Origin of the sequence: Streptomyces sp. NPDC088794, from assembly GCF_044750545.1 — a bacterium.
In the GTDB taxonomy this organism is placed as follows: Bacteria; Actinomycetota; Actinomycetes; order Streptomycetales; family Streptomycetaceae; genus Streptomyces.
The window spans coordinates 171,343-228,485 of sequence record NZ_JBIVKB010000010.1; the positions used below are offsets into that span (position 1 = coordinate 171,343).

Below are 57,143 nucleotides of genomic sequence, written 5' to 3' on the forward strand. Positions count from 1 at the left end.
CGCCTGCATGGCCGCAGCCTAGTGCTCCGCGGTGGGCGAGAGCACGACGGGCAACGGGCAACGGGCAACGGGCAACGGCACGACGGCCGACGGCATTACTGCCGGGCTACTGCCCCCGAATCAGCAACTGTGCGGCCACCGTCGCCGTTCGGGGACCCACTCCCAGCGCCAGTGCCGCGCGCAGGTCGTCGCCGGTGTCCACGTCCTGGCGTACCGAATCCACCGCGTCCAGGGGGAGCTCCACCGCTCCGGAGATGCGGTGGCGGGAGCGGGATTCCGTGCCGAATGCCGGGAGCAATTCCCGGTGCGGTGCCGCGGCCAGCAGGGTGGTGCCGATTGCGGCCGCGTCGGCTAGAAAGGCGCGGGGGAATTCGGCGGCCGCGTCCAGTACCCGGGCCAATTCGCTGGGGCGCAGTGCCGGGAGATCGGCGTTGAGGGCCGCCACGGGACTTCCCGGGCGCTCGGCGCGTATGACGGACGCGCCGTGCGCCAGGGCGCTGTTCAGGCCGCCCGGCGGCTCGTCGGCGACGATCCGCGCGCCCAGCGCGGCGAGCTCACGGCCGGCCAGGGCGTCGCCCGTGACGACCGCCACATCCCGAACCGCGGGGCAGGCCAGGGCCGCTGCCACGGTGTCCTGGGCGAAGGCCAGGGCGAGGCCGGGGCGCAGCGCGTCGGCCGCGGTGTCCGAGAGCCTGCTCTTGGCCCGCGCCAGGGCTTTCAGGGGTATGACCAAGGTCCACTGCACGAGCGTTTCGTCCCTCTCTTGTCGCGGCCATTGTCACTCAGCCGTCACCTGGTCCATCTGGCGGTCGCGCCGTCGGGGCGTACGGTGTTCTCGACAGACCGACGGCCTGGGGCGACACTTGTGCGGCCCCCCGGGCCCTGGAGGAAGGTGTTCGCGTGTCCCGCCGCAGAATCGGCTTCTGGTACCGCCTCGCAGCGGTGATCGCCAAACCGCCGCTGGTGGTTCTGATCAAGCGGGACTGGCGGGGAATGGAGCACATTCCGGCCGACGGTGGATTTATCACCGCGGTGAACCACAATTCTCACATCGACCCCTTCGCGTACGCGCACTTTCAGTACAACACCGGGCGCGTTCCGCGATTCCTCGCGAAGAGCGGTCTTTTCAACAAGGGATTCGTCGGCGCCATGATGCGCGGCACCGGGCAGATCCCCGTCTACCGCGAGACCACCGACGCGCTGAGCGCCTTCCGGGCCGCGATCGACGCCGTGGACCGCGGTGAATGCGTCGCGTTCTACCCCGAGGGCACCATCACCCGGGACCCCGACCAGTGGCCCATGACCGGCAAGACCGGTGCCGCGCGCGTGGCCCTGCAGACCAAGTGCCCGGTGATTCCCGTCGCGCAGTGGGGCGCCAACGAACTCCTGCCACCCTACGCCAAGAAGCTGCACGTCCTGCCGCGCAAGACCTCGCACGTCCTCGCCGGCCCGCCTGTGGACCTGTCTCCCTTCTACGACAAGGAGATGTCCCCGGACGTCCTCAAGGAGGCGACCGAGGTCATCATGGCCGCCATCACGGGTCTGCTGGAGGACATCCGCGGCGCGAAGGCGCCCGACACCCCCTACGACCCGCGCCAGGAACGGATCGAGCAGCGGCGCAGGACCGCCGAGCAGACCCGGCAGGCGCAGGCGCACGCGAAGGCCGAACGGGAAAAGGCCGATGAGGCGAAGGCCGCAGAGAACGAGGCTCTGGAGGCGAACGCCGAACAGACACCGGCGACACCGGCGAAGGCCGTACAGGAAGAGGGGCAGGGCGCGTGAGCAAGTCCGTCAAGGCGGCGGTGTTCAGCGCCGGTTCATGGGGAACGGCGTTCGGCATGGTGCTGGCCGACGCGGGGTGCGAGGTCACCCTGTGGGCGCGCCGCGCGGAGGTCGCCGAAGCCATCAACTCCACCCGGACCAACCCCGACTACTTCCCCGGTGTCGAACTCCCGGAGAACCTGCGGGCCACCACCGACCCCGCGGAGGCCGCCGCCGGCGCGGACTTCACGATCCTGTCGGTGCCGTCCCAGTCGATGCGCGCCAACCTCGCCGAGTGGACGCCCCTGCTCGCCCCCGACACGGTCGTCGTCTCCCTCATGAAGGGCGTCGAACTCGGCTCCGCCATGCGGATGAGCGAGGTCATCGAGGACGTCGCCAAGGTCGGCGCGGACCGCATCGCCGTGGTCACCGGACCCAACCTGGCCCGGGAGATCGCCGCCCGCATGCCGGCCGCCGCCGTGGTCGCCTGCACCGACGAGGCCGTGGCCCGACGGCTCCAGGCCGTCTGCCACACGCCGTACTTCCGCCCGTACACCAACACCGACGTGGTCGGCTGCGAGTTGGGCGGCGCGGTGAAGAACGTCATCGGGCTCGCCGTCGGCATCGCGGACGGCATGGGCCTGGGCGACAACGCCAAGGGCTCGCTCATCACGCGCGGGCTCGCCGAGACCACCCGGCTCGGCATGGCGCTGGGCGCCGACCCGCTGACGTTCTCCGGACTCGCGGGCCTGGGCGACCTGGTGGCGACCTGCTCCTCGCCGCTGTCCCGCAACCACACCTTCGGCACCAACCTCGGCAAGGGCATGACCCTTCAGGAGACCATCGCGGTCACCAAGCAGACCGCCGAGGGCGTCAAGTCCTGTGAGTCCGTGCTGGATCTGGCGCGCAGGCACGGCGTCGACATGCCGATCACCGAGACGGTCGTCGCCATCGTGCACGAGGGCAAGTCCCCCGTGGTCGCCGTCAAGGAGCTGATGTCGCGCAGCGCGAAGCCCGAACGACGCTGAGCGACCCCGCCCTGCGGACGCTGACTCAAGCCACTACCAACGGGTACTCTCAACGCGATATGAGCACCGAGAACCTCCCCCAGAGCCCCGAGCAGCCTGCTCGCAAGCCGCGTGTGGCCGTCGTGTTCGGCGGTCGCAGCTCCGAGCACGGGATCTCCGTGGTCACCGCCGGCGCCGTGCTGCGGGCCATCGACCGGAGCAAGTACGACGTCCTGCCGATCGGCATCACCCAGGACGGCCGGTGGGCGCTCACCGCCGACGAACCGGACCGCATGGCGATCACCGAACGCCGGACGCCCAACGTCGAGGAACTCGCCGAGTCCAGCGAGGGCGGCGTGGTGCTCCCCGTCGACCCCGCCAACCGCGAAGTCGTCTACAGCGAACCGGGATCGGTGCCCAAGGCGCTCGGTGAGGTCGACGTCGTCTTCCCCGTCCTGCACGGTCCCTACGGCGAGGACGGCACCCTCCAGGGCCTGCTGGAGCTCTCCGGTGTCCCGTACGTCGGTTCGGGTGTGCTCGCCTCGGCCGTCGGCCAGGACAAGGACTACATGAAGCGGGTGTTCACCTCCTTCGGGCTCAAGGTCGGCCCGTACGTGGTGATCCGGCCGCGCGAGTGGGAGCGCGACGAGTCGGCCGCCCGCAAGAAGATCGTCGACTTCGCCGGGGAGCACGGCTGGCCGCTCTTCGTGAAGCCCGCGCGCGCGGGTTCCTCGATCGGCATCACCAAGGTCGACGACATCTCCGGTCTCGACGACGCGATCGCCGAGGCCCACCGCCACGACCCGAAGATCCTGGTCGAGGCGGCGCTTCGGGGGCGCGAGATCGAGTGCGGGGTGCTGGAGTTCGAGGACGGGCCGCGGGCGTCGGTCCCCGCGGAGATCCCGCCGCCGGACGCGCACGCCTACTACGACTTCGAGGCCAAGTACATCGACTCCACGCCGGGCATCGTCCCCGCCCCGCTCACCCCGGAGCAGACCGCCGAGGTGCAGCGGCTCGCGGTGGAGGCCTTCGAGGCGGCCTCCTGCGAGGGGCTGGTCCGCGCGGACTTCTTCCTCACCGAGGACGGCGAGTTCGTCATCAACGAGATCAACACGCTGCCCGGCTTCACGCCGATCTCCATGTACCCGCAGATGTGGCAGGCGAGCGGCATCAACTACCCGGACCTGGTGGACCGTTTGGTGCAGGCGGCGCTGCGCCGCTCAACCGGCCTGCGCTGATTGAGGCTTGGGCTAGTCGGCGATCCCCTCGGGGATCGCCTTCTTTATTGCCGAGGCCAGGTCGACGAGCGGTGCCACGCCGTTTCCCGTGCGGTTCTTCGGGATCGTGACCTCCACGTACGCCGTCCGCAGCGTCGTGGTGAAACGGAACGATCCGTCGTCCTGCTTCTCCAGCAGCCAGCCGACCCCGTTCACCTCGACCCCGTCGGCCTCCGGATCGCTCATCTTCGCGGGCCGTTCGACACCGCAGCGCAGTATGATCGCCGCGTTCCCCCACCCCGCGGTCAGCGCGGACGCGGGCGAGGGATCCCGGCGGGCCTGACCGTCGACCTTCGACGGCAGCGCACTGTCCAGTTTCCGGCACAGCTTCGTGACCTTCGTACCCGGCGAAGGAACCGCCGCCGACGGGCTGTCGTCTGCTGAGGAGCAGCCCGTCGCGGCGAGCAGCAGGGCGAGGGCCGGTGGCCCCAGGACAGTGCGGTGCCGGTGACGGAAGAAGTTCACCGGCCAAGGGTAGACGGGGGCTACAGATGCACGACCGGGCAGGTCAGGGTGCGGGTGATGCCGTCCACCTGCTGGACCTTCGCGACCACCATGCGGCCGAGGTCGTCCACGGTGTCGGCCTGGGCACGCACGATCACGTCATAGGGTCCTGTCACGTCCTCGGCCTGGATCACCCCAGGAATCTTGCTGATCGTCTCGGCGACGGTCGACGCTTTGCCGACCTCCGTCTGGATCAGGATGTACGCCTGTACCACGGAACCTCCAGGGCGGCCACGAGGATCATGTGGGGAAAAGGAACGCCACGGTATCGCGTCGCCGCTCACCGCGGGGAGACCCGCGGAGAGGGAGGAGCGTGTGCCGAGGCGCGGGCACGACAGAGGTTGACGGTCCTTACGACCGTATCGAGGACACTGATGACGCGCGACCGGGCACGGACAGGGACAGAAGGGGAGCAAGGGACATGAAGGGCACTGTTGGTGAGCTGGGAGAGTTCGGGCTCATCAGGGAGCTCACCTCCCGTCTCACCACCACCCCGGCGGTCCGGGTCGGCCCCGGCGACGACGCCGCGGTGGTCACCGCGCCCGACCGACGGGTCGTGGCCACCACCGACATCCTTCTGGAGGGGCGGCACTTCCGCCGGGACTGGTCCACGGCGTACGACGTGGGCCGCAAGGCCGCCGCGCAGAACCTCGCGGACATCGCGGCCATGGGCGCCGTGCCGACCGCGCTGCTGCTCGGCCTCGTCGTCCCGGCCGAACTGCCGGTGACCTGGCCGAGCGAGCTGATGGACGGGCTGCGCGACGAGTGCCAGGTGGCGGGCGCGTCCGTGGTCGGCGGCGATGTCGTACGAGGCGACACGATCATGGTGTCGATCACGGCACTCGGCGATCTGCGGGGCCACGAGCCCGTCACCCGGGGCGGCGCCCAGCCCGGCGACCTCGTCGCGGTGACCGGCTGGCTGGGCTGGTCCGCGGCCGGGTTCGCGGTGCTCTCCCGCGGTTTCCGCTCGCCGCGCGCCTTCGTGGAGGCGCACCGGCGCCCCGAGCCGCCGTACCACGCGGGCCCGGCCGCCGCCGCGCTCGGCGCGACCGCGATGTGCGACGTCAGCGACGGCCTGATCGCCGACCTCGGGCACATCGCCGAGGCCAGCAAGGTCCGGATCGACGTCCGGTCCGGCGCGATCGACATCCCCTCGCAGATGAACGACATCGGGCAGGCCGTCGGGGTCGACCCGATGCAGTGGGTGCTGACCGGGGGAGAGGACCACGCGATCGTGGCGACCTTCCCGCCGGACGTGAAGCTGCCGGCCCGCTGGAAGGTCATCGGCGAGGTGCTCAACCCCTCGGCGCTGCCCCAGGTGACGGTGGACGGGGCGCCGTGGACCAGCAAGGGCGGCTGGGACCACTTCGGGGACATCGAGTCGTGAGGCCCGACGCGCTCACGAAGCCCAACGTGCTCACGGTGGCCGGCTCCGACTCCGGTGGCGGGGCCGGGATCCAGGCCGACCTGAAGACGATGCTCGCGCTCGGCGTGCACGGCATGAGCGTCCTCACGGCGGTCACCGCGCAGAACTCCCTTGGCGTGCAAGGGGCTTGGGAGCTGCCGGTGGAGGCGGTACGCGCGCAGTACCGCAGTGTCGTGGACGACATCGGCGTCCAGGCCGTGAAGACCGGGATGCTGGCCTCGGCCGAACTGGTCGAGGCCGTCGCGGAGTTGATCGGCGGGACGGACGCGCCGGCCGTCGTCGACCCGGTGGGCGTCTCCAAGCACGGGGACCCGCTGCTGGCGGCCACCGCACTGGAGTCGGTACGGAAGCGGCTGCTGCCGGTGGCCACCGTGGCGACCCCGAACCTGGACGAGGTGGCCCAACTGACGGGCGTACACGTCGAGTCGGAGGAGCAGCTGCCGGAGGCCGCCGCCGCCGTGCTGGCGTACGGGCCGCGGTGGGTGCTGATCAAGGGCGGTCATCTGGCGGGCGACGCCGTGGACCTGCTCACCGACGGCACCGAGGAGCACTGGCTGCGGGCGCCCCGCTACGACAACCGGCACACGCACGGCACGGGTTGCACCCTCGCCTCGGCGATCGCGTCGCAGCTGGCGAAGGGGCAGTCCGTGCCGGAGGCGGTGCAGGCCGCGAAGGAGTACGTCACCGGGGCGATCGCGGCCGGGTTCGCGCTCGGCGCGGGGATCGGGCCCGTGGACCACGGCTGGGCCCTCAGGCCGCGGACGGGGACGGGTACTCCCGCAGCTTGATGTCGGTGGCCGCCTTCTCCGTGAGCTTCTTGAAGAAGCCGGCCAGCAGCCGCGAGCCGAGCAGCCGGTACATGCGGTCCCGGCTGCGGATGCGCCGCTCGGTCGCCGGGGCGAAGAACGGGCCCGCGTTCCCGGAGATCTTCTGGCAGCCCTTGGCGAAGTCCCGGATCCGGGCCTCGTACTCGGCGAAGGCGGTACGGAAGTCGCCGCCCGCGAGGGCGAGTTCACCGGCGAGGACGTACGCGCCGACGATCGCCACGCCCGTCCCCATGCCGCCCATGGTCGCCCCGTACCCGGCGTCCCCGAGCAGCGCCACGCGCCCCTTGGTGAGGCGGTCGACGTGGACCTGGGCGATCGCGTCGAAGTAGAGCTCGTCGGTCTCCTCCAGGGCCTTGAGGACGGTCGGCGTCTCCCAGCCCATCCCGGCGAACCGGTCCATCAGGATCCGCTTCTGCGCGGTGACGTCCCGGCGGTCGTACGACAACTCCTCGGACCGGAAGACCAGCAGGGCGCCCGCGCGGTCCGGATCGCCGTCGTAGTTGCCGATGTCGACCGCCCGGCCGGGTTCGCTGTAGAGCAGGCCCGTGCGGTTCAGGCCCAGGTGGTTGGGGATCTCGAAGGCGGCCACGTAGTGGTCGAAGAAGCGCAGGTAACGGGACTCGTCGCCGAAGGCGAGACGGCGGGTGGTGGAGTGCAGGCCGTCGGCGCCCACGACCAGGTCGAAGCGCCGGGGCGCGCCCCGCTCGAAGGTGACGTCCATGCCGTCGGGGGTCTCGGTGAGCGAGGTGACCGAGTCGCCGAAGACGTATTCGACGTCATCTTTTGTTCGCTCGTACATGATCCGCGCCAGTTCGCCGCGGAAGATCTCCACGTCACCGCTCATCATCTCGGCGGGCAGGTCCACGCGCGGGCTGCCGTCCGCTTCGACGACGGTCTGGCGGCCCATGTGGGTCTGGTGGGCGTGGATCTCGTCCCAGATGCCCATGGCGGTCAGGACCGTCCGGTGGACGTGCCCCCGGAAGTCGACCGCGTAGCCGCCACCGCGCGGCTCGGGCGCCCGCTCGACGACGGTGACGCGGGCGCCGTACCGGGCGAGGTTCAGGGCGAGGGCGGGACCGGCGACGCTGGCACCGGAGACCAGGACGGTGAGGTGACCGAGGTCGGGTGCGCTCGTCGGGCCGGATGCAGTCGCCTTGCTGTCCGCGTTCGTCCGGCCGTCCGCGTTCGTCCGGCCGTGTGCGTTCGTCTTGCCGTGTGTGTTCGTCATGAGGAGAGCGTCGGCGCCCCCGCTGACCGCCCGCCTACCGTTCGCTGACCACCGCTGACCGCAGCCTCCGGCCCCGCTCGAAGGCCCGCTCGTACGCCCCGGGCGACAGCTTCGCGCGTACGTCCCGATCGGTGCGTACGACATCGCGGTCGCCCTCGGGGCGGGCGCCCCGCAGGCCCGCGCCGGCACCGAGCAGTGTCGCGGCCCGCTCCGGGGACTCGGCGACGGACGCCAACGCCTCGGCCGCGTCCGCGAGTTCGAGGTCGCCCGGACCTTCGGCGGCCAGCTCCGCGGCCTGCCGGAACCAGTCGCGGGCTGTACCGGGGTCGGCCTCGGCGGCGGCCGTGCGGCCCAGGCCGATGAGGATGCGGACGGTCTCGCCGACGCTGAACCAGGTGGCCGCGCACGCCTCCAAGGCGCTTTCGTAGTGCACGCGTGCGCGTGCCGTGTCCCCGGACAGCCGGGCCGCGTCCCCGAGACCGCGCCGGGCGCTCGCCACCTTGTCGGGCATACCGGCGGTACGGGCCAGCGCGAGGGCCTGCTCGAAGTGGGCGACGGCGGCGGCCGTATCACCCTGGTGCAGCAGCACGGTCGCACGGCCGCGCAGCAGGTCCGAGGTCTCCTCGGGGGCGGCCAGCGCCCGCACGTACCCCAGGCCCTCGTCGAGGAGCTCCAGCGCCCGCGCCGAGTCCCCGCGCGCGTGGGCGTGCATCCCCAGCGGATCCAGGGAGTTGGCCATGCCCCAGCGGTCGCCGGTCGCACGGAACCCGGAGAGCGCGCCGGCGAAACGCTCTTCCGCCTCCCGCACCCGCCCCTCGAACTGCTCCCGGAAACCCAGCCCCACGTCCAGCAGGGCACGCGCCCAGGCGTCCTCACCCGCCAGCGCGAGAGCCCGGTCCATGGTGGCGGGCCGGGGACCGGCGGCGACCGCCCACAGCACGAGGACGAACGGCAGCCGTAGCGGCCCCTCGTACGAGCCCAGAACGTCGTCCACGCGCGCGACGATCTCGTCGGACCGGTCCCCGTTCCCGTTCCCGCCCCCATGTCCGTCTGCGGAGAGTGAGTTGATCGCGCACAGCACGTACGCCTCCTCAAGGCCCGGCGGCGGCGCGTCCCCCACGGCGGCCAGCAGGTCGCGGGCCGTCGACACCTGAGCGCCGTGCAGTCCGCGCAGCCGCCAGAACCAGGACAGGAGTGCCATCAGGCGCAGGGCGTCCTCGGGGCGGGTCCCTACGAGGTGGCGCAGTGCCGTGTCCAGGTTGCCGTGGTCGGCGGTCAGCCGGGCCAGCCAGGGCAGTTGACCGCCGCCGCGCAGCTCCGGCTCGGCCCGCTCGGCCAGCCGCAGGAAGTACGCGGCGTGCGCGTCCCGCAGCTCCTCCCGGTCGGTCAACTCCTCGGCGGCGAAGGCCCGGATCGTCTCCAGCATCCGGTAGCGCCCCTCGGCCATCTCAGGGCCGGACACCTCAGAGCCGGACACCGCAAGACCGGGCACATCCAGGTCGGACACCTCAAGGAACGACTTCTCGACCAGGGAGGCCAGCAGATCCTCCGGGTAGGGCAGCCCGCACACCGCCTCGACCGCCGCCAGGGTCGCGCCCCCGGAGAACACGGTCAGCCGTCGCGCCAGCTCCCGCTCCTCGTCGTCCAGCAGGTCCCAGCTCCACTCCACCACCGCCCGCAGGGTGCGGTGCCGGGGCGCCTTGGAGCGGTCCCCGCGTGACAGCAGCCGGAACCGGTCGTCCAGGCGGTCGGCCAGCTCGTCGGGGTCCAGCGTGCGCAGCCGGGCCGCCGCCAGCTCGATGGCGAGGGGCAGCCCGTCGAGGGCCGCGCAGATGTCCGGCACGCGCGCGTGGGCCTCGAAACCGGGGCGTACGGCACGCGCGCGGTCCGTGAAGAGCCGTACCGCCGGTTCCGGCGCCAGCGGTGGCACCGGGACCAGGATCTCGCCGGTGATGCCGAGGGACTCACGGCTGGTGGCGAGGACGCGCAGGCCCGGGCAGGACGCGAGGAGCAGCGCGGTGAGCCGGGCCGCGTCCGCCACCAGGTGCTCGCAGTTGTCGAGCACCAGGAGGACCGCGCGGTCCTCAAGAGCGGCGAGCAGCCGGTCCGTGCTGTCCGTCGCGGGACCGCGGAAGCCCTCGCGCACGCCGAGCGCGGTCAGGACGGCGTACGGGATCCGGGTGCCGTCGGTGAGCGGTGCCAGCTCGACGAAGCAGACCTCGGCGTGCGCGCCGGCGGCCTCGATCGCCAGGCGCGTCTTGCCGGCGCCGCCGGGTCCGGTGAGCGTGACCAGGCGGGAGTCGGCCAGGAGGGCGGAGATGCGGGCGAGTTCGGACTCACGGCCGACGAACTGGGTGAGCTGGACCGGCAGCCGGGGCCGTGCCGGTTCCGCGCCGCCGCCCCGGAGCAGCTCCAGGTGCAGCGCGGACAGGTCGGGCGAGGGGTCGGCGCCCAGTTCGTCGGCGAGCGCGCGTCGGGCCTCCTCGTACACCGCGAGCGCCTCCGCGGGCCGCCCGGCCGCGTGCAGGGCCCGCATCAACTGCCCGGACAGCCGCTCGTCCAACGGTGATCCGGCCAGCAGCGCCCGCAGCTCCGGTACGAGTTCGGGTCCGCCGCCGAGCGCGAGATCCGCCTCGATCCGGTCCTGTACGGCGGCCGGCCTGAGTTCTTCGAGCCGGGCGGCCTCGGCGTGCGCGTCCGGGAGGTCGGCCAGCGCCGGACCGCGCCACAGCGCGAGCGCCTCGCGCAGCCGGGCCGCCGCCAGCGCGGGATCACCGGCGGCGAGCGCGGACCGCCCGTCCCTGGACAGACGTTCGAAGAGGTGGGCGTCGACCGAATCCGGCGGGGTGGTGATGCGGTAGCCGGCCGGGACCGCCTCGATGTCCGTGTGCGGGGCCAGGCGCCTGCGCAGGCGGGATATCTGCGACTGGAGGGCGTTGGCGGCTCCGGAGGGCGGCTCGGCCCCGTACAGGCCGTCCGTGAGGCGCTGCGTGGAGACCGCGCGGCCCGCCTCCAGGAGCAGGAGCGTCAGGAGGGCGCGGGGGCGGGGCCGCCGGGGTCGACGGGGGTGCCGTCGTCGGTGCGGACGTCCAGGGGGCCCAGGATCCCGAAGCGCATTCCTCGGATTCTGGCAGCTCACCCGGCCCGCGGGGCGGGCCTCGGGATTCGGGCCGCGGTGCGGGCACAGCAAAAAGCCGGTCCACACGAGGTGGACCGGCTCAGTGCGGCGAACCAGCAGTGGCTACGCGCTCAACAGTGCGTCAGCGCGAGACCTTGCCGGCCTTGATGCACGAGGTGCAGGCGTTCACGCGCTTCGGCGTCCCACCGACCACGGTACGTACGCGCTGGATGTTCGGGTTCCAGCGACGGGGCGTACGGCGGTGCGAGTGCGAGATGTTGTTGCCGAAGCCCGGGCCCTTGCCGCAGACGTCGCAGTTGGCAGCCACGGGTCACTCCAAAGACTTCAGATGCACTTACGGTTGATCCCGGCATGCCGGGATCGAGATCCCTGAAATCAGAGATCTTGGTGGCGCTGCCAGGGGAATGGCCCGATGTGGATCGGGCAACCGGAGCAGCATACAACGGCTGCGCCAGTAGAACGAAACTACCACGGCTGCTCTACGCTTCCTGCAGTCCAGCAGCTCAGGGAGGCGCAGGTGGCGCAGGTGCCGCAGACATTCTTCGATGCTCTCGCGGTGCGCACCTGGTGCGGTCTCGCGCTGACGGCACTGGGCCGCGCGCGCGAGGAGATCGACGCGATCAATGTCTTCCCCGTGGCCGACGGGGACACCGGCACCAACCTGTACCTGACCATGGAGTCCGCGGTCACAGCCGTGGAGGCGGTGTTCGCGGCGCACGAGGTGGGCCCCGGGGCACCGGAGAAGCCGACGCTCGCGGACGCCACGCACGCGATGGCGCACGGCGCGCTGATAGGCGCCCAGGGGAACTCCGGGACCATCCTCGCCCAGCTGCTGCGCGGCATGGCCCAGGTGCTCGCCGCCGACGGTGAGACGCCTCACACCGACGGCTCCGGTCTCCGCCTCGCCCTGCGGCACGCCGCCGACTCCGCTCGCCAGGCCGTCGCACACCCCGTGGAGGGCACGGTCCTGTCGGTCGCCTCCGCCGCGGCCGCCGCGGCCAAGGAAGCCGACGGCGACTGCGGGACGGTCGCGCGGGCCGCCTACGAAGGGGCGCGCACGGCGCTGGCCGCGACCCCGGGACAGCTGGCCGTGCTCAGCAGGGCCGGGGTGGTGGACGCCGGCGGACGGGGACTGGTGGCGGTGCTGGCCGCGCTGGTGGAGACGTTCACGGGGGAGACGCCCGGGGCGATCGTGGTCTTCGGGGGGCACGCACGCGTGGAGGCCGATATGGGCGCTTCCCCCGACTCCGTGGCCGTCGAGGAATGCGCCCCCGCTTCCGACTCCCCCCAAGAGGGCGGCCCCGCCTACGAGGTGATCTACCTCCTGGAGGCCGAGGACACGGCCGTGAACCGGCTGCGGACCCGCCTGGACGCCCTCGGGGACTCGCTCGTGGTGGTCGGCGGGGACGGGCTGTGGAACGTCCATGTGCACGTGGACGACGCCGGCGCCGCCGTCGAAGCGGGCGTCGAGGCCGGGCGGCCGTACCGGATCCGTATCACTCACTTCGGGCTCGGCGACGTCCATACGACGGGTGCCGAGCGGCCGCCCCGGGAGCGCGCCCAGCGGGCCGTGGTCGCGGTCGTGCCGGGGGAAGGTCTGGCCGGGCTGTACACCGAGGCCGGCGCGACCATCGTGCTCGCGCGGCCCGGGGAGCCGCCCGCGAGCGGTGAACTCGTCGAGGCCGTACGGCGGGCCCACGCGCGCGAGGTGGTGCTGCTGCCCAACGACGCCGACCTGCGCCACACCGCCGCCGCGGCGGCCGAGCAGGCCCGCACCGAGGGCATCCGGGTGGCCCTGATCCCGACCCGCTCCGCGGTCCAGGGCATCGCGGCACTCGCCGTGCACGAACCGGAGCGGCGCTTCGACGAGGACGTCGTGTCGATGACGTCGGCGGCCGGCGCGACCCGGTACGCCGAGGTCGCGGTCGCCGAACGCCAGTCCTGGACCATGGCCGGCATCTGCCAGGCCGGCGACGTCCTCGGCCTCATCGACGGCGACGTGGCCGTCATCGGCTCGGACGTCACCACCACCGCCGAGGCCGTCCTCGACCGCATGCTCTCCGCCGGCGGCGAACTCGTCACCCTCGTCCTCGGCGACGAGGCACCCGACTCCGTCACCACCCGCCTCGAAGCACGCGTGCGGGAGGGGTACTTGGCCGTGGACACGGTGGTGTACCGGGGTGGGCGGCAGGGGGCGTTGTTGTTGATCGGCGTGGAGTAGGACGTCGAGCGGAGTACGACTCCAAGCGGGGCCGCCCTGCCCAACAGCCCTGTTGAGCCCGGCGACCGGCAAGAACTCCGACGCTCCCACCCATCACACGGCCCGCTCGCCCTCCGTGGCGGCCGCTCGCCCCGTGCTGCGCGCGTCAGCCGTTCTCCTGTTCGAGCACCACCTGAAGCAACTGCTCCGCCTCCGCCCGGCGGGCCTGGGTCGTCGGGTCCTCCTCGGTGGAGCCGTCGTACGCCGAAAGGACCGAACGGGCACGGGCCGCCGCGCGGGTCGGGCGGCTGAGGTCGGACTCCAGCCAGCCGGCGGCCAGTTCGGCGCCGGTGCGGCTGTCCAGGGCGCCGTCGCCGAGCGGGACGAAGACCGCGATCGCCTCGGCGACCTGGGCCAGGGCCGCTTCGAGCGTCGCCCGGATCGCCTCGTCGTCGGCGTCCTCGGCGGCGGAGCGGGCCAGCAGGTCGCCGAACTGGCGGTGGGTGTGGCCGAGTTCGGCGACGAGCCGCAGCCGTGCCGTGTCGTCGTCCACGCCGTCGCCCAGGGCGTCCTCGCAGGCGTGGACCGCGGCTGCCATGAACTCCCGTGCCGCGGCCCTCCCGTCCTCGTCCTCCACCCGCAGCGCGAGCCACGCGCGGGCGCGCAACGAGCGGACCAGTCCGTGGACGTTGCCGAGCGACTGCCACAGGTCGCCCGCGCGCGCGTACGCCTGGTCCGCCTCGGCGGGCAGCCCCGCGTTGCCGAGGGACTCGGCGGCGAGGTGCGCCAGCGTCGCGTGGTCCTGCTGCTCGGGCCAGTGCCGGGCGATCTCGGCGGCCTGCAACCGGCGTTCGGCCGCCGCACGGTGTTCGCCCAGCTCGCTCAGGCAGTCGCCGAGCCACCACTGCGTCTGGACGATCGCGCCGTCGCCGTGCGTCTCCGCGGTCAGGTCGGGCAGCGCCGACTCCAGCACCTCCGCGGCCTCGGCCCACCGCTGCCGGCGCAGCAGCACCCCGCCGAGCTGGTGCCGTGCCAGGGCGCCCAGCGTCCGGCCCTCGCCCGCCTCGTCGGCCCAGTGCGCGGCCTCCAGGGAGTGCTCGGCGGCCTCCTGAAGCTCTCCCCGGCCACTGAGCACCTCGCCGAGCTGGAGGTGCAGCTGGGCCCGCCCGACGGCCTCCAGATGCGCCCCGCCGTGCTCCAGCGCCGCCCGCAGCGCCCGCTCCGCCTCCGCGACATCGCCCAGATGGTGCGCAAGCCCGGCCAACCGTGCCTCGTACTCCACCGCGAACCACGGCAGCCCCGCCGTCACGAACCTCTCCGAGGCCTGCCCGAACAGCTTCGCGGACGTCTCCAACTCGCCGCTCTGAAGCGCCAGTTCCGCCAGCATGGCCTGGCCCTCGGCGGTCCGGGACGCCAGCCGCACATCGCCCTCGCCCCGCCCGTCGACCAGCGCGAGCAACTCCCGCACGGCGGCATCGGCGGCACCGAGGACCGTTTCGTCGGCGCCCTCGCCCGTCTCGCCCGCCTCATGCGCCCGCCGCATCAGGATCCGGGCCCGGCCCATCAGCACCGACGCCGTCTGCCGTACGCCGGTGGCCTCGTCGGCGTAGAGCGCGAGGACCTCGTCGTAGAGGCCGGTGACCACCGCTACGGCTTCGTCGACCCGGCCGGACAGGGCGCGGATGTAGGCCGCACGCGCGCGTGCCGCGAGGGCCTCGCCGGGGTCGCCCGCCTCGGCGTACAACTCGGCGGCCCGCTCGAACAGTTCGGCGCCCTCGGGGCCCCGGTCCATCGCCTCGTGGTCGACGATCTCCGCGCGGTCGCGGGCGTCCAGCTCGACGCCCTCGGCGGCCCGCGCGACCGCCGCCCAGGCCGGGACGGCGTTCGGCCGGAGGGTGTCGGACAGCCGCCGCGCCTCGGCCAGGAGGGCGGGCAGGTCCGGTTCCGCGGCGGACTCGGCGACCGGCACCGCGGTCGGCGTCACGGACGCGGGGCGGGTCGCGCGTACGCCGAGCGGCAGCCGGTCCACCAACGGGCGTTGCTCCATACGCGTGCGTGCCCGCTCGCTGACGTACGGCGTGCCGTTGCGTTCGTCGAACCGGGCCGCGAGGGCGAGGGCCTCCGCGCGTGCGTGCGGGGCGAGTTCGCGCGCGGTCCAGGTCCGGCCGGGCGGTCCCGGTACCTGCCGCTCGCCGAGGCCGAGTTCCGCCAGCCGGTCCATGAGGAGCGCCACCACCGACAGGAAGTCGAGCCTGCTGCGCGGCTGTCCGGCGTCCGTGAAGTACGCAGGGCGCTCGGCGAGCAGCTCAAGTCCGCGCGCCTCGTTGCCCGTCAGCGCGCAGAACTCCACGTGGTCCGCGTACGCGCCCCGCATGCTCTCCATGGAGCGCACCAGCCGGAAGCCCCGCAGATGGTTCGCACGCGCCTCGTCCGTGCGGCCCAGGCGCAGCAGGGGAGTCAGGGAGGAGGCCAGCGCGGTGTGCGGCTCGTGGGCGCAGGTGAACTCGCCCTCCAGGACCGGCCGCAGCAGCTCAAGGGCCGCCTCGTCCCGGCCGCGCTCCGCCTGCCACCAGCCCTGCCCCTGCAACTCGCACGCGTGGCAGTCGGCCATGCTGTCCCGGTCCGCCGCCAGCCACGCGTCGAACGCCCGCTCCGCGCGCGGGATGTCACCGATGTGCGCGGCCACGCTGAACTCGGCGCTGCGCACCGCCCGTTCGGAGTGCCCGGCGAGCCGGTAGCGGTGCTCCATCTCGCCGAGCCACTTCTCGATGGAGGCGAGCGGGACGTGCGGCTGGTCGAGCATGCCGGACGACATCCACTTGAAGACCCAGTGCAGCGAGTGCGTCTCGTACTCGTCGAAGTCCTCGGGCCGCTCGTCCCACATGCGCAGCAGACGCGCGAAGGGGACGAACATCTTGTCCTTCTCGGAGCTGTAGTTGTAGACCTTCAACTGGTGCCCGAGCGCCTCGATCACGGCCAGCGGGATGTTCAACTTCTCGGCCTCGGCGAGCAGTTGCTCCGCGCGTGCGTTGCGGGCCGGTCCCTCGGGCCGTTCGGAGTTCTCCGCCATCTCCTGGCGCAGCGAGTCGAAATCGGTGATCTCACTCATCAGTGACCGCCCCCCGCGGTGTCGGAGTCGGAGCCGGGTCCGTGGTCGGCTTCGCCATGGGTGGCCCATTCCAGCAGGCCGATGAACGACCGGTTCAACAGCGCGGTGTCCGCCGGCCGCAGTGGACGCTGGGCCATCAGGAGCGCCTGTCCGTACAGCGACTCCGTGGCCGTGCCGACGAGTTCGGGATCGCCGATCGAACTGATCCTGCGGATCAGCGGGTTGAGGTGGTTGAGCACCAGACGCGCGCGTGGCGTGCTGCCGCGCAGGGAGCCGAGGATGCCCGCCCACAGGTCGTCGGCGCTCTCCTCGGCCGCCGCGCGGGCCTGTTCGTGTCGGGCCTCCCGGTCGTCCAGGTGCAGCGCGGGCACGGAGAGCGGGTGGAAGGCGCGCAGGACGACGTCACAGCCCAAGGGGTCGAGCTTGGCCCGCGCGGCCGCCAGGAAGCCCGACAGGGCCAGCTCCTCCGCCGGGTCGACCGTGTCCAGGTGCGCGGTCACGGTGTCCGCGTCCAGCTCGGCGACGACGGTCCCGGGCCGCACCGACGGCAGCGCCTCCACCAGCTCGCTGTCGTACGTGTAACCGCCGTTGACGACCCCGACGCCCTGCGCGGACGCGATCGGCGCGACCTGCCGGTACTCCTCCACCGTGCGCGTGAAGTGCACCACCGGGTGCCGCTGCGCGAACTCCTCCAGGGACAACCGGCCGTCGGTCGTCTCGAAGGGCAGCCACGGCAGCATCGTGCGCAGCATCTCCTTGTCGTGCCGCGCGAGCGACTTCACGCCCAGGTGGTGCACCGAGAGGAACGCCGAGAGCCGCTCCGGATCGCCGGCCGCCAGACCCGTCAGCCAGGACCGGATCCGCTCGCCCAGCGCGTCCCGTACCGCCGCCAGCGTCTCGTCCTCGTACAGCGACTCGCGCGAGGCCGTCGGCCGCAGACTGTCCGTGTCCAGCACGCAGCGCACGAAGAACGCCCAGTCCGGCAGCAGCTGTTCGGCCCGCTCGGTCAGCAACATGCCCTTCAGGTGCACCCGGTGACTCGCCCGCTGCGCCGGACTCACCGCCGACGGCAGCACGTACGCCACCCCGCGGATGCCGGCCAGCGGCACGGCCAGCTCGATCGAGTCGAGCGGCGTGAAGCCGAACAGGTCGTGACAGTGCCGGGCCAGGGCCACCCTGCGGTTGGCGGGGGAGGGGTAGGAGCGGTCCCAGGGCGCCGGCAGATCGGTGACCGCCTCGTCGCCGACCCGGACGTCGTACGGCAGCAGCGCCCCGAAGTCCCGGGCCAGCGTGAGCACGCGCGCGGGGGCGAGCCACTCGGCGGCGCCCGCCCGTGCCACCAGGTGCACGGTGGTGCCCGGTTCGGGCCGCGCCTCGTGCGGCAGCGTCCGCACGGTGTACGAACCGTCGTCGCTCGCCGTCCACTCCACGGGGGCCGCGTCCGGCGTCCGCGCGCTGCGGCTGACCACCCGGATCCGCTCGGCGACGACGAAACAGGCCAGCAGGCCGATGCCGAACTGCCCGAGGAAGTCGGAGCGGGCCGCCTCCAGCCCCTCGGCGCGCTTGGAACTGCGCCCGATGGTCGCGAGCAGGTTGTGCACGTCCGCCTCGGTGAGCCCCACACCGGTGTCCTCGACCCGCAGGACGCCCGCCTCGGCGAACAGCCGTACCCGCGCCGGGGCGTCGGGCTGCTCCGCGCGCCGGGCGGTGATGGCGTCCACCGCGTTCTGCAGCAGCTCGCGGAGGTAGACCTTGGGGCTGGAGTAGAGGTGGTGCGAGAGCAGGTCCACCAGGCCACGCAGGTCGACCTGGAACGTGTGAGGTGGCTGGGACGGCTGGGATGACTGTGAGGTCTGGGAGTCCATCGTCACAGCGCCGCTGGGGGGAACTTACGCACGGCGCGGGGTCGGGCGGTCCCTGGTTGGGGTGGTGACCGCGGGGGATGGCCGGAGCGCGCCATCCTAGAGCCCGAACGAGCCGTCTGACCAGGGGTTTCCCCAGACGTATACGGCAATGTCAGTGACGTGGTGTGCAATGGATCTCGTGCCCGCACTGAAAGAACCGCTGCACCAGCCACTGAAATCGGTGCTCGGCCCCGCCACCGCGAAGGTGATGGCCGAGCATCTCGGCCTGCACACCGTAGGCGACCTCCTGCACCACTACCCGCGCAGATACGAGGAGCGGGGCCAGCTCACACACCTGGCCGAACTCCCCATGGACGAGCACGTCACAGTGGTCGCCCAGGTCGCCGACGCCCGCCTGCACACCTTCGCCTCGTCCAGGGCGCCGCGCGGCAAGGGCCAGCGCCTCGAAGTCACGATCACCGACGGCAGCGGCCGGATCCAGCTGGTCTTCTTCGGCAACGGCGTGCACAAGCCCCACAAGGACCTCCTGCCGGGCACGCGCGCGATGTTCGCGGGCAAGGTCTCCGTCTTCAACCGCCGCCTCCAACTGGCGCACCCCGCCTACGAGTTGCTGCACGGAGACCCCGACGAGGCCGACGAACCGGTCGAGACCTGGGCCGGCGCCCTCATCCCGCTCTACCCCGCCACCGCCAAGATGGAGTCCTGGAAGATTGGCAAGGCGATCCAGACGGTGCTGCCCAGCGCCCAGGAGGCCATCGACCCCCTCCCGGACACCCTGCGCGAGGGCCGCGGCCTGGTCTCCCTCCCCGAGGCCCTCCTCAAGATCCACCGCCCCCGCACCCAGGCCGACATCGCCGACGCCCGCGCCCGCCTCAAGTGGGACGAGGCCTTCGTCCTCCAGGTGGCCCTCGCCCGCCGCCGCCACGCCGACGCCCAACTCCCGGCGGTCCCCCGCGAACCGTCCCCCGACGGCCTCCTCACGTCCTTCGACGACCGCCTCCCCTTCACCCTCACCGAAGGCCAGCAGAAGGTCTCGAAGGAGATCTTCGACGACCTGGCGACGGACCACCCGATGCACCGGCTGCTGCAAGGGGAAGTCGGAAGCGGGAAAACGATGGTGGCCCTCCGCGCCATGCTCGCCGTCGTCGACGCCGGGGGACAGGCCGCGATGCTCGCCCCCACCGAGGTGCTCGCTCAGCAGCATCACCGGTCCATCGTCGAGATGATGGGGGAGCTGGCCGAGGGCGGCATGCTGGGCGGTGCCGAGACGGCCACCAAGGTGGTGCTGCTCACCGGGTCCATGGGCATGGCCGGTCGCCGGCAGGCCCTGCTCGATCTCGTCACCGGTGAGGCCGGCATCGTGATCGGCACGCACGCGTTGATCGAGGACAAGGTCCAGTTCCACGACCTCGGTCTGGTCGTGGTGGACGAACAGCACCGCTTCGGCGTCGAGCAGCGGGACGCCCTGCGCGGCAAGGGCAAGCAGCCCCCGCACCTGCTGGTCATGACGGCCACCCCCATCCCGCGCACGGTCGCCATGACGGTCTTCGGCGACCTGGAGACCTCGGTCCTCGACCAGCTCCCCGCCGGCCGCTCACCCATCGCCACCCACGTCGTCCCGGCCGCCGACAAACCCCACTTCCTGGCGCGCGCGTGGGAGCGCGTGCGCGAGGAGGTGGAGAACGGCCATCAGGCGTACGTCGTCTGCCCCCGCATCGGCGACGACGCCGACGGACAGGGCGACCCCAAGAAGGCCGCCAAGAAGAAGTCCCCCGAGGACGAGGCCGAGAAGCGCCCGCCCCTGGCCGTCCTGGACGTGGCCGACCAGCTCGCCAAGGGCCCCCTCCAGGGCCTCTCGGTCGAGGTCCTGCACGGCCGGATGCACCCCGACGACAAGGACGCGGTCATGCGCCGCTTCGCCGCGGGCGACACCGACGTCCTGGTCGCCACGACGGTCATCGAGGTCGGCGTGAACGTTCCGAACGCCACGGCGATGGTGATCATGGACGCCGACCGCTTCGGCGTCTCGCAGCTCCACCAGCTCCGCGGCCGGGTCGGCCGAGGCTCCGCCCCCGGCCTCTGCCTCCTGGTCACCGAGATGCCCGAGGCCAGCCCCGCCCGCCAGCGCCTGACCGCGGTCGCGTCCACCACCGACGGCTTCGAACTCTCCCGCATCGACCTGGAACAACGCCGGGAGGGCGACGTCCTGGGCCAGGCCCAGTCCGGTGCCCGCTCCAGCCTCCGCGTCCTCGCGGTCATCGAGGACGAGGAGGTCATCGCGGAGGCGAGGGCGGAAGCGACGGCGGTAGTGGCGGCGGATCCGGAGCTGACGGGGTTCCCAGGCCTGAGGACGGCTCTGGACGCCCTCTTGGACGAGGAGAGGGAGCAGTACCTGGAAAAGGGCTAGAGGCACACCCCCCCAGGGGCGCGGGGAACTGCGCGACCAGCCACACTGAACCTGAAGCCGTCCACGACCAAGGACCAAAGATGACCCGCGTGATCGCAGGCGAAGCCGGCGGACGCCGCCTGGCAGTCCCGCCAGGGACCGGTACCCGCCCCACCTCCGACCGCGCCAAAGAAGGCCTCTTCTCCACCTGGCAGTCCCTCCTCGGCGCCCCCCTGGAAGGGACCCGCGTCCTCGACCTCTACGCCGGCTCAGGAGCCATCGGCCTGGAGGCGATCTCAAGGGGCGCGAGCCACACCCTCCTGGTCGAGGCGGACGCCAGAGCCGCCCGCACCATCAAGGAGAACGTCAAGAACCTGGGCCTCCCGGGCGCCGAGGTGAGAGCGGGCAAGGCAGAACAGATCATCCAGTCACCGGCGCCGACGGCCCCGTACGACCTCGTTTTCCTGGACCCTCCGTACCGTGTCACGGATCACGATCTTCGGGAGATTCTCCTCACACTCCGCACCGGGGGCTGGCTCACGCCGGAGGCGCTCGTCACCGTTGAGCGCAGCACCAGAGGTGGCGAATTCCGGTGGCCGGACGGATTCGAAGCGATCAGGGCCCGTCGCTACGGCGAGGGGACGTTTTGGTACGGTCGCGCCGCCTCTACGTGCGAAGACGCACGATGACCGGACCGGAGAGCGAGGGACCACAAGTGCGCCGTGCCGTCTGTCCCGGGTCGTTCGACCCGATCACCAATGGACACCTCGACATCATCTCCCGCGCCTCCCGCCTCTACGACGAGGTCTACGTCGCGGTGATGATCAACAAGTCCAAGAAGGGCCTGTTCGAGATCGAGGAGCGGATCGACCTGATCCGCGAGGTCACCGCCGACTACGGCAACGTACGCGTCGAGGCCTTCCACGGCCTCCTCGTCGACTTCTGCAAGCAGCGCGACATCCCGGCGATCGTCAAGGGACTGCGGGCCGTCAGCGACTTCGACTACGAGTTGCAGATGGCGCAGATGAACAACGGCCTGTCCGGCGTGGAGACCCTCTTCGTGCCGACCAACCCCACCTACAGCTTCCTCTCCTCCTCGCTGGTCAAGGAGGTGGCGACCTGGGGCGGCGATGTCTCGCACCTGGTGCCGCCGTTGGTCCTGGAGGCTCTGGACAAGCGCCTGCGCAAGGGCTGATGGGGCTACAGTCTTCCCGTCCGTCTCCAACCCAGCTGTAGAGAGTGGCGAGCACCGGTGGACGTACAGGTGGACGTGCAGAAGAAGCTCGACGAGATCGTGGCCTCGGTCTCGGGCGCCCGGTCCATGCCCATGTCGGCGTCGTGCGTGGTCAACCGCGCCGAACTGCTCGCGCAGCTCGAGGAGTTGCGTCAGGCGCTGCCCGGCTCGCTCGCCCAGGCCCAGGAGCTGATCGGCGACCGCGACCACATGGTCGAGTCGGCCCGCCAGGAGGCCGAGCAGATCATCCAGCACGCGCACGCCCAGCGCGGCTCCCTGATCTCCGACACCGAGATCGCCCGGCGCTCCCAGGCGGAGGCCGACCGCATCCTCGACGAGGCCCGCAAGGAGGCCGAGGACGTGCGCGCGGAGGCCGACGACTACGTCGACTCCAAACTCGCCAACTTCGAGGTCGTCCTCACCAAGACCCTCGGCTCGGTCGGCCGCGGCCGCGAGAAGCTGCTCGGCACCGGCCCCGGCCTGGACGAGCAGGGCTACGAGGACGAGGACGCCCCCGAGCGCAGCCACGACCCGGAGACCCTGCGCAAGGACGCCGACTCCTACGTGGACGTCAAGCTGGGCGCCTTCGAGGCGGTGCTCGCCAAGACCCTGGAGGCGGTCGGCCGCGGCCGGCAGAAGCTGCACGGCCGGATCGCCACCGACGACCTCGGTGCCCTGGCCGACGACCAGACGACCTTCCAGCACTCCAGCGACGCCGACTACCTGGCCGACCTCACCGCCCTCACCGAGCAGGAGAACGCCGCGGCGGCGCCCCAGCAGCCCGCCCAGCAGCAGGGCTACGCCGAGCCGCAGCCGGCGTACGGCTACCAGCAGCAGGCCGAACCCTACGCCGGCCAGTACCAGCAGCAGGGCTACGGCCAGCAGGACGCGTACGGCTACCAGCAGCAGGCCGACCCCTACGCCTACCAGGGACAGGGCTACGACGCCCAGCAGCAGGCGTACGACCCGAACCAGGACCAGCAGGCGCAGCAGGCCCAGCAGTCGTACGCCCTGGACGAGACCAGCCTCTTCGACACCGGCATGATCACTCCGGAGCAGCTGCGGGCCTACGAACAGGGTCGCGGCCAGTAACGGACATCCGGATTGGGCCGAGAGCGAAAGGTCCAGTATCCTGGCTCTTCGGTCGCGTGTACGTCCGCGATCAGCGCTGCCCGGAGTCACCGATGGGCAGCGTCCCTCTGAGTTCTGAAGATCGAAAGCAGGAATGACCTCCAACGCACGCCTAGACCACCGCAACCCGCTCGTGTTCGACACTCACGAGCTCGGGCGGCGGCCCGGCGCGCTGCAGCGGCTGTCCCGCACGATCGACGCCCCGAAGGACCTCGGTCTCCAGGGGGTCATCGGAGTGCCGGAAGGCGCCCCGGTGGAGCTCGACCTCCGCCTCGAGTCGGTCATGGAAGGGGTGCTTGTCACAGGCACCGCCCGTGCGCAGGCCGAGGGGGAGTGCGTAAGGTGTCTGGAGCCGCTCGAGCTGGCGCTCGTAGCGGAATTCCAGGAGATGTTCTCCTACCCCGACGCCGATGACCGGGGCCGCCCCAAGGCGGAGCCGGTCGACGACGCCGAGGAAGACGAGGACAGACTCTTCATCGAGGACGGCCTGTTCGACCTCGAACCCGTGCTGCGGGATGCGGTGGTGCTCGCACTGCCGATGCAGCCGGTGTGCCAGGACGACTGTCTGGGCCTGTGCTCCGAGTGCGGAGAGCGGCTCACGGACGACCCGGACCACCACCACGACGCCGTCGACATCCGTTGGGCGGCACTGCAGGGACTCGCCGGTTCACTCGAAGACGGCGAGAAGGACAAGATGAGCGGCGACGAGCCTCGTTCAGCCCGTGCCGCCGAGAAGCAGGAGAAGTAGCCGTGGCTGTTCCGAAGCGGAAGATGTCGCGCAGCAACACGCGCCACCGCCGGTCGCAGTGGAAGGCTGCGGTCCCCAACCTGGTTGCGTGCGAGCGCTGCCACGAGCCCAAGCTGCAGCACATCGCGTGCCCGTCTTGCGGCACTTACAACAAGCGCCAGGTCCTCGAGGTCTGAGCGGCTGGTGAGAGGCACCGTGTCCACTGCCAAGAAGGCGGATGACGCCAAGGCGGACCCAACCGCCAGGAAAAAGTCGGACAACACGGCCTCGTCCCACACGCTTCTGGAAGGGCGGCTCGGCTATCAGCTCGAGTCCGCCCTTCTGGTGCGTGCGCTGACCCACCGTTCCTACGCGTACGAGAACGGCGGTCTGCCGACCAACGAACGGCTGGAGTTCCTCGGGGACTCCGTGCTCGGCCTCGTGGTCACGGACACGCTGTACACGACCCACCCCGACCTGCCCGAAGGCCAACTGGCCAAGTTGCGGGCCGCGGTGGTCAACTCTCGTGCACTGGCGGAGGTCAGTCGCGGTCTCGACCTGGGTTCCTTCATCCGGCTCGGCCGGGGTGAAGAGGGCACGGGCGGCCGGGACAAGGCGTCCATCCTCGCCGACACCCTTGAAGCGGTGATCGGCGCGGTCTATCTCGACCGAGGCCTCGACGCGGCTTCCGAACTGGTGCATCGCCTGTTCGATCCGCTCATCGAGAAGTCCTCGAACCTCGGAGCCGGCCTGGACTGGAAGACCAGTCTCCAGGAGCTCACCGCGACCGAAAGTCTCGGCGTGCCCGAGTACCTGGTCACGGAGACCGGCCCCGATCACGAGAAGACCTTCACTGCTGCCGCCCGCGTCGGAGGCGTCTCGTACGGCACCGGCACCGGCCGCAGCAAGAAGGAGGCGGAGCAGCAGGCCGCCGAGTCCGCATGGCGGTCCATCCGGGCCGACGCGGACCAGCGAGCCACGTTGGCGGTCGAGAAGGCCGCCGAGGAAGCTGCCCAGCTGGCGGCCGCACAGGCCGCCGAGCAGGAGGCCGAGAAGGCTGCCGAACCGGCAGTCGGCGAAGCCGCCGAGGAGGACGGGGAAGGCCCGTCGTCCGTCTCCGCCTGACGAACAGCGCCATCCCGAGCGCCCGTCCCCTCCGTGGGCCGGGCGCTCGGTTCATCCACAGCGGTTTTCCGGTACGGGAGTCCCGATGCCCGAGTTGCCCGAGGTCGAGGTCGTCCGGCGCGGCCTGGAGCGGTGGGTCGCCCATCGTGTCGTCGCCGACGCCGAGGTGCTGCACCCGCGTGCCGTACGCCGGCACATCACCGGTGCCGACGACTTCACGCACCGCCTCAAGGGGCATCGCGTGGGCGTCCCCAGCCGTCGCGGCAAGTACCTGTGGCTGCCCCTGGAGGACACCCACCAGTCGGTCCTGGCGCACCTCGGCATGAGCGGCCAGCTCCTGGTCCAGCCGGACACCGCACCCGACGAGAAGCACCTCAGGATCCGCGTGAGATTCGCGGACGACCTCGCGACGGAACTCCGCTTCGTAGACCAACGCACCTTCGGCGGACTGTCGTTGCACGACAACACCCCCGACGGACTGCCCGACGTCATCGCGCACATCGCCCGTGACCCCCTCGACCCGCTGTTCGACGACGAGGCGTTCCACCAGGCGCTGCGCCGCAAGCGCACGACCATCAAACGGGCCCTGCTGGACCAGTCGTTGATCAGCGGAGTCGGCAACATCTATGCGGACGAGGCCCTTTGGCGCGCCCGCGTCCACTACGAACGCCCCACGGCCGGCTTCACGCGCCCGCGCACGGCCGAACTCCTGGGCCACGTAAGGGATGTGATGAACGCGGCGCTCGCCGTCGGCGGCACCAGCTTCGACAGCCTCTACGTCAACGTCAATGGCGAGTCCGGCTACTTCGACCGGTCGCTGGACGCGTACGGGCGTGAAGGTCTGCCGTGCAGGAGGTGCGGTACGCCGATGCGCCGGCGCCCGTGGATGAACCGGTCCAGCTACTTCTGCCCCACGTGTCAGAGGGCGCCGCGCGTCCCGTCGTAGCGCTCGCGGGCCGCGAGGACGTCGTCCATGCGGCCCTCGACGAAGTGGATGAGGCCGAGGAGGCGTTCGGCGACCTCGTGGCCGAGGGGGGTCAGCTCGTAGTCCACGCGGGGCGGGTTGGTCGGCTGGGCCTCGCGGTGCACCAGGCCGTCGCGCTCCAGCGCGTGCAGCGTCTGGGAGAGCATCTTCTCGCTCACGCCGTCGACGCGCCGGCGCAGCTCGTTGAAGCGCAGCGAACCCTCGTACAGCGCCCCGAGCGTCAGCCCGCCCCAGCGTCCCGTGACGTGCTCCAGCGTCGTGCGCGAGGGACACGCCTTCGCGAACACGCTGAAGGGGAGGTCCCGTACGTCCGCGGGCTCCTGCGTGATGTCCATACCACGAGCGTACTCGAAGGCAGCGCTAACCATCAGTTAGCGCTGCCTTCGATGTGCGTCCACCGGGACACGGAGCGGATCTAGTAGCCGAAGTCCTGCGTCCACCAGGGGCCGCCCTCGCCGAAGTGCACGCCGACGCCCAGGGTCTTGAAGTCGCAGTTCAGGATGTTGGCCTTGTGGCCGGGGCTGTTCATCCAGGCCTCCATCACCGCGGCCGCGTCGGCCTGGCCGCGGGCGATGTTCTCGCCGCCGAGGCCGGTGATGCCCAGTGCCGCCGCGCGGTCCCACGGAGTGGCCCCGCTCGGGTCGGTGTGGTCGAAGAAGCCCTGTGCGGCCATCGCGTCGCTGAAGGCCGTGGCCAGGTCCGACAGCGCGCTGTTCGCGGCCACCGGGCTGCAGCCGGCCTTGCTCCGCTCGTCGTTGACCAGCTGGAGCACCTGCGCCTCGGCCGCGGCCTCCGCGGTGACCGTGATCGGGGAGGAGGTCTCCTTCGGCGGGGCCGGCTCCTTCGCCGAAGGCGTGGTGGTCGGCTTCTCGCTCGGTGTCTCCACCGGCTTCTCGGTGGGCTTCTTGGTCGGCGCGGCCGTCGAGGGCGAGGTCGAGGGAACCGTGCTCGGCGAGGCCGCGCGGTCGGAGTCGCGGCTCGTCGAGGAGCCGTCGTCCCGGTTCTCCGCACTGCCGGACGTGCCGCCCTGCTCGGTCGCGGAGTTGCTCGGTGTGCCGACGGCCTGCGTCTTGTCGCCGCCGCCCCCGCCGCCGAGCTTGTAGTTCTCGAGCCCGGGCATCGAGCCCGTGGCGACCGCGACGGTGCCGATGGCGACCGCAGCGGAGACCCCGAGCAGACCGGACTTCACCGGCGTCACGGTCTTCTTGCGCCGCCGGTGCGAGCGGCCCCGCCCGGAGCCCCCGCCGGGCGAGTGCCCGTCGTCGGGGAAGACCGTGGCGAAGTCGTCCTCGTTGGCGAAGAGGTAGGCGGCGCTGCGCGCGGACGCCCTGGTCTGCGCCTCGCTGTCCGTGGCGGGGCCGGTCCCGAACGACTCCGGGGCCCCACCGCCGTAGGACTGCGGTCCTTCATAGCTGTACGAGTACTCCTGAGGGTCGTAGCCGCTCGTGTACGAGCCGTCCCTTGTAGTGACCCCCGTGGCGCGGCTCGTGGCGGCGCGGCCGGCGGCGGAGCGTCGGTGGCGTCCCATGTCCTTGCCTTCCTCGTTCTGCGGTCGAGCGGACCCATAGGACCTCGGGATCCGCGGAACCTCTGGGCCGTGGAATCTTCGCTGTGACCCGACTCACGCGATCTCACTCGATCGAGTGAGTTTCATATGAGATTCATTGGATGGGGACGGTACCGCATGGCGCCAGAGGAGGGAGTGCCCCGAGAGACATTGGCCGGTTAGGTTGCACTCATGAGCGAGGATGTGCGGCTGGTCGCCTGGGTGCGGGGACGGGTCCAAGGTGTGGGTTTCCGCTGGTTCACGCGGGCCAAGGCGCTGGAGCTCGGGTCCCTGAGTGGTTTTGCTCTCAATTTGGCGGACGGACGGGTTCAGGTGGTCGCCGAGGGCCCCCGGGAGGGGTGCGAGGGGCTCCTGGGGTGGCTCCAGGGTGACGACACGCCCGGGCGCGTGGACGGTGTCACCGAGATCTGGGACACACCCCGTGGGGGATACGACGGGTTCGCCATCCGTTGAGCCGGTTCTGTAAAGCGGCCCAGGCGGAAGCGGAGGGACATGCCACCGGCAGCTGCCCCGAGCAGAAATGGCCTGGTGGTTGCCAAGAACCCCGTGTCGTGGGAAGCTCCGCAGCTAAGAATGATCGAACGCCCTCAGGACCCCGCAGGAGCCGCGGCGCCGCCGTCTTCAGGCCGCCGACAGCGGGTTGCCCGTCAATACAGGGCGTGATCGTGTTGACCGTCAAACTTTTTGGTGAGACGCTGAAAACCCCGCGCACCTTAGCTGTTTGGCATGGAGAACGGCAGCACTATCTCAACAGTGCCAGGCACTGCGGGTGCGATTCCCTCACGACCCACACCGCTTCGGTCGGTCACTCAGTGTGGAGGACCATCCATCATGGCAAAGGCGCTTCTCGGTTACGTCGGCGGTTCCGACCCGCGACTCCTCGCCGAGATGCGACGGCTCCAGCAGCGCGTCCAGGACCTGGAATCCGAGCTCGGACGGATCCAGGCGGAGAACGACGCGCTGACGGCTGCCGCTTCTCACGACTCGCTTCTCGAGAGCATCGACGCACGCCAGGCGGAGCCTGCGCTCACCTGATCACTGCATCGCACCACGACAGCAGGGGTTCGGTGGCCCACATCAGCCGCTAAGTTGTCAGAGTTTGCAAGGGACGCTTCGGCGTCCCTTCTTTCTTTCCCCCGTCGCCCTCCACCCTCTTTAACGTTTGGTGTGCCCTGCACGTTCAACAGCGAAACCGCGGGGAACCGGACGTTCATGGAGTGAGATAGCGGCGGAAGGTAGAGTCCAGCGGCGTGCACCTCAAGGCCCTGACCCTCCGCGGGTTCAAGTCGTTCGCCTCGGCGACCACGCTCCGGTTCGAGCCGGGTATCACGTGTGTCGTCGGACCCAACGGCTCGGGCAAGTCCAATGTCGTGGACGCGCTCAGCTGGGTCATGGGCGAACAGGGCGCCAAGTCGCTGCGCGGCGGCAAGATGGAGGACGTCATCTTCGCCGGCACCACGGGCCGTCCGCCCCTGGGCCGTGCCGAGGTCTCCCTGACCATCGACAACTCCGACGGCGCGCTGCCCATCGAGTACGCCGAGGTCACCATCACGCGGATCATGTTCCGCAACGGCGGCAGCGAGTACCAGATCAACGGCGACACGTGTCGCCTCCTCGACATCCAGGAACTCCTGTCGGACTCCGGCATCGGCCGCGAGATGCACGTCATCGTCGGCCAGGGCCAGCTCGACTCCGTCCTGCACGCCGATCCCATGGGCCGCCGCGCCTTCATCGAGGAGGCGGCCGGCGTCCTCAAGCACCGCAAGCGCAAGGAGAAGGCGCTGCGCAAGCTGGACGCGATGCAGGCCAACCTCGCGCGCGTGCAGGACCTCACCGACGAACTGCGCCGCCAGCTCAAGCCACTTGGCCGGCAGGCCGCCGTCGCCCGCCGGGCCGCCGTCATCCAGGCCGACCTCCGCGACGCCCGCCTGCGCCTGCTCGCCGACGACCTCGTACGGCTGCGCTCCGCACTCCAGACCGAGGTCGCCGACGAGGCCGCGCTCAAGGAGCGCAAGGAGGCCGCCGAGTCGGAGCTGAAGAAGGCCCAGCAGCGTGAGGCCCTCCTTGAGGACGAGGTCCGGCAGCTCACCCCGCGGCTCCAGCGTGCCCAGCAGACCTGGTACGAACTCTCGCAGCTCGCCGAGCGGGTGCGCGGCACGATCTCGCTGGCCGACGCGCGCGTGAAGAGCGCCACCTCGGTGCCCCCGGAGGAGCGGCGCGGGCGCGACCCCGAGGACATGGAACGCGAGGCAGCCCGGATCCGCGAGCAGGAGGCCGAGCTCGAAGCGGCCCTGGAGGCGGCCGAGCGCGCACTGGAGGACACGGTCGCGCACCGCTCCGACCTGGAGCGCGAGCTCATCCAGGAGGAACGGCGCCTGAAGGACGTGGCCCGTGCGATCGCCGACCGCCGTGAGGGCCTCGCCCGGCTGAACGGCCAGGTCAACGCGGCCCGTTCGCGTGCCGCCTCCGCCCAGGCCGAGATCGACCGCCTGGCCGCCGCCCGCGACGAGGCCCAGGAACGGGCCGTCACCGCCCAGGAGGAGTACGAGGCCCTCAAGGCGGAGGTCGACGGCCTGGACGCCGACGACGCGGAACTCGGCGAACAGCACAACACCGCCAAGCAGCGGCTGGCCGAGGCGGAATCGGCGCTGACGGCAGCCCGTGAGGCGACCACGGCGGCGGAACGTAAACGCGCCGCGACCCAGGCCCGCCACGAGGCACTGGCGATGGGCCTGCGCCGCAAGGACGGCACCGGAATACTGCTGGGCGCGAAGGACCGCCTCACGGGCCTGCTGGGCCCGGCGGCGGAACTCCTCACGGTGACACCGGGCTACGAGGTGGCGCTTGCGGCCGCATTCGGTGCGGCGGCGGACGCGATCGCGGTGACCTCCCCGTCATCGGCGGCGGACGCGATCCGCCTGCTGCGCAAACAGGACGGCGGCAGGGCAGCGTTGCTGCTGGCAGGCGGTCCCGACGAGCCGACCTCAACGCACACGCCCCCAAGGGGCGCGAGGAACGGCGCGACCAGCCACGACGAACCCGCAGCCGCCGCATCACAGAACACCCCTCTCTCTGCGGCGGAACTGGTCCGTGCCCCCTCCGACCTCATGCCGGCGATCCGCCGCCTCCTCGACCGCATCGTCGTGGTCAGCACCCTTGAGGACGCCGAGGAACTGGTCTACAGGCACCCGGAGTTGACAGCCGTCACCGCCGAAGGCGATCTGCTCGGCGCCCACTTCGCCCACGGCGGCTCCGCAGGCGCCCCCAGCCTCCTCGAAGTCCAGGCATCCGTGGACGAGGCAGCAGCCGAACTGGAAGACCTGGCAGTCCGCTGCGAGGAGTTGACCGAGGCCCAGCACGCCGCGGCCGAGCAACGGAAAGAAGCCGCCGCCCAGGTCGAGGCACTGGGGGAGCGACGCAGAGCCGCCGACCGCGAGAAGTCCGCCGTCGCACAACAGCTGGGCCGCCTGTCCGGACAGGCCCGCGGAGCAGCCGGCGAGGCCGAGCGGTCCACCGCAGCCGCCGCCCGCGCACAGGACGCCCTCGACAAGGCCCTTGAGGACGCAGAAGAACTCGCCGAACGGCTGGCCGTGGCCGAGGAGATGCCCGTCGAGGAGGAACCCGACACCTCCGTACGGGACCGTCTCGCCGCTGACGGCGCCAACGCCCGCCAGACCGAGATGGAGGCCCGCCTCCAGGTCCGTACGCACGAGGAGCGTGTGAAGGGCCTCGCCGGCCGCGCCGACTCCCTCGACCGCGCCGCCCGCGCCGAACGCGAGGCCCGCGCGCGTGCCGAACAGCGCCGCGCCCGGCTGCGCCACGAGGCCGCCGTCGCCGAGGCCGTCGCCTCCGGTGCGCGTCAGCTGCTCCTGCACGTGGAGGTGTCGCTCGGCCGGGCCGATCAGGAGCGGACCGCCGCTGACGCGGCCAAGGCGCGGCGCGAGCAGGAGCTCACCGTCGCCCGCACCACCGGCCGCGACCTCAAGGGCGAGCTCGACAAGCTGACGGACTCCGTGCACCGCGGCGAGGTGCTCGGCGCCGAGAAGCGGATGCGGATCGAGCAGCTGGAGACCAAGGCGCTGGAGGAGCTCGGCATCGAACCGGCCGGGCTGGTCGAGGAGTACGGCCCCCACCAGCTCGTACCGCCCTCGCTCGCCGCCGAGGGCGAGGAGCTCCCGGACGACCCCGAGCATCCGCGCAACCTGCCCAAGACCTTCCACCGGGCCGAGCAGGAGAAGCGGCTCAAGGCGGCCGAGCGGGCGTACCAGCAGCTCGGCAAGGTGAATCCGCTCGCGCTGGAGGAGTTCTCCGCGCTGGAGGAGCGTCACAAGTTCCTCAGTGAGCAGCTCGAAGACCTGAAGAAGACCCGCGCCGACCTGCTCCAGGTGGTGAAGGAGGTCGACGAGCGCGTCGAGCAGGTCTTCACCGAGGCCTACCGGGACACGGCCCTGCAGTTCGAGGGCGTCTTCAGCCGCCTGTTCCCGGGTGGCGAGGGGCGGTTGATCCTCACCGATCCCGACAACATGCTGACCACGGGCGTGGACGTGGAGGCCCGCCCGCCGGGCAAGAAGGTCAAGCGGCTGAGCCTGCTCTCCGGTGGCGAGCGCTCACTCACCGCCGTAGCGTTGCTGGTGTCGATCTTCAAAGCTCGACCCAGCCCCTTCTACGTCATGGACGAGGTCGAGGCCGCCCTCGACGACACCAACCTCCAGCGACTGATCCGGATCATGCAGGAGCTGCAGGAGGCGTCACAGCTCATCGTGATCACGCACCAGAAGCGGACGATGGAGGTCGCCGATGCCCTGTACGGCGTCTCCATGCAGGGCGACGGGGTCTCGAAGGTCATCAGCCAGCGACTGCGCTGAAGCCGTTCCTTCAAATCTTGAACACAAACCCCTCACGGGTGGGCTGATATCTCACATTCATCGCCCATTGACTTCGAAACTTGAAGGCATAGTCTCGGCAACGTCGTTTTTACTTGCAGATGCCACCGATCCGGCATGGTCCCCATTCGGCAGTGTTGCCGGTGGCCCGAGGAGTACACGTGACCAGCACCGCTGAGGCCCCCAAGTCAGGAGCCGGACCGGCTCACCCCGAGCACCTCGGGCACGTCATCTTCATCGCGGCGGCGGCCGCGATGGGCGGTTTCCTGTTCGGCTACGACAGTTCCGTGATCAACGGCGCCGTCGAGGCCATCCGGGACCGCTACGACATCGGCTCCGCGGCCCTGGCGCAGGTCATCGCCATCGCCCTGATCGGCTGTGCCATCGGCGCGGCGACCGCGGGCCGGATCGCCGACCGCATCGGCCGTATCCGCTGTATGCAGATCTCCGCCGTGCTGTTCACCATCAGCGCCGTCGGCTCCGCGCTGCCCTTCGCGCTCTGGGACCTCGCCTTCTGGCGGATCATCGGCGGCTTCGCCATCGGCATGGCCTCCGTGATCGGCCCCGCCTACATCGCCGAGGTCTCCCCGCCGGCGTACCGCGGCCGGCTCGGCTCCTTCCAGCAGGCCGCGATCGTCATCGGCATCGCGATCTCGCAGCTGGTCAACTGGGGTCTGCTGAACGCCGCCGACGGCGACCAGCGCGGCAAGCTCATGGGCTTGGAGGCCTGGCAGGTCATGCTCGGCGTCATGGTGATCCCGGCCGTCCTGTACGGTCTGCTCTCCTTCGCGATCCCCGAGTCCCCGCGCTTCCTGATCTCCGTCGGCAAGATCGACCGCGCCCACACCGTGCTGCGTGAGGTCGAGGGTGACGACATCGACCTGGACGCCCGCGTCGCCGAGATCGAGCACGCGATGAGGAGCGAGCACAAGTCGACCTTCAAGGACCTGCTCGGCGGTGGCGGCTTCTTCTTCAAGCCGATCGTCTGGGTCGGCATCGGCCTCTCGGCCTTCCAGCAGCTCGTCGGCATCAACGTCGCGTTCTACTACTCCTCGACGCTGTGGCAGTCGGTCGGCGTCGACCCCACGGAGTCGTTCTTCTACTCCTTCACCACGTCGATCGTGAACATCATCGGCACCGTGATCGCCATGATCTTCGTGGACCGCATCGGCCGTAAGCCGCTGGCCCTCATCGGCTCGGTCGGCATGGTCGTCGGCCTCGCGCTGGAGGCCTGGGCCTTCTCCTTCGACCTCGTCGACGGCAAGCTGCCCAGCGCCCAGGGCTGGACCGCACTGATCGCGGCCCACGTCTTCGTCCTCTTCTTCGCCCTGTCCTGGGGTGTCGTGGTCTGGGTCTTCCTCGGCGAGATGTTCCCCAGCCGGATCCGCGCCGCGGCCCTGGGCGTCGCCGCCTCCGCGCAGTGGATCGCCAACTGGGCCATCACCGCGAGCTTCCCGTCCCTGGCCGACTGGAACCTCTCCGCGACCTACGTGATCTACACGGTCTTCGCCGCGCTCTCCATCCCGTTCGTCCTGAAGTTCGTCAAGGAGACGAAGGGCAAGAAGCTGGAGGAGATGGGCTGACCCGGCTCAGCCGAGCCGCGGCAGCACCTCGTCGCAGAACAGCCGCAGACTCCGCCATCCCTCCTCCACCGGCATCCCGCCCGCCAGCGGATGCAGTACGAGGTTGTCGAGCCCCTGCTCGACGACCTCGTCCGGCGTGAGGATCCGGTACACGCCCTCGGCGCGCAGTCCGTCGACGTCCGTCGCCCCGGACTTCACCGCCGACCGGATCTCGCCGGACTGCCAGGAGGCGTACGTCCGTGCCTCGTGCAGGAAGTGCTCGCCGTACTGGGCCCAGGCCCGGTCGGGGTCCTCGGCGATGTGCAGCAGGGGCGTCTCGGCGGTCGGCATCATGGTCCAGCCCTCGGTGCCGTACTCGACCAGCCGTTCCTTGTAGTAGGCCTCCAGCTCCGGCAGGTGCGCGCTGGGGAAGAAGGGCAGGCCCAGGCGGGCGGCGCGGCGGGCGGCGGCCTTCGAGGAGCCGCCCACCAGGAGCAGCGGGTGCGGCTCGGTCGCCGGGCGCGGGGTGACCCGTACCGTGCGGCCGCGGTACTCGAACTCCTCGCCGGTCCAGGCCTTGAGCAGAGTCTCCAGGAGCTCGTCCTGGAGCTTGCCGCGGCGCTTCCAGTCCACGTCGAACTGGGCGTACTCCTCGGGCCGGTAGCCGATGCCTGCGACCGTCACCAGCCGGCCGCCGCTGAGCAGGTCGAGCACCGCGATGTCCTCGGCCAGCCGGAGCGGGTCGTGCAGCGGGCCGATGATCGCGGAGACGGTGACCGCGATCGTGCGGGTCGCGCCGAACACCGTGGCCGCGAAGGCGAACGGCGAGGGCAGCCAGTTGTTGGCGACGCCGTGGTGCTCCTCCGTCTGCACGGTGGTGACCCCGCGCTCGTCCGCGTACGCGGCCATCTCCACGGCCGCCCGGTAGCGGGCGCCGAGGGAGGAGGGGGTGGCGTCGGGTTCGACGAGGTTGAAACGGACGACCGTGACGGGCATGGGATCCCCTTCGCCGGGCGGATGTGCGGGGGACGGTAGCTGACGGAGCGTCAGACGGCCAGAGTCGTGGGCCCTCAGGTCACGATCGGTGCGGTGGGCGGTCCGGGCCGTACAGGCACTGAGCACGGCGAAGACCCATGGCCGATACTGGGTGGGTTATGGAAACCGTCATCCTTGCTGTAGTCATCGCCGTGGTCGTGCTCGGTGCGATCGGCGGGCTCGTCGTCGGCAGCCGGCGCAAGAAGCCGCTGCCCCCGCCGCCCACCTCCGTGCCCGACATCACCGCCCCGCCGGCCGAGCCGCACGTCGGCGACGAGGCCGAGACGCCGCGCGACGAACCGCGCCGGACCATAGAGGAGGTGGATCTGCCGGGGTCCTCGGCGCCCGTCGCCGTCGAGGAGCCGCCCGCGGGCCCCGATCTCACGTCCCCCGAGATCGAGGTCCCCGAGCCGACCGCCGGACGCCTCGTCCGGCTGCGCTCGCGCCTCTCCCGCTCCCAGAACGCCCTGGGCAAGGGGCTGCTCACGCTGCTGTCGCGCGAGCACCTCGACGAGGACACCTGGGAGGAGATCGAGGACATCCTGCTCACCGCCGACGTCGGCGTGCAGCCCACCCAGGAGCTGGTCGACGGCCTGCGGGCGCGGGTGAAGGTGCTCGGCACCCGCACCCCCGACGAGCTGCGCTCGCTGCTGCGCGAGGAGCTGCTCAAGCTGGTCGGCACGGACGTCGACCGGGTCGTGAAGACCGAGCCCGAGGACCGCAAGCCCGGCATCGTGATGGTCGTCGGGGTCAACGGCACCGGCAAGACCACCACCACCGGCAAGCTCGCCCGGGTCCTGGTGGCCGACGGCAACAGCGTGGTGCTGGGCGCGGCCGACACCTTCCGGGCCGCCGCCGCCGACCAGCTGCAGACCTGGGGCGAGCGGGTCGGCGCCTACACCGTGCGCGGGCCCGAGGGCGGCGACCCCGCCTCCGTCGCCTTCGACGCGGTCAAGGAGGGCAAGGAGATGGGGGCCGACGTCGTCCTCATCGACACCGCCGGGCGACTGCACACCAAGACCGGCCTGATGGACGAGCTCGGCAAGGTGAAGCGGGTCGTCGAGAAGCAGGCGCCGCTGGACGAGGTGCTGCTCGTCCTCGACGCGACGACCGGGCAGAACGGCCTCGTCCAGGCCCGCGTGTTCGCCGAGGTCGTCGACGTCACCGGCATCGTCCTCACCAAGCTCGACGGCACCGCCAAGGGCGGCATCGTGATCGCCGTCCAGCGCGAACTGGGCGTACCGGTCAAGCTGGTCGGCCTGGGCGAGGGCGCGGACGACCTGGCGCCCTTCGAGCCGGAGGCGTTCGTGGATGCGCTTATCGGGGACTGACCCGCACACACCGCATACGGCTTCAGTAAGTCGATGCGTACGGCAAAGAAGCGCCCGCCCCCGAGATGCAGTCAGGGACGGGCGCTTCGGCCGTGGGGGGTGCCAGTGGGTGTTACGCCCCCGAGCGGTGGGCCACGTACGCCAGGGTGCCCAGCAGCAGGCGGGCCTGCGGGGGGCGGGTCGCCGCGTCCAGGGCCGGCGGGCGCAGCCAGTGGACCGGGCCGAGGCCGCCGCGGTCGGACGGCGGGGCCGTGATGTACGTGCCGGGGCCCAGGCCCCGCAGGTCGAGCGAGCTGGGGTCGTCCCAGCCCATGCGGTAGAGCAGCTCGGGGAGTTCGGCGGCGGCGCCGGGGGCGACGAAGAAGTGGGCGCGGCCCTCGGGGGTCGCGGCGACCGGGCCGACGGGCAGGCCCATGCGCTCCAGGCGGATCAGGGCGCGGCGCCCGGCGGGTTCGGCCACCTCGATGACGTCGAAGGCGCGGCCGACGGCCAGCATGACCGACGCTCCCGGGAACTCCGCCCAGGCCTTGGTGACTTCGTCGAGCGTGGCGCCGGCCGGTACCTGGGGCGCGAACTCCAGTGGATGCGCGCCCGGTTCGGGACAGTCCCGGCGCCCGCACGAGCAGGCGCCACCCGCGGCCCGCGCGCCTCGTACCACGTCCCAGCCCCAGAGGCCGGTGAACTCGGCGACGGCCGTGCACTCGAAGGAGCGGCCGCGCCGACGCGTGCCGGAGCGGATCTCCCGGATGCCGCCGATCGTGAAGCCCATGCCCCCTCCAACGTGTCCGACGCGTCGGTGGTTACGACGCGGATGCGGAACGTGACTCTGTGTTCCCTCGTGCTTCTGGCTTCCCTGTGCCGCGTGGTCCAGGCGGCGCTCGGGTGTGCCCCAGGTGGTGAATTCGGCAGTGCGCGCCCCTGAGTGCACCGCTCCGCCGACTCCCGGTCGTCCTATGTCAAGTGAATCGTGCGGGGGCGACCGTAGGTTCATTCGAAGGGGTGGCGAATGGTGGCGTTTCCGGGATCGCCATGGCTGGAGCAGTGATCGTAGGATTACTTTGAGTGCACGGGTCCTGGGGGCACATGCACTCGTGGGTATGCCGGAGGCAAGTCGGCTTTCCGTTCGAAGGGTGACAACCGGCAGACGGACGGCCGTATTTACCGGCATTCTGATAAGGCTTGGCGCACTCAGCGACAAGTGGTCTCAGGGATGGGGGCGTTCCAGTGAGCGGCAACGGCGGAAGCGGGACAACCGCGACCAGCACGGAGAAGCTGCCCAACGAGCTGCTCACGTCGTGGTTCGTGCGCAGCGGCTGGTCGAAGGGCGAGCTCGCCCGCCAAGTCAACCGCAGGGCACGCCAGTTGGGCGCCAACCACATCTCCACGGACACCTCGCGCGTGCGCCGCTGGCTGGACGGTGAGAACCCCCGCGAACCCATCCCTAGGATCCTGTCCGAGCTGTTCTCCGAGCGCTTCGGCTGTGTGGTCTCCGTCGAGGACCTCGGCCTGCGCGCGGCCCGCCAGTCACCCTCCGCGACCGGCGTCGACCTGCCCTGGACGGGCCCGCAGACGGTGGCCCTGCTCAGCGAGTTCTCGCGCAGCGACCTGATGCTGGCCCGGCGCGGCTTCCTCGGAACCTCGCTGGCCCTGTCCGCGGGCCCGTCCCTCATCGAGCCGATGCAGCGCTGGCTGGTGCCCTCGCAGCACACCCCCCAGTCGGCCCAGGCCGAGTCGCTCGCCGCGAGCCGGCGCGGCGGCCGGCTGTCCCGGCCCGAACTGGAGCTGCTGGAGTCCACCACGGTGATGTTCCGCCAGTGGGACGCCCAGTGCGGCGGCGGACTGCGCCGCAAGGCGGTCGTCGGCCAGCTGCACGAGGTCACGGACCTGCTCCAGGAACCCCAGCCCGACTCCACCACCAGGACGCTGTTCAAGGTCGCCGCCGAACTGGCGGAGCTGGCCGGCTGGATGTCGTACGACGTCGGGCTCCAGCCGACCGCGCAGAAGTACTTCGTCCTCGCCCTGCACGCCGCCAAGGAAGCGGGCGACAAACCGCTCGGCTCGTACGTCCTGTCCAGCATGAGCCGCCAGATGATCCACCTCGGCCGGCCCGACGACGCGCTGGAGCTGATCCACCTCGCGCAGTACGGCAGCCGGGACTGCGCGAGCCCGCGCACCCAGTCCATGCTGTATGCGATGGAGGCCCGCGCCTACGCCAACATGGGGCAGCCCGGCAAGTGCAAGCGGGCGGTCCGGATGGCCGAGGACACCTTCGCCGACGTGCACGACTGGGACGAGCCGGAGTCCGACTGGATCCGCTTCTTCTCCGAGGCCGAGCTGCACGGCGAGAACAGCCACTCCTTCCGCGACCTGGCCTACGTGGCCGGCCGCAGCCCCACCTACGCCTCGCTGGCCGAGCCCGTGATGCGGCGGGCCGTCGACCTGTTCGCCAAGGACAGCGAGCACCAGCGGTCGTACGCACTGAACCTGATCGGCATGGCCACCGTGCACCTGCTGCAGCGCGAGCCCGAGCGGAGCACGGTTCTGGTCGAGGACGCCATGCACGTAGCCAAGAAGGTCCGCTCGGAGCGCGTCAACACTCGTATTCGAAAGACGGTCGACACGGCCGTCCGCGACTTCGGTGACCTCGCCGAGGTCATCGACCTCACCGACAAGCTCGCCATCGAGCTGCCGGAGACCGCCGAAGCGGTCTGAAAACCGGCGCAGCCCCAGAACCCCGGCCGCGGCCGGCCCTCCCGAACTGCCCGACTCGGCTCCCCCATGCCAGGTCATCGGAAGGCCGACCGCGGCCGGTTTCCTTCCTCCGCGGAAGGTTGCGCCACGATAACGATCGCTCCGGCGAACATCTGCCAGTTCATCGACGCGTAACACACAGGACGCCTTCGTCACGGCAGCGAAACATCGAGGGGCTTCGACGGAAACCGCGCTGCGCCAATCTCATGGCGCATAACCGGCCCACCCCTCATGACCGCTCAGGCTTCGCCCGCACGGGGCCGTACCAACGACGAGGAGACGCCGATGGCACCAGCCATCACGCTTGCCGCAGACAAGTTGTCTGCCGCCAACACAGGCTTCATGCTTATCTGTTCCGCCCTGGTGCTGATCATGACCCCGGGCCTCGCCTTCTTCTACGGAGGCATGGTCCGCGTCAAGAGCACGCTCAACATGCTGATGATGAGCTTCATCAGCATCGGGATCGTCACGATCCTGTGGGTGCTCTACGGCTTCTCCATGTCGTTCGGAACCGACCACGGCTCGCTGATCGGCTGGGAATCCGACTTCGTCGGCTTCAGCGGCATCGACAAGATGGACATCTGGTCGGGGTACACGATCCCGGTCTTCGTCTTCGCCGTCTTCCAGATGATGTTCGCGATCATCACGCCGGCCCTGATAAGCGGCGCGATCGCCGACCGCGTGAAGTTCACCGCGTGGTCGCTCTTCGTCGTGCTGTGGGCGACGATCGTGTACTTCCCGGTCGCGCACTGGGTCTGGGGGACCGGCGGCTGGGCCTTCGAGCTCGGTGTGATCGACTTCGCCGGTGGTACGGCGGTCCACATCAACGCGGGTGCCGCGGCGCTCGGCGTGATCCTCGTCATCGGCAAGCGCACCGGCTTCAAGCGTGACCCGATGCGCCCGCACAGCCTCCCGCTGGTCATGCTCGGCGCCGGTCTCCTGTGGTTCGGCTGGTTCGGCTTCAACGCCGGCTCCTGGCTCGGCAACGACGACGGCGTCGGCCCGCTGATGTTCGTCAACACGCAGATCGCCACCGCCGCCGCCATGCTCGCCTGGCTCGCCTACGAGAAGATCCGCCACGGCGCGTTCACCACCCTGGGCGCCGCCTCCGGCGCGGTCGCCGGTCTGGTCGCCATCACCCCGTCCGGCGGTGCGGTCAGCCCGCTCGGCGCGATCGCGGTCGGTGTCATCGCCGGTGTCGCCTGCGCCGCGGCCGTCGGCCTCAAGTACCGCTTCAACTACGACGACTCGCTCGACGTGGTCGGCGTCCACATGGTCGGCGGTGTCGTCGGCTCCCTGCTCATCGGCTTCTTCGCCAGCGGCAAGGGCCAGTCCGACGTCGAGGGCCTCTTCTACGGCGGCGGCCTCGACCAGTTCTGGAAGCAGTGCGCCGGTGTCTTCGCCGTCCTGGCCTACTCCCTGATCGCCTCCGCGATCCTCGCGTTCCTCATCGACAAGACCATCGGTATGCGGGTCAGCGAGGACGAGGAGATCTCGGGCATCGACCAGGCCGAGCACGCCGAGACCGCATACGACTTCAGCGGCGCCGGCGGTGGCATCGGCAGCGGCGCGCTGGCCGCCGCGGAGACGAAGAAGGTGGACGCATGAAGCTCATCACCGCCGTCGTGAAGCCGCACCGGCTCGACGAGATCAAGGAAGCCCTCCAGGCCTTCGGAGTCCACGGCCTGACGGTCACCGAGGCCAGCGGCTACGGTCGTCAGCGGGGCCACACCGAGGTCTACCGCGGTGCCGAGTACACGGTCGACCTGGTACCGAAGATCCGTATCGAGGTACTGGCCGAGGACGACGACACCGAGCAGCTGATCGACGTCATCGTCAAGGCCGCCCGCACCGGCAAGATCGGTGACGGCAAGGTCTGGTCCCTCCCGGTCGAGACGGCCGTACGGGTCCGGACCGGCGAGCGCGGACCGGACGCGCTCTAAAAGAAGAGGAACAGGAGTCGCTGGGTGTCGAGCACGGACGTGCGCAACGAAGCAGAGGATTCGGGACCCAGCGGCTACGCGGCGGCCCGGCTGCGCCTCCTCCAGGAGGGGGCGCGGTCCGGGCCGCCGCGCCGTGCCGCCCTGGCCGAACTGACCGACGACTGGCTGTCCGGGCTCTTCACCGCCGGCGCCACCGACCTGCGGGGCGTCTCCCTGGTCGCCGTCGGCGGCTACGGCCGCGGCGAGCTCTCCCCGCGCAGCGACCTGGACCTGCTGCTCCTGCACGACGGCTCCGACTCCGGCGCGGTGGCCGCCCTGGCCGACCGCATCTGGTACCCCGTCTGGGACCTCGGCCTCGCCCTGGACCACTCGGTCCGCACCCCGGCCGAGGCCCGCAAGACCGCCGGCGAGGACCTCAAGGTCCAGCTCGGCCTCCTGGACGCCCGCCACCTCGCGGGCGACCTCGGCCTCACCGCCGCCCTGCGCACCTCGGTCCTCGCCGACTGGCGCAACCAGGCGCCCAAACGCCTCCCCGAACTCCAGGAACTCTGCGCCGAGCGCGCCCAACGCCAGGGCGAGCTGCAGTACCTCCTCGAACCCGACCTCAAGGAAGCCCGCGGCGGCCTGCGCGACGCCACCACCCTGCGCGCCGTCGCCGCCTCCTGGCTGGCCGACGCCCCGCGCGAGGGCCTCGACGACGCCCGGCGCCGGCTCCTCGACGTCCGTGACGCCCTGCACCTGGCCACCGGCCGCGCCACCGACCGGCTCGCCCTCCAGGAGCAGGACCAGGTCGCCGCCGAACTCGGCCTGCTCGACGCCGACACCCTGCTGCGCCAGGTGTACGAGGCGGCCCGGGTCATCTCGTACGCCAGTGACGTCACCTGGCGCGAGGTGGGGCGCGTGCTCAGGTCGAGGGCCGTGCGGCCGCGGCTGCGCGCCATGCTCGGCGGCGGCAACAAGCCCGTCACCGAACGCTCCCCGCTCGCCGAGGGCGTGGTCGAGCAGGACGGCGAGGTGGTGCTCGCGCGGGCCGCGCGCCCCGAGCGTGACCCCGTCCTGCCGCTGCGTGCCGCTGCCGCCGCCGCACAGGCCGGTCTGCCGCTGTCCCTGCACGCCGTACGGCGCCTGGCGGCCACCGTGCGCCCGTTGCCCACGCCCTGGCCCGCCGAGGCGCGCGAACAGCTCGTCACCCTGCTCGGCTCCGGGCAGCCCACCATCGAGGTCTGGGAGGCGCTGGAGGCGGAGGGCCTGATCACCCGGCTGCTGCCGGACTGGGAGCGGGTGCGCTGCCGGCCGCAGCGCAACGCCGTGCACATCTGGACCGTCGACCGGCACCTGATCGAGACCGCCGTACGCGCCTCCGAGTTCACGCGCCGGGTCAGCCGCCCTGACCTTCTCCTGGTCGCCGCGCTGCTGCACGACATCGGCAAGGGCTGGCCGGGCGACCACTCGGTGGCCGGCGAGATCATCGCCAAGGACGTCGCCGCCCGCATCGGCTTCGACCGCGCGGACGTCACGGTGCTCTCCACCCTCGTACGCCATCACCTCCTGCTCATCGACACCGCCACCCGGCGCGACCTGGAGGACCCGGCCACCGTGCGCTCGGTCGCCGAGGCGGTCGGCACGCAGAGCACGCTGGAGCTGCTGCACGCGCTGACCGAGGCGGACGCGCTGGCCACCGGGCCCGCGGCCTGGTCGTCCTGGCGCGGTTCCCTCGTCGCCGACCTGGTGAAGCGGGTCGCCGCCGTCCTCGCCGGAGACGTCCCCGAAGAGCCCGAGTCCGCCGCGCCCACCGCCGAGCAGGAGCGGCTCGCCATCGAGGCGATCGCCACCGGCAGCCCGGTCCTCGCCCTGCGCGCCCAGACCGAGCCGCCCACGGAGGACCAGCCGACCGGGGACCCCGAGCCGCTCGGCGTGGAGCTGCTGATCGCCGTGCCCGACCAGCCCCGGGTGCTGCCCTCGGTGGCCGGCGTGCTCGCGATGCACCGGCTCACCGTGCGCACCGCCGAACTGCGCGCCCTGGACCTGCCGGACGGCGTCGAGGGCTCCGTGCTGCTGCTGAACTGGCGGGTCGCCGCCGAGTACGGCTCGCTGCCGCAGGCCGCGCGGCTGCGGGCCGACCTGGTCCGGGCGCTGGACGGCTCCCTGGACATCGCGGGCCGTCTCGCCGAACGGGACGCGGCCTATCCGCGCCGCCGGGGCGTGGTGGCACCGGCGGCCCGCGTGACGGTCGCCTCCGCCGCCTCCCGCTTCGCCACGGTGATCGAGGTCCGTGCCCAGGACGCCCCCGGGCTGCTGTTCCGGATCGGCCGGGCCCTGGAGGACGCGGGCGTCCTGATGCGCAGCGCGCACGTCTCCACGTTGGGCGCGAACGCGGTCGACGCCTTCTATGTGACCGGGCCCGAGGGTGCCGCCCTGCCCGGCGAGGAAGCGGCGGCGGTGGCGCGCAAACTGGAGGAGATGCTCAGGGGATGACGCGGGATCCCGGCGCCGTACCGAGCCGGGATACCCTGGAGGGCGATTCCCCCGTAGCCACCGACCCCGAGGACCGCGAGCGCCGTGTTCGATACTCTCTCCGATCGCCTCTCAGCCACTTTCAAGAACCTGCGCGGCAAGGGACGGCTCTCCGAGGCGGACATCGACGCCACCGCGCGCGAGATCCGGATCGCGCTGCTCGAAGCCGACGTGGCCCTGCCCGTCGTCCGGACGTTCATCAAGAACGTCAAGGAGCGTGCCCTCGGCGCCGAGGTGAACAAGGCGCTGAACCCGGCCCAGCAGGTCCTGAAGATCGTCAACGAGGAACTCGTCACGATCCTCGGCGGCGAGACCCGTCGGCTGCGGTTCGCCAAGAACCCGCCGACCGTGATCATGCTCGCGGGTCTGCAGGGTGCGGGTAAGACCACCCTGGCGGGCAAGCTCGGCAAGTGGCTCAAGGACCAGGGGCACTCGCCGCTGCTCGTCGCCGCCGACCTCCAGCGCCCGAACGCCGTGAACCAGCTGAGCGTCGTCGCCGAGCGGGCCGGGATCGCGGTCTACGCGCCCGAGCCGGGCAACGGCGTGGGCGACCCGGTCAAGGTCGCCAAGGACTCCATCGAGTTCGCGAAGTCCAAGGTCCACGACATCGTGATCGTGGACACCGCGGGCCGCCTGGGTATCGACCAGGAGCTGATGCAGCAGGCCGCGGACATCCGCGACGCGGTCAGTCCCGACGAGATCCTCTTCGTCGTCGACGCGATGATCGGCCAGGACGCGGTCAACACCGCCGAGTCCTTCCGGGACGGCGTCGGCTTCGACGGCGTGGTGCTCTCCAAGCTCGACGGTGACGCCCGCGGTGGTGCGGCCCTGTCGATCGCCTCGGTGACCGGCAAGCCGATCATGTTCGCGTCGAACGGCGAAAAGCTGGAGGACTTCGACGCCTTCCACCCTGACCGGATGGCCTCCCGCATCCTCGACATGGGTGACCTGCTCACCCTGATCGAGCAGGCGGAGAAGACGTTCAGTCAGGAAGAGGCCGAGAAGATGGCCTCGAAGCTGGCGTCCAAGAAGGGCCAGGACTTCACCCTGGACGACTTCCTGGCCCAGATGGAGCAGGTCAGGAAGATGGGCTCCATCTCCAAGCTGCTCGGCATGCTGCCCGGCATGGGCCAGATCAAGGACCAGATCAACAACCTGGACGAGCGGGACGTCGACCGCACGGCCGCGATCATCAAGTCGATGACCCCGGCCGAGCGCCAGGACGCGACGATCATCAACGGCTCCCGCCGCGCCCGTATCGCCAAGGGCTCCGGCGTCGAGGTCAGCGCGGTCAAGAACCTCGTCGAGCGGTTCTTCGAGGCCCGCAAGATGATGTCCCGCATGGCCCAGGGCGGCGGCATGCCCGGGATGCCGGGTATGCCGGGCATGGGCGGCGGCCCCGGCCGCAGCAAGAAGCAGCCGAAGCAGGCCAAGGGCAAGCAGCGCTCCGGCAACCCGATGAAGCGCAAGCAGCAGGAGCAGGAGGAGGCCGCCCGGCGCGCGGCCGGTGCCCAGGGCGGCGTGCCGGGCCAGCAGGCGCCGCAGGACTTCGAACTGCCGGACGAGTTCAAGAAGTTCATGGGCTGAGGCTCACGAGGTTCACGGGCTGACAGTCCCCGAGGCTCAGGAGCTTCATGGGCCGACAGCCCCCTTCCACGTCACCGAGGGCGCCCCTCTCCGGAAGGGCGCCCTCGGTGCATCCTGGGCGTGCCGACGCCTGGCCCGTGTCGTAACTTGCCGATATGACCAACCCCGCGCCGCCGCGCAAGTCCCCCGATCAGCCCTGGCGTACCGAGGGCACCCCGGACGAGCCGCCGAAGCCGTCGCCGGGCGGGAAGAAGATGCGCGGCGGCTGGTGGAGCCTGATCCTGACCGCGCTGGTCGTCTACCTGATCGCCAACCTGGTGCTGTCGTTCTTCAACGAGGGCGACGAGCCGACGATCTCGTACACGGAGTTCAGCAAGCAGGTCGACGCCGGGAACGTCAGCAAGATCTACGCCAAGGGCGACGCGATCCAGGGCCAGCTCAAGAAGGGCCAGGACAACCCCGAGGGCGACGGCAAGTACACCAAGTTCAACACCGAGCGGCCGACCTTCGCGGACGACCAGCTCTGGGAGGACCTGACCAAGCACAACGTCACGGTCACGGCGGAGCCGGTCGTACAGCACCGAAGCTTTCTGGCCAATCTGCTCATCTCGCTCGCCCCGATGCTGCTCCTGGTCGTCCTGTGGATCTTCATCGCGCGGCGGATGAGCGCGGGACTCGGTGGCGGGGGCGGCATGCTCGGCCGCAAGGCCCCGCCCAAGCCGGTCGAGCTGGAGCCGGGCCAGCAGCGGACCACCTTCGAGGACGTGGCCGGCATCGACGAGGTCGAGGGCGAACTGAACGACGTCGTCGACTTCCTCAAGAACCCCGACGCGTACCGCAAGATGGGCGCCAAGATGCCCCGGGGCGTGCTGCTCGCGGGCCCGCCCGGCACGGGCAAGACGCTGCTCGCGCGGGCGGTCGCGGGGGAGGCGGGGGTGCCGTTCTTCTCGGCCTCGGCCTCCGAGTTCATCGAGATGATCGTCGGCGTCGGTGCCTCACGCGTGCGTGAACTGTTCGCGGAGGCCCGCAAGGTGGCCCCCTCGATCATCTTCATCGACGAGATCGACACCATCGGCCGGGCCCGCGGCGGCGGTTCGGGGATGGGCGGTCACGACGAGCGCGAACAGACCCTGAACCAGATCCTCACCGAGATGGACGGCTTCTCCGGCTCGGAGGGCGTCATCGTCATCGCGGCCACCAACCGCGCCGACGTCCTGGACCCGGCCCTTACCCGCCCCGGCCGCTTCGACCGGGTGGTCGTGGTCTCGCCGCCCGACCGGGGCGGCCGCAAGGCGATCCTGGAGATCCACACCCGCCAGATCCCGCTCGCCCCCGGCGTGGACCTGGCCCAGGTCGCCCGTACGACCCCGGGCATGACCGGCGCCGAACTCGCCAACCTCGCCAACGAGGCCGCCCTCCTCGCCGTCAAGCGCAAGCAGGACCAGGTCACCCAGGCCGACCTCTCGGAAGCCCTGGAGAAGGTCCAACTGGGCGCCGAACGCCCGCTGGTGATGCCCGAGGAGGAGCGCCGGCGCACCGCGTACCACGAGAGCGGCCACGCCCTCCTCGGCATGCTCCAGCCCGGCGCCGACCCCGTCCGCAAGATCACCATCGTCCCGCGCGGCCGCGCCCTCGGCGTCACGCTCTCGACGCCGGACGCGGACAAGTACGCGTACACCGAGGAGTACCTGCGCGGCCGGATCATCGGCGCCCTCGGCGGCATGGCCGCGGAACAGGTCGTCTACGGGGTGATCACGACCGGCGCCGAGAACGACCTCGAACAGGTCACCAACCTCGCGCGCGGCATGGTCGCGCGGTGGGGGATGAGCGAACGGGTGGGCCGGCTCTCGGCCCTCCCGAACGACGCCCAGCAGGCGTACGGCCTCGCCGCCGCGCCCCGGACCCTCGACGTCATCGACGACGAGATGCGCCGCATCGTCGACGAGTGCTACGAGGAGGCCTGCCGCAAGCTGCGCGACCACCGGGGCCAACTCGACGACCTCGCCGCGGCGTTGCTGGAGAACGAGACGCTGGAGGAGACGGACGCCTACCGGATCGCGGGCGTCACACGCCTCTTCAAGGAAGAGCCGTAGTCGTCCTCAGGGCGTCCGCGCGATCAGGTACCGGAACACGTTCGGCATCCACACCGTCCTGTCCCGCCGCTGATACGGATGCAGGGCCTCCGCCAACTCCTTGTCCACCTGCGCCTGGTCGGTCGCGGTGATCGCCGCGTCGAAGAGCCCCGTCGACAGCAGCCCTCGTACGGCGCTCTCCATGTCGGCGTACCCGAACGGGCACGACACCCGTCCCGAGCCGTCCGGCCTCAGGCCCGCCCGCTGGGCGACCTCCTCCAGGTCGTCGCGAAGGGCGGGGCGCCAACTGCCCGCGCTGCGCAGTGGATCCGCCAGTCTGGTGGCCACCCGCAACACGGACGACGTGGCGCAGCGCTCCGGCGGACCCCAGCCGGCCAGCACCACGGGCGCCCCGCGCTCGGCGAGCGGAGTCGCCGCCCGCAACTGCCCGCCGAGTCCCTCCGAGTCGCCCGCCAGACACCCGATGGGCTCGAAAGCGGTCACCAGGGTGTACGCGGGCGTCTCCGCGTCGGCCGCGTCCCCGGGTGTGCCGTCGACGATCCGGGTGTCCCCACGCGTGCGTGCTCCCCAGGTCGCCGGGGACAGCCGCTCGCGCGCGAGGGCGAGTCGTTCGGGGGAGGAGTCGACACCGGTGACCGCCGCGCCCGAGGCGGCGGCCATCAGAAGGGCGAGGCCGCTGCCGCAGCCGAGGCCCAGCAGCCGGGTGCCGGGGCCCACTTCGACTCGCTCGTAGACGGCCTCGTAGAGCGGTACCAGCATCCGCTCCTGGATCTCGGACCAGTCACGCGCGCGTGCACACAGGTCCACGCGGGGTGTTTCGTCCGCATGGGGATGGTGCTGCCGCACGAGCGTAGGTGTCATCTAAAGCGCCCCAATCCGCCGAGAGTTGTCGCTGTGCCCGTTTCCCTTTGCCCCCGTGACGTTCGCGCGTACTTCCCCCGCATTGCCAGGTAACTCCGCACCGGCAGCCGCGTCCAGGGTTTGCCGGGTCCCGCTTGTGGCTGCGGTATGTCTGTGGCGAGATTTCACATCCCGGCAACTTGGACCCGTACCATCTCGCCATGGCTAAGGCACCCGTACTCACTCCCCGGGCGGACGATTTCCCGCGCTGGTATCAGGACCTGATCAGCAAGGCCGAACTGGCCGACAACGGTCCGGTGCGCGGCACCATGGTCATCCGACCGTACGGGTACGGGCTGTGGGAGCGGATGCAGGCCGAGATGGACGCCCGGATCAAGGAGACGGGTACGCAGAACGCGTACTTCCCGCTGCTGATCCCGCAGTCCTACTTCGCCCGGGAGGCCGACCACGTCGAGGGCTTCGCGCCCGAGCTGGCCGTGGTCACCCACGGCGGCGGCAAGGAGCTGGAGGAGCCCGCGGTCGTCCGCCCCACCTCCGAGATGATCATCAACGACTACTTCTCGAAGTGGGTCCAGAGCTACCGCGACCTGCCCCTGCTGATCAACCAGTGGGCGAACGTGGTCCGCTGGGAGCTGCGGCCCCGCCTGTTCCTGCGCACGACCGAGTTCCTCTGGCAGGAGGGCCACACGGCGCACGCGACCTTCGAGGACGCCCGCGACTTCGCCGCGCACATCCACCGCCAGGTCTACGAGGACTTCATGGTGAAGGTCCTCGCGATGGACGTCGTGGCCGGTCGCAAGACCGTCAAGGAGCGGTTCGCCGGCGCCATCAACACCCTCACGCTCGAGGGCATGATGGGCGACGGCAAGGCCCTCCAGATGGCCACCAGCCACGAGCTGGGCCAGACCTTCGCGAAGGCGTTCAACACCCAGTACCTGTCGAAGGAAGGCAAGCAGGAGCTCGTCTGGCAGACGTCCTGGGGCTCCACGACCCGCATGATCGGCGCCCTGGTGATGATGCACGGCGACGACAACGGCCTGCGCGTCCCGCCCAACCTCGCCCAGACCCAGGCCGTCGTCCTCGCCATCAAGGGCGACGAGGCGGTTCTGGCCAAGGTCCACGAGATCGGCGATCAGCTGAAGGCGGCGGGCGTACGGGTCCACGTCGACGACCGCACGGACGTCCCGTTCGGGCGTCGCGCCGTCGACTGGGAGCTCAAGGGCGTGCCCGTGCGCGTCGAGGTCGGCCCCCGTGACCTGGAGAACGGCACCGCGATGCTGGCCCGCCGGATCCCCGGGGGCAAGGAGCCGGTGGCGCTCGACTCCCTCGTAGGACTGCTGCCCAAGGTGTTCGCGGAGGACCAGGCGCTGCTGCTCGCGCAGTCGCGGGAGCGCCGGGAGTCCCGCACCTCCGACGTGGCGACGGTCGAGGAGGCCGTGGAGGTCGCCGGGGCCGGTGGCTGGGCGCGCATCCCGTGGGCGGATCTGGGCACGGAGGGCGAGGCCAGGCTGGCCGAGCACGCCGTGACCGTCCGGTGTCTGGTCGCCGAGGACGGGTCGGTGCCCGAGAGCGACGAGCAGCCCGGTAACGTCGCGGTCGTCGCGCGCGCTTACTAGGGCGGGCCCCTCCGTCGCGAGAGCGACCGAAACGCCCCTTGCGCATCCGCGGATCGCAGTCGCACCGACGTGTGGACATCGTCTACGCGTTGGTGCGTACGTCAGACTACGTACCGGCTTGGTACGAGCTGTGAGGCTTCTCCGCAGATCAGCGCACCCGCCCTCGTCCGGACGCATCAGCGGCAACTGACGGGTACGTGCAAATTATTTGGGATGGCCCGGAATAGGAACACAGGGGCACTCCGGCTCGTTGTCATTACGTGAGCACGACACAGACACCACCTGTTCTCGCCGCAGAGCTGGCAGAGGCGTGGGCCGACATTCAGCGGTACCACCCCGAACTGCCCGATCTGGCCGCGCCCGAGTCCCTGATCGGAGAGTCGTCGTCCGCCTGCGGGCACGAGCTCTCCTTCGAGCGACTGCTGCATGAGGCAGTCCATGGCATCGCCGCCGCGCGCGGCGTGCGCGACACGTCCCGTGCCGGCCGGTACCACAACCGGAGATTCCTCGCGATCGCCGAGGAACTGGGCCTGGACCACCAGGAGGAGCCGCACCCGAGCAGCGGTTTCTCGCTGGTCACGCTCAACCCCGAGGCCAAGCGCCGGTACCGCCCGACCATCGAGCGGCTCCAGCGTGCCCTCAAGGCCCACACCGCGGCCACGTCCTCGGACACCGGCCGCTCCTTCCGCGGCCCGGCCGCCCGCCACGGCTCCTCCGGGGGCGGCGTACGGGTCAAGGCCGTGTGCGACTGCGGCCGGAACGTGCGCGTGGTCCCGTCCGTCCTCGCCCAGGCGCCGATCGTCTGCGGGGGCTGCGGGAAGCCGTTCCGGATCCCGGAGGTCGTGGGCGCGGCGGCCGGCTGACGGGTGCGGCTGCTCGTGGCGGCCGCACTCGGGACGGCGTAGTGGCGTGCGCAGCCCGAGGGCACCCGGCTTGCCGGGTGTTCCTCAGGCATGCCCCCGCACTCCCGGGGGCGAAGGGACCCGCAGGGTGTGGCACAATGGCTAGCTGTACTCGACAGCCGCACAGGAACCCTCTCGCCTCCGGCTGACGCGTCCATCGGGCACTCGGGTACCGCAACCCCACGCGGCCGTCTCGCCGTGCCCAACCACGTCAAAACCAGGAGAACCCACTCCCGTGGCAGTCAAGATCAAGCTGAAGCGTCTGGGCAAGATCCGTTCGCCTCACTACCGCATCGTCGTCGCCGACTCCCGTACCCGCCGTGACGGCCGGGCCATCGAGGAGATCGGTCTGTACCACCCGGTGCAGAACCCCTCGCGCATCGAGGTCGACACGGACCGCGCGCAGTACTGGCTGGGTGTCGGCGCGCAGCCGACCGAGCCCGTGCTCGCCATCCTCAAGCTGACCGGCGACTGGCAGAAGTTCAAGGGCCTGCCGGCCCCGGCGCCGCTGCTCGTGGCCGAGCCGAAGGCCGCGCGCCCGGTGTTCGACGCCCTCGGTGGCGACGACGAGGGCAAGGGTGAGGCCATCACCCAGAAGAAGAAGGCCGACAAGAAGGACGAGGCCCCGGCCGAGTCCTCCTCGTCCGAGTCGACCGAGGCCTGAGCATGCTCGAGGAGGCTCTCGAGCACCTCGTGAAGGGCATCGTCGACAACCCTGACGATGTGCAGGTCGCCTCGCGCACCCTGCGCCGCGGGCGTGTGCTGGAGGTCCGGGTCCACCCGGACGACCTCGGCAAGGTGATCGGCCGCAACGGCCGCACCGCACGCGCTCTGCGTACCGTCGTGGGCGCCATCGGCGGTCGCGGTGTCCGCGTCGACCTCGTCGACGTGGATCACGTCCGCTGACGCACTGACGGGCGTGCACCACGTCCGTCGACGCCGAAACGCAGCACCGGCTCGGGCCGGGGAGGGCCAGTGGGCCGTCCCCGGCCCGTCGTCGTCATGACAGGAGATCCAGAGAAGTGCAGTTGGTAGTCGCCCGCATCGGTCGCGCCCATGGCATCAAGGGCGACGTCACCGTCGAGGTCCGCACCGACGAGCCGGAACTCAGGCTCGCCCCCGGCGCCGTCCTGGCCACCGACCCGGCCGCCACCGGCCCGCTCACCATCGAGACCGGCCGCGTCCACAGCGGCCGGCTCCTCCTGCGCTTCGAGGGTGTCAACGACCGCTCCGCGGCGGAGGCCCTGCGCAACACCCTCCTGATCGCCGAGATCGATCCCGAGGAGCTGCCGGAGGAGGAGGACGAGTACTACGACCACCAGCTGATGGACCTGGACGTGGTCACCCGGGACGGCATCGAGATCGGCCGCATCACCGAGATCTCGCACCTGCCTTCCCAGGATCTCTTCATCGTCGAGCGGCCCGACGGCAGCGAGGTGATGATCCCGTTCGTCGAGTCGATCGTGGTGGAGATCGACCTGGAGGAGCAGCGCGCGGTCATCGACCCGCCGCCCGGGTTGATCGACGGACGGGCCGAGGTGGCGTCCGCCCGGGACGAGGCCGCTTCCGGCGAGGGCGAGTCCTGATGCGGCTCGACGTCGTCACGATCTTCCCCGAGTACCTCGAACCGCTGAACGTCTCCCTCGTCGGCAAGGCACGCGCGCGTGGGCAGCTGAACGTCCATGTGCACGATCTGCGTGAGTGGACCTACGACCGCCACAACACCGTCGACGACACCCCCTACGGCGGTGGCCCCGGCATGGTCATGAAGACCGAGCCCTGGGGCGACGCGCTGGACTCGGTCCTGGCCGACGGCTACGAGAGCGACTCGCACGCCCCCGCGCTCATCGTCCCCACCCCCAGCGGCCGCCCCTTCACCCAGGAACTCGCCGTCGAGCTCTCCGAGCGCCCCTGGCTGATCTTCACGCCCGCGCGCTACGAGGGCATCGACCGCCGGGTGATCGACGAGTACGCGACCCGGATGCCGGTCTACGAGGTGTCCATCGGCGACTACGTGCTCGCCGGCGGCGAGGCCGCCGTACTGGTCGTCACGGAGGCCGTGGCCCGGCTGCTGCCCGGTGTCCTGGGCAACGCCGAGTCCCACCGGGACGACTCGTTCGCGCCCGGCGCGATGGCGAACCTCCTGGAGGGGCCCGTCTACACCAAGCCGCCCCTGTGGCGCGGCCGCGACATCCCGGACGTGCTGCTCAGCGGGCACCACGGGAAGATCGCCCGCTGGCGCCGCGACGAGGCGCTCAGGCGTACGGCCGCCCACCGGCCCGACCTCATCGAGCGCTGCGAGCCCAAGGCCTTCGACAAGAAGGACCGCGAGATGCTCTCCATCCTGGGCTGGGCCCCGGACCCGGAGGGCGAGGCCCACGGCCGATTTTGGCGCAGGCCCGAGGGCGTGGAAGAATAGGCCGCTGTTGTGCGTCGTCCGGCGTGCGCCCCTGCCACAGGGGGACACGACGCCCGCCCCGACCCGCGCAACCTCCTTCAGAGAACCTAGTACCGGTGATGACCTGTGGCATCAGCGAAGAAAGCAGATGAAATGTCCAACCTGCTCGACATCGTCGACGGCGCCTCGCTGCGCACCGACATCCCCGCCTTCCGCCCGGGCGACACGGTCAACGTGCACGTCCGCGTCATCGAGGGCAACCGCTCCCGTGTTCAGCAGTTCAAGGGCGTGGTGATCCGCCGCCAGGGTGCCGGCGTCCGCGAGACCTTCACGGTCCGCAAGGTCTCCTTCTCCGTCGGCGTCGAGCGCACCTTCCCGGTGCACACCCCGATCGTCGAGAAGATCGAGCTCGTCACCCGCGGTGACGTGCGTCGCGCGAAGCTGTACTACCTGCGCGAGCTCCGCGGCAAGGCCGCGAAGATCAAGGAGAAGCGCGACAACTGAGCGCCTTACGGGCGTCATATCGGGGCCGGATAACATCTGGCTCCGATGGACACCGAAGCACAGTCGACGGAGCGCGACCGCTCCTCCAGCCCTTCCGACTCCCCGGGGACATCCGGGGAGATCTCGGACACAGAGGGTTCGGAGGGCCGGTCGCGCTTCGCGTTGGTGGCGTGGATCACCGACTGGCTGCCCGGTGGGTTCATCACCCTGACCGCACTGGTCTGCCTGGTGTTTTTGCTGCTCCTCAACTCTTTCGTGGTCCGTCCCTTCCAGATTCCCAGCGGATCCATGGAAAACGGATTGAGGATCGGCGACCGCGTTCTCGTAAATAAGTTGGCGTACCGTTTTGGTGCCGATCCGCGGCGCGGTGACGTCGTCGTGTTCGACGGAACCGGGTACTTCGGGAGCGGTGACTACATCAAACGGGTAGTGGGTGTGGGGGGAGACCACGTGGTCTGCTGCGACAAGGAGGGGAGGCTCCAGGTGAACGGCCGGTCGGTCGACGAGTCGACGTTCCTGTTCCCCGGCGACGGTCCGTCCACGGTTCCCTTCGACGTCCGCGTGCCCGCCGGCACCCTCTTCGTCCTCGGCGACCACCGCAGCGACTCCAGCGACTCCCGCGACCATCTGGGCTCGCCCGGCGGCGGCATGATCCCCGTGGCCGACGTCGTCGGACGCGCCGACTGGATCGTCTGGCCCACCGCCCACTGGACCCGTCTGCACCGCCCGAGCGCTTATGCGCGCGTGCCCGCCGCGGAGGCGACCGCGTCTGAGAAGGGGGACGGTGCGCATGGGTAACCGCGGCAGACCACGGGGCTCGGTGCCCAGCAACCCCTTCGGCACCGAGAACCTGCTTCCCACCGGCTCCCGGCGCACCAGCGCCCCCGCGGGCGACGGCCGTTCCCGTGCCGACCGGCGCAAGCTGCAGCGCAAGGTCAAGCGCCGCCGACGGCGCAGCGCGGTCAAGGAGATACCTCTCCTCGTCGGCGTCGCCGTCCTCATAGCCCTGGTCCTGAAGACCTTCCTCGTGCAGGCGTTCGTGATCCCGTCCGGCTCCATGGAGCAGACGATCCGGATCGGCGACCGTGTCCTGGTGGACAAGTTCACCCCGTGGTTCGGCTCCGAGCCCAAGCGCGGGGACGTCGTCGTCTTCAAGGACCCCGGCGGCTGGCTCGACGACGAGCAGACCACCACCAAGAAGAGCGACCCCATCGTCATCAAGCAGGTCAAGGAAGGGCTCACCTTCATCGGCCTGTTGCCGTCCGACAACGAGAAGGACCTCATCAAGCGGGTCGTCGGCGTCGGCGGCGACAACGTCAAGTGCTGTGACACGCAAGGCCGGATCACCGTCAACGGCGTTCCCCTGAGCGAGAGCGACTACCTGTACCCCGGAAACGCCCCCTCCATCCAGCAGTTCGACATCACCGTCCCCAAGGGGCGACTGTGGGTGATGGGCGACCACCGCGCCAACTCCGCCGATTCCCGGGCACATCAGGACACCGACTACGGCGGAACCGTGTCCCTGGACTCAGTGGTGGGCCGTGCCAAGGTCATCGCCTGGCCCATGGGGCACTGGACCAGCCTCAACGAACCTAAAACTTTCGCCTCCGTTTCCAACTCGGCGCCGGGGACGACCGCCGCTCCCCAGCTGTCGCATAGGGTTGCCTCCGACGATCCGAACGGAACGATCCAACTCCCGACCCCTGCGGAACTCCCGCTCGTTATGGGAGTGGTGGGCCTGCGCCGCGCATGGGGCAGGCGGCGGCACAGAGTAAGGAGTTGGCGTGGGGGATGTGGCGGTTGGCGCACGGTCCGGACACGACGGCGAGGAGCACCGCGGACGCCCCGTGGATGCAGCTGTCCCGGCCGCGGACAGCGCCGTGACCCCCGGGAGTGACTCCGGGGCGACCAGTGACGCCCCGGCGTCCGATGAGCGGACCCGGGCCGATGACCAGGGTCCGGGCGATCCGACGTCGAGGCGGGGTCCTGGTGAACCGACGCCGGGACCGAAGAAACCCCGCTCCTTCTGGAAGGAGCTGCCGATCCTGATCGGCATCGCGCTCGTGCTCGCGCTGCTGATCAAGACCTTCCTGGTGCAGGCGTTCTCGATCCCCTCGGACTCGATGCAGAACACCCTCCAGCAGGGCGACCGCGTCCTCGTCGACAAGCTCACCCCGTGGTTCGGGTCGGAGCCCGAGCGCGGCGAGGTCGTCGTCTTCCACGACCCGGACAACTGGCTGGCGGGCGAGCCCACGGCCGACCCGAACGCGCTGCAGAAGGTCCTCAGCTGGATCGGCCTGATGCCGTCCGCCGAGGAGAAGGACCTCATCAAGCGCGTGATCGGCGTCGGCGGCGACACTGTCTCCTGCAAGGGCACGGGCCCGGTGAAGGTCAACGGCAAGGCGCTGAACGACACTTCGTTCGTCTACGCCGGCAACACGCCGTGCAGTGTGGACGATCAGGGCGGCCAGTTCACGGTGAAGATCCCCAAGGGCTACCTCTGGGTGATGGGCGACCACCGTCAGAACTCCCGTGACTCCCGCTACAACCAGGACGACGCGCACCACGGCATGGTCCCGGTCAAGGACGTCGTCGGCCGCGCCATCGTCATCGCCTGGCCGATCAACCGCTGGGACACCCTCCCGGTCCCGGACACCTTCGACCAGCCGGGCCTGAACGACCAGTCCTCGGCCTCCGGCGCCCTGACGAACGCGCCCGACGCGATCGCCGTCGCCGGGCTGGTGCCGGTGGCCCTGTGGCGCCGGCGGCGGATCGCACCCGCCGAGACTCGCTGAGGTGACCCGCTGGGGTGACCGGGTGGGGCGACCCGCCTGAGGTGACTCGCTGAGGTGACTCGCTGAGGTGACTCGCTGGGGGCGCTCGTACCGCCCCCTTCGTGAAGCCATCGTGGAGCTGTGACCCCGGTCCCCTGGAGGGGCTGACCGGGTCAGGTACCGCCGGGTAGGGTGCGGATCCATGGGTGGCGAGAGCATGACGCGTACGGCCCCGCACAGCGGCGGCACAGGCACGGGCCCGGTGGGCAGCCGGACCGGACAGCGACTGTCCGGACTGGCGGTCGCACTGGGCATTGTGCTGTTCCTGGGAGGGTTCGCCTGGGGAGCGGTGGTCTACCGGCCCTACACCGTGCCCACCAGCTCGATGACGCCGACGATCGACGCCGGTGACCGGGTGCTGGCACAGCGCGTCGACGGCGGCGAGATACGCCGGGGCGACGTCGTCGTCTTCAACGACAAGAGCTGGGTGACGGGCTCGGCGGTCGTCAAGCGCGTGGTCGCGGTCGGCGGCGACAAGGTCTCCTGCTGCACGGACGGCAAGCTGACGGTCAACGGCAAGGAGATCGACGAGCCGTATCTGCCCAAGGGCAGCCTCGCCGAGATCACGGACTTCCCGTCGGTCACCGTCCCCGAGGGCCGGCTGTTCCTGCTCGGCGACGAGCGCCAGGGCTCCCTGGACTCCACCGCCCACCTCACGGACACCGCGAACGGCACGGTCGCGCGCTCCGCCGTGACGGCCCGCGTCGACGCGGTCGTCTGGCCCATGAACGGCATGCTGAAGAAGCCGACCGGATTCGAGCAACTGGGCGCCCTGTCCACGCCGGGCCCGCTGCGTCTGATCGTCGTACTGATCGTCGTCGGCGCGGTGCT

Annotated in this window: 49 protein-coding genes and 1 pseudogene (2 of these 50 only partly in view); 36 read left to right on the plus strand and 14 right to left on the minus strand. The window is 70.8% G+C overall.

The genetic code is table 11. The features are described 5' to 3' along the window. Together ACIP6U_RS26975 and cofC are read right to left on the minus strand one after the other, a co-directional pair. Window positions 1-9, minus strand: partial view of a hypothetical protein gene (locus ACIP6U_RS26975; RefSeq protein ID WP_123997504.1) — the start only. The gene continues 195 nt to the left of window position 1, outside the view; 9 of the gene's 204 nt are visible here — the first part of the coding sequence; it begins with the start codon at window positions 7-9; its stop codon lies beyond the left edge, outside the window. A gap of 97 nt (window positions 10-106) precedes the next feature. Beyond that, window positions 107-745, minus strand: coding sequence for a 2-phospho-L-lactate guanylyltransferase (gene cofC, locus ACIP6U_RS26980; protein ID WP_401722714.1), 639 nt, complete (start codon window positions 743-745; stop codon window positions 107-109). A 155-nt stretch (window positions 746-900) separates the two neighbouring features. Between cofC and ACIP6U_RS26985 the strand changes: the two genes are divergently transcribed. The 3 genes from ACIP6U_RS26985 to ACIP6U_RS26995 are packed head-to-tail and all read left to right on the plus strand — an operon-like array spanning window position 901 to window position 4,006. Then, entirely contained in the window at window positions 901-1,782 is an 882-nt protein-coding gene (locus ACIP6U_RS26985) for a lysophospholipid acyltransferase family protein (protein ID WP_401722717.1), read from the plus strand. After that, window positions 1,779-2,789, plus strand: a complete 1,011-nt coding sequence (locus ACIP6U_RS26990; protein WP_401722720.1) for an NAD(P)H-dependent glycerol-3-phosphate dehydrogenase — start codon at window positions 1,779-1,781, stop codon at window positions 2,787-2,789. The genes ACIP6U_RS26985 and ACIP6U_RS26990 overlap by 4 nt, the downstream gene beginning before the upstream one ends. A 59-nt stretch (window positions 2,790-2,848) precedes the next feature. After that, window positions 2,849-4,006, plus strand: a complete 1,158-nt coding sequence (locus ACIP6U_RS26995; RefSeq protein WP_401722722.1) for a D-alanine--D-alanine ligase family protein — start codon at window positions 2,849-2,851, stop codon at window positions 4,004-4,006. A gap of 12 nt (window positions 4,007-4,018) precedes the next feature. Here ACIP6U_RS26995 and ACIP6U_RS27000 read toward each other — a convergent pair whose 3' ends face one another. Together ACIP6U_RS27000 and ACIP6U_RS27005 are read right to left on the minus strand one after the other, a co-directional pair. After that, complete coding sequence (locus ACIP6U_RS27000) at window positions 4,019-4,510, minus strand: DUF3515 domain-containing protein (RefSeq protein ID WP_401722725.1); 492 nt, start codon at window positions 4,508-4,510, stop codon at window positions 4,019-4,021. 20 nt (window positions 4,511-4,530) lie between these two features. Next, window positions 4,531-4,764, minus strand: coding sequence for an Lrp/AsnC family transcriptional regulator (locus tag ACIP6U_RS27005; RefSeq protein ID WP_003997603.1), 234 nt, complete (start codon window positions 4,762-4,764; stop codon window positions 4,531-4,533). A gap of 206 nt (window positions 4,765-4,970) precedes the next feature. On the opposite strand from ACIP6U_RS27005, the gene ACIP6U_RS27010 reads away from it, so the two are divergent. Beyond that, window positions 4,971-5,936 carry a thiamine-phosphate kinase gene (locus ACIP6U_RS27010; protein WP_401722727.1) on the plus strand — a complete coding sequence of 322 codons (966 nt, stop codon included), beginning with the start codon at window positions 4,971-4,973 and terminating at the stop codon, window positions 5,934-5,936. Beyond that, a complete protein-coding gene (gene thiD, locus ACIP6U_RS27015) occupies window positions 5,933-6,763 on the plus strand; it encodes a bifunctional hydroxymethylpyrimidine kinase/phosphomethylpyrimidine kinase (protein WP_401722729.1) in 831 nt (276 codons plus the stop codon). The genes ACIP6U_RS27010 and thiD overlap by 4 nt, the downstream gene beginning before the upstream one ends. Here the strand turns inward: thiD and ACIP6U_RS27020 are convergent. From ACIP6U_RS27020 to rpmB, 3 genes and pseudogenes are all read right to left on the minus strand, one after another. Next, window positions 6,726-8,030, minus strand: a complete 1,305-nt coding sequence (locus ACIP6U_RS27020; protein ID WP_401722732.1) for an FAD-dependent monooxygenase — start codon at window positions 8,028-8,030, stop codon at window positions 6,726-6,728. The two genes, thiD and ACIP6U_RS27020, sit on opposite strands and share 38 nt — an antisense overlap. Before the next feature lie 34 nt (window positions 8,031-8,064). Continuing rightward, window positions 8,065-11,147: pseudogene (locus ACIP6U_RS27025) on the minus strand (BTAD domain-containing putative transcriptional regulator). 143 nt (window positions 11,148-11,290) lie between these two features. Then, the gene (gene rpmB / locus ACIP6U_RS27030; RefSeq protein ID WP_004924906.1) at window positions 11,291-11,476 is read right to left on the minus strand and encodes a 50S ribosomal protein L28; all 186 of its coding nucleotides are present in this window, start codon (window positions 11,474-11,476) and stop codon (window positions 11,291-11,293) included. A gap of 210 nt (window positions 11,477-11,686) precedes the next feature. Between rpmB and ACIP6U_RS27035 the strand changes: the two genes are divergently transcribed. After that, complete coding sequence (locus ACIP6U_RS27035) at window positions 11,687-13,390, plus strand: DAK2 domain-containing protein (RefSeq protein ID WP_401722734.1); 1,704 nt, start codon at window positions 11,687-11,689, stop codon at window positions 13,388-13,390. A gap of 145 nt (window positions 13,391-13,535) precedes the next feature. Here the strand turns inward: ACIP6U_RS27035 and ACIP6U_RS27040 are convergent, their stop codons facing one another. Both ACIP6U_RS27040 and ACIP6U_RS27045 read right to left on the minus strand, forming a co-directional pair. Beyond that, window positions 13,536-16,478: a tetratricopeptide repeat protein gene (locus tag ACIP6U_RS27040; RefSeq protein WP_401722737.1), complete on the minus strand. Its 2,943-nt coding sequence runs from the start codon at window positions 16,476-16,478 to the stop codon at window positions 13,536-13,538. Then, a complete protein-coding gene (locus ACIP6U_RS27045) occupies window positions 16,478-18,343 on the minus strand; it encodes an HSP90 family protein (protein ID WP_401722740.1) in 1,866 nt (621 codons plus the stop codon). Before ACIP6U_RS27045 ends, ACIP6U_RS27040 begins: the two co-directional genes overlap by 1 nt. A gap of 169 nt (window positions 18,344-18,512) precedes the next feature. On the opposite strand from ACIP6U_RS27045, the gene recG reads away from it, so the two are divergent. From recG to mutM, 8 genes are all read left to right on the plus strand, one after another. Further along, the gene (recG, locus tag ACIP6U_RS27050; protein ID WP_401722742.1) at window positions 18,513-20,750 is read left to right on the plus strand and encodes an ATP-dependent DNA helicase RecG; all 2,238 of its coding nucleotides are present in this window, start codon (window positions 18,513-18,515) and stop codon (window positions 20,748-20,750) included. Between the two features lie 80 nt (window positions 20,751-20,830). After that, a complete protein-coding gene (rsmD, locus tag ACIP6U_RS27055; RefSeq protein ID WP_401722745.1) occupies window positions 20,831-21,418 on the plus strand; it encodes a 16S rRNA (guanine(966)-N(2))-methyltransferase RsmD in 588 nt (195 codons plus the stop codon). A 26-nt stretch (window positions 21,419-21,444) separates the two neighbouring features. Next, on the plus strand, window positions 21,445-21,924 hold the full coding sequence (coaD, locus tag ACIP6U_RS27060; RefSeq protein WP_280880318.1) for a pantetheine-phosphate adenylyltransferase: 480 nt from the start codon (window positions 21,445-21,447) through the stop codon (window positions 21,922-21,924). 69 nt (window positions 21,925-21,993) lie between these two features. Further along, a complete protein-coding gene (locus ACIP6U_RS27065) occupies window positions 21,994-23,055 on the plus strand; it encodes an ATP synthase F0 subunit B (protein WP_401723109.1) in 1,062 nt (353 codons plus the stop codon). A 133-nt stretch (window positions 23,056-23,188) separates the two neighbouring features. Further along, on the plus strand, window positions 23,189-23,842 hold the full coding sequence (locus tag ACIP6U_RS27070) for a YceD family protein (protein WP_401722748.1): 654 nt from the start codon (window positions 23,189-23,191) through the stop codon (window positions 23,840-23,842). A 2-nt stretch (window positions 23,843-23,844) separates the two neighbouring features. Next, window positions 23,845-24,018 carry a 50S ribosomal protein L32 gene (gene rpmF / locus ACIP6U_RS27075; RefSeq protein ID WP_073491177.1) on the plus strand — a complete coding sequence of 58 codons (174 nt, stop codon included), beginning with the start codon at window positions 23,845-23,847 and terminating at the stop codon, window positions 24,016-24,018. Between the two features lie 7 nt (window positions 24,019-24,025). Next, a complete protein-coding gene (rnc, locus tag ACIP6U_RS27080) occupies window positions 24,026-24,946 on the plus strand; it encodes a ribonuclease III (RefSeq protein WP_401722751.1) in 921 nt (306 codons plus the stop codon). 85 nt (window positions 24,947-25,031) lie between these two features. Next, window positions 25,032-25,892 carry a bifunctional DNA-formamidopyrimidine glycosylase/DNA-(apurinic or apyrimidinic site) lyase gene (gene mutM, locus ACIP6U_RS27085; RefSeq protein ID WP_401722754.1) on the plus strand — a complete coding sequence of 287 codons (861 nt, stop codon included), beginning with the start codon at window positions 25,032-25,034 and terminating at the stop codon, window positions 25,890-25,892. Here the strand turns inward: mutM and ACIP6U_RS27090 are convergent. Beyond that, window positions 25,865-26,266 carry a winged helix-turn-helix transcriptional regulator gene (locus tag ACIP6U_RS27090; RefSeq protein WP_401722756.1) on the minus strand — a complete coding sequence of 134 codons (402 nt, stop codon included), beginning with the start codon at window positions 26,264-26,266 and terminating at the stop codon, window positions 25,865-25,867. The genes mutM and ACIP6U_RS27090 overlap by 28 nt on opposite strands. A gap of 80 nt (window positions 26,267-26,346) precedes the next feature. Continuing rightward, window positions 26,347-27,459, minus strand: coding sequence for a CAP domain-containing protein (locus tag ACIP6U_RS27095; protein WP_401722759.1), 1,113 nt, complete (start codon window positions 27,457-27,459; stop codon window positions 26,347-26,349). Between the two features lie 210 nt (window positions 27,460-27,669). On the opposite strand from ACIP6U_RS27095, the gene ACIP6U_RS27100 reads away from it, so the two are divergent. The 4 genes from ACIP6U_RS27100 to ACIP6U_RS27115 all read left to right on the plus strand — a co-directional run bounded on the left by ACIP6U_RS27100 (window position 27,670) and on the right by ACIP6U_RS27115 (window position 33,964). Continuing rightward, complete coding sequence (locus tag ACIP6U_RS27100; protein WP_123997486.1) at window positions 27,670-27,951, plus strand: acylphosphatase; 282 nt, start codon at window positions 27,670-27,672, stop codon at window positions 27,949-27,951. A 378-nt stretch (window positions 27,952-28,329) separates the two neighbouring features. Next, entirely contained in the window at window positions 28,330-28,533 is a 204-nt protein-coding gene (locus ACIP6U_RS27105) for a hypothetical protein (protein ID WP_079659246.1), read from the plus strand. Window positions 28,534-28,748: 215 nt separating this feature from the next. Further along, window positions 28,749-32,363, plus strand: coding sequence for a chromosome segregation protein SMC (gene smc, locus ACIP6U_RS27110; protein ID WP_401722763.1), 3,615 nt, complete (start codon window positions 28,749-28,751; stop codon window positions 32,361-32,363). A 179-nt stretch (window positions 32,364-32,542) separates the two neighbouring features. Beyond that, window positions 32,543-33,964 (plus strand): sugar porter family MFS transporter, encoded by a 1,422-nt coding sequence (locus tag ACIP6U_RS27115; protein WP_401722765.1) that lies wholly within the window; start codon window positions 32,543-32,545, stop codon window positions 33,962-33,964. A gap of 6 nt (window positions 33,965-33,970) precedes the next feature. Here the strand turns inward: ACIP6U_RS27115 and ACIP6U_RS27120 are convergent, their stop codons facing one another. After that, window positions 33,971-34,939: an LLM class flavin-dependent oxidoreductase gene (locus tag ACIP6U_RS27120; RefSeq protein ID WP_401722767.1), complete on the minus strand. Its 969-nt coding sequence runs from the start codon at window positions 34,937-34,939 to the stop codon at window positions 33,971-33,973. 158 nt (window positions 34,940-35,097) lie between these two features. Between ACIP6U_RS27120 and ftsY the strand changes: the two genes are divergently transcribed. Further along, complete coding sequence (ftsY, locus tag ACIP6U_RS27125) at window positions 35,098-36,309, plus strand: signal recognition particle-docking protein FtsY (RefSeq protein WP_401722769.1); 1,212 nt, start codon at window positions 35,098-35,100, stop codon at window positions 36,307-36,309. Window positions 36,310-36,421: 112 nt separating this feature from the next. Here the strand turns inward: ftsY and ACIP6U_RS27130 are convergent, their stop codons facing one another. Then, window positions 36,422-37,078: a bifunctional DNA primase/polymerase gene (locus ACIP6U_RS27130; protein WP_401722772.1), complete on the minus strand. Its 657-nt coding sequence runs from the start codon at window positions 37,076-37,078 to the stop codon at window positions 36,422-36,424. Between the two features lie 455 nt (window positions 37,079-37,533). On the opposite strand from ACIP6U_RS27130, the gene ACIP6U_RS27135 reads away from it, so the two are divergent. The 6 genes from ACIP6U_RS27135 to ftsH all read left to right on the plus strand — a co-directional run bounded on the left by ACIP6U_RS27135 (window position 37,534) and on the right by ftsH (window position 47,197). Beyond that, window positions 37,534-39,021, plus strand: coding sequence for a hypothetical protein (locus ACIP6U_RS27135; protein ID WP_401722774.1), 1,488 nt, complete (start codon window positions 37,534-37,536; stop codon window positions 39,019-39,021). A gap of 324 nt (window positions 39,022-39,345) precedes the next feature. Further along, window positions 39,346-40,668, plus strand: coding sequence for an ammonium transporter (locus ACIP6U_RS27140; RefSeq protein WP_401722776.1), 1,323 nt, complete (start codon window positions 39,346-39,348; stop codon window positions 40,666-40,668). Then, window positions 40,665-41,003, plus strand: coding sequence for a P-II family nitrogen regulator (locus ACIP6U_RS27145; RefSeq protein WP_123997477.1), 339 nt, complete (start codon window positions 40,665-40,667; stop codon window positions 41,001-41,003). The genes ACIP6U_RS27140 and ACIP6U_RS27145 overlap by 4 nt, the downstream gene beginning before the upstream one ends. Before the next feature lie 24 nt (window positions 41,004-41,027). After that, a complete protein-coding gene (locus ACIP6U_RS27150) occupies window positions 41,028-43,478 on the plus strand; it encodes a [protein-PII] uridylyltransferase (RefSeq protein ID WP_401722779.1) in 2,451 nt (816 codons plus the stop codon). A gap of 84 nt (window positions 43,479-43,562) precedes the next feature. After that, window positions 43,563-45,104, plus strand: coding sequence for a signal recognition particle protein (gene ffh, locus ACIP6U_RS27155; RefSeq protein WP_401722782.1), 1,542 nt, complete (start codon window positions 43,563-43,565; stop codon window positions 45,102-45,104). A 155-nt stretch (window positions 45,105-45,259) separates the two neighbouring features. Next, a complete protein-coding gene (ftsH, locus tag ACIP6U_RS27160; RefSeq protein ID WP_401722785.1) occupies window positions 45,260-47,197 on the plus strand; it encodes an ATP-dependent zinc metalloprotease FtsH in 1,938 nt (645 codons plus the stop codon). Between the two features lie 6 nt (window positions 47,198-47,203). On the opposite strand, the gene ACIP6U_RS27165 is transcribed toward ftsH, so the two are convergent. Continuing rightward, window positions 47,204-48,058, minus strand: a complete 855-nt coding sequence (locus ACIP6U_RS27165; protein ID WP_401722788.1) for a methyltransferase domain-containing protein — start codon at window positions 48,056-48,058, stop codon at window positions 47,204-47,206. A gap of 200 nt (window positions 48,059-48,258) precedes the next feature. Here ACIP6U_RS27165 and proS point away from each other — a divergent pair, with 200 nt between their 5' ends. The 11 genes from proS to lepB (ACIP6U_RS27220) all read left to right on the plus strand — a co-directional run. Beyond that, window positions 48,259-49,674 carry a proline--tRNA ligase gene (proS, locus tag ACIP6U_RS27170; RefSeq protein ID WP_401722791.1) on the plus strand — a complete coding sequence of 472 codons (1,416 nt, stop codon included), beginning with the start codon at window positions 48,259-48,261 and terminating at the stop codon, window positions 49,672-49,674. Between the two features lie 260 nt (window positions 49,675-49,934). Next, window positions 49,935-50,537: a hypothetical protein gene (locus tag ACIP6U_RS27175; RefSeq protein WP_123997471.1), complete on the plus strand. Its 603-nt coding sequence runs from the start codon at window positions 49,935-49,937 to the stop codon at window positions 50,535-50,537. 274 nt (window positions 50,538-50,811) lie between these two features. Next, window positions 50,812-51,240, plus strand: coding sequence for a 30S ribosomal protein S16 (gene rpsP / locus ACIP6U_RS27180; RefSeq protein WP_401722793.1), 429 nt, complete (start codon window positions 50,812-50,814; stop codon window positions 51,238-51,240). A gap of 2 nt (window positions 51,241-51,242) precedes the next feature. Continuing rightward, a complete protein-coding gene (locus ACIP6U_RS27185) occupies window positions 51,243-51,482 on the plus strand; it encodes an RNA-binding protein (RefSeq protein WP_007384965.1) in 240 nt (79 codons plus the stop codon). Between the two features lie 116 nt (window positions 51,483-51,598). After that, a complete protein-coding gene (gene rimM, locus ACIP6U_RS27190) occupies window positions 51,599-52,162 on the plus strand; it encodes a ribosome maturation factor RimM (protein WP_401722796.1) in 564 nt (187 codons plus the stop codon). Further along, a complete protein-coding gene (gene trmD, locus ACIP6U_RS27195; protein ID WP_401722799.1) occupies window positions 52,162-52,995 on the plus strand; it encodes a tRNA (guanosine(37)-N1)-methyltransferase TrmD in 834 nt (277 codons plus the stop codon). The genes rimM and trmD overlap by 1 nt, the downstream gene beginning before the upstream one ends. A 132-nt stretch (window positions 52,996-53,127) precedes the next feature. Beyond that, window positions 53,128-53,478, plus strand: a complete 351-nt coding sequence (gene rplS / locus ACIP6U_RS27200) for a 50S ribosomal protein L19 (protein ID WP_123997467.1) — start codon at window positions 53,128-53,130, stop codon at window positions 53,476-53,478. Between the two features lie 45 nt (window positions 53,479-53,523). Beyond that, on the plus strand, window positions 53,524-54,276 hold the full coding sequence (gene lepB / locus ACIP6U_RS27205; RefSeq protein ID WP_401722802.1) for a signal peptidase I: 753 nt from the start codon (window positions 53,524-53,526) through the stop codon (window positions 54,274-54,276). Continuing rightward, entirely contained in the window at window positions 54,269-55,375 is a 1,107-nt protein-coding gene (gene lepB, locus ACIP6U_RS27210) for a signal peptidase I (RefSeq protein ID WP_401722805.1), read from the plus strand. The genes lepB (ACIP6U_RS27205) and lepB (ACIP6U_RS27210) overlap by 8 nt, the downstream gene beginning before the upstream one ends. After that, window positions 55,263-56,273 (plus strand): signal peptidase I, encoded by a 1,011-nt coding sequence (lepB, locus tag ACIP6U_RS27215; protein ID WP_401722807.1) that lies wholly within the window; start codon window positions 55,263-55,265, stop codon window positions 56,271-56,273. The genes lepB (ACIP6U_RS27210) and lepB (ACIP6U_RS27215) overlap by 113 nt, the downstream gene beginning before the upstream one ends. Window positions 56,274-56,454: 181 nt before the next feature. Then, a protein-coding gene (gene lepB / locus ACIP6U_RS27220) for a signal peptidase I (protein ID WP_401722809.1) crosses the window boundary here: on the plus strand, window positions 56,455-57,143 show its 5' portion. The gene runs 91 nt beyond the window's last position; the window shows 689 of its 780 coding nt (coding positions 1-689); its start codon is at window positions 56,455-56,457; its stop codon lies off the right edge, out of view.

Bases quoted from the DNA above. Each gene is read 5' to 3' on its own strand.
- ACIP6U_RS27070 (WP_401722748.1), top strand. From the start codon at position 23,189: ATGACCTCCAACGCACGCCTAGACCACCGCAACCCGCTCGTGTTCGAC.
- rplS (WP_123997467.1), top strand. From the start codon at position 53,128: ATGTCCAACCTGCTCGACATCGTCGACGGCGCCTCGCTGCGCACCGAC.
- ACIP6U_RS27090 (WP_401722756.1), bottom strand. From the start codon at position 26,266: ATGGACATCACGCAGGAGCCCGCGGACGTACGGGACCTCCCCTTCAGC.
- ACIP6U_RS27130 (WP_401722772.1), bottom strand. From the start codon at position 37,078: ATGGGCTTCACGATCGGCGGCATCCGGGAGATCCGCTCCGGCACGCGT.
- ACIP6U_RS27105 (WP_079659246.1), top strand. From the start codon at position 28,330: ATGGCAAAGGCGCTTCTCGGTTACGTCGGCGGTTCCGACCCGCGACTC.
- mutM (WP_401722754.1), top strand. From the start codon at position 25,032: ATGCCCGAGTTGCCCGAGGTCGAGGTCGTCCGGCGCGGCCTGGAGCGG.
- rsmD (WP_401722745.1), top strand. From the start codon at position 20,831: ATGACCCGCGTGATCGCAGGCGAAGCCGGCGGACGCCGCCTGGCAGTC.
- lepB (WP_401722802.1), top strand. From the start codon at position 53,524: ATGGACACCGAAGCACAGTCGACGGAGCGCGACCGCTCCTCCAGCCCT.
- proS (WP_401722791.1), top strand. From the start codon at position 48,259: ATGGCTAAGGCACCCGTACTCACTCCCCGGGCGGACGATTTCCCGCGC.
- ACIP6U_RS27145 (WP_123997477.1), top strand. From the start codon at position 40,665: ATGAAGCTCATCACCGCCGTCGTGAAGCCGCACCGGCTCGACGAGATC.
- ACIP6U_RS27165 (WP_401722788.1), bottom strand. From the start codon at position 48,058: ATGACACCTACGCTCGTGCGGCAGCACCATCCCCATGCGGACGAAACA.
- lepB (WP_401722805.1), top strand. From the start codon at position 54,269: ATGGGTAACCGCGGCAGACCACGGGGCTCGGTGCCCAGCAACCCCTTC.
- ftsY (WP_401722769.1), top strand. From the start codon at position 35,098: ATGGAAACCGTCATCCTTGCTGTAGTCATCGCCGTGGTCGTGCTCGGT.
- ACIP6U_RS27020 (WP_401722732.1), bottom strand. From the start codon at position 8,030: ATGACGAACACACACGGCAAGACGAACGCACACGGCCGGACGAACGCG.
- ftsH (WP_401722785.1), top strand. From the start codon at position 45,260: ATGACCAACCCCGCGCCGCCGCGCAAGTCCCCCGATCAGCCCTGGCGT.
- ACIP6U_RS27040 (WP_401722737.1), bottom strand. From the start codon at position 16,478: ATGAGTGAGATCACCGATTTCGACTCGCTGCGCCAGGAGATGGCGGAG.
- ACIP6U_RS27045 (WP_401722740.1), bottom strand. From the start codon at position 18,343: ATGGACTCCCAGACCTCACAGTCATCCCAGCCGTCCCAGCCACCTCAC.
- ACIP6U_RS27120 (WP_401722767.1), bottom strand. From the start codon at position 34,939: ATGCCCGTCACGGTCGTCCGTTTCAACCTCGTCGAACCCGACGCCACC.
- ACIP6U_RS27100 (WP_123997486.1), top strand. From the start codon at position 27,670: ATGAGCGAGGATGTGCGGCTGGTCGCCTGGGTGCGGGGACGGGTCCAA.
- ACIP6U_RS27010 (WP_401722727.1), top strand. From the start codon at position 4,971: ATGAAGGGCACTGTTGGTGAGCTGGGAGAGTTCGGGCTCATCAGGGAG.
- ACIP6U_RS26995 (WP_401722722.1), top strand. From the start codon at position 2,849: ATGAGCACCGAGAACCTCCCCCAGAGCCCCGAGCAGCCTGCTCGCAAG.
- recG (WP_401722742.1), top strand. From the start codon at position 18,513: ATGGATCTCGTGCCCGCACTGAAAGAACCGCTGCACCAGCCACTGAAA.
- trmD (WP_401722799.1), top strand. From the start codon at position 52,162: ATGCGGCTCGACGTCGTCACGATCTTCCCCGAGTACCTCGAACCGCTG.
- ACIP6U_RS27140 (WP_401722776.1), top strand. From the start codon at position 39,346: ATGGCACCAGCCATCACGCTTGCCGCAGACAAGTTGTCTGCCGCCAAC.
- ACIP6U_RS27095 (WP_401722759.1), bottom strand. From the start codon at position 27,459: ATGGGACGCCACCGACGCTCCGCCGCCGGCCGCGCCGCCACGAGCCGC.
- ACIP6U_RS27185 (WP_007384965.1), top strand. From the start codon at position 51,243: ATGCTCGAGGAGGCTCTCGAGCACCTCGTGAAGGGCATCGTCGACAAC.